This is a genomic window from Pectobacterium sp. S5 (genome assembly GCF_051707265.1).
Taxonomy (GTDB): Bacteria; Pseudomonadota; Gammaproteobacteria; order Enterobacterales; family Enterobacteriaceae; genus Pectobacterium; species Pectobacterium polare.
In genome coordinates, this window is record NZ_JAULSZ010000004.1 from 459,331 (window position 1) to 517,001 (window position 57,671).

54 protein-coding genes and 6 tRNA genes (2 of these 60 only partly in view) are annotated in these 57,671 nt (G+C 53.0%); 28 read left to right on the forward strand and 32 right to left on the reverse strand.

Annotated elements, in window-relative coordinates:
* The 8 genes from era to rpoE form a co-directional block, all read right to left on the reverse strand.
* Positions 1–613, reverse strand: the 5' portion of a protein-coding gene (gene era / locus QWJ20_RS16830; protein ID WP_012822898.1) for a GTPase Era. Its footprint begins 293 nt before the window's first position; 613 of the gene's 906 nt are visible here — the first part of the coding sequence; its start codon is at positions 611–613; the stop codon falls past the left edge of the window.
* Positions 610–1,290: a ribonuclease III gene (rnc, locus tag QWJ20_RS16835; RefSeq protein ID WP_010280465.1), complete on the reverse strand. Its 681-nt coding sequence runs from the start codon at positions 1,288–1,290 to the stop codon at positions 610–612. Before rnc ends, era begins: the two co-directional genes overlap by 4 nt.
* 291 nt (positions 1,291–1,581) lie before the next feature.
* On the reverse strand, positions 1,582–2,547 hold the full coding sequence (gene lepB, locus QWJ20_RS16840; protein ID WP_039486642.1) for a signal peptidase I: 966 nt from the start codon (positions 2,545–2,547) through the stop codon (positions 1,582–1,584).
* A gap of 16 nt (positions 2,548–2,563) precedes the next feature.
* A complete protein-coding gene (lepA, locus tag QWJ20_RS16845) occupies positions 2,564–4,363 on the reverse strand; it encodes a translation elongation factor 4 (protein ID WP_095700271.1) in 1,800 nt (599 codons plus the stop codon).
* 296 nt (positions 4,364–4,659) lie between these two features.
* Positions 4,660–5,112, reverse strand: a complete 453-nt coding sequence (gene rseC / locus QWJ20_RS16850) for a SoxR-reducing system protein RseC (RefSeq protein WP_095995234.1) — start codon at positions 5,110–5,112, stop codon at positions 4,660–4,662.
* On the reverse strand, positions 5,109–6,071 hold the full coding sequence (gene rseB, locus QWJ20_RS16855) for a sigma-E factor regulatory protein RseB (protein WP_095700273.1): 963 nt from the start codon (positions 6,069–6,071) through the stop codon (positions 5,109–5,111). Before rseB ends, rseC begins: the two co-directional genes overlap by 4 nt.
* Positions 6,071–6,718 carry an anti-sigma-E factor RseA gene (gene rseA / locus QWJ20_RS16860; protein WP_095700274.1) on the reverse strand — a complete coding sequence of 216 codons (648 nt, stop codon included), beginning with the start codon at positions 6,716–6,718 and terminating at the stop codon, positions 6,071–6,073. Before rseA ends, rseB begins: the two co-directional genes overlap by 1 nt.
* A gap of 59 nt (positions 6,719–6,777) precedes the next feature.
* Entirely contained in the window at positions 6,778–7,353 is a 576-nt protein-coding gene (gene rpoE / locus QWJ20_RS16865) for an RNA polymerase sigma factor RpoE (RefSeq protein WP_005973561.1), read from the reverse strand.
* Between the two features lie 386 nt (positions 7,354–7,739).
* On the opposite strand from rpoE, the gene nadB reads away from it, so the two are divergent.
* Complete coding sequence (gene nadB / locus QWJ20_RS16870) at positions 7,740–9,341, forward strand: L-aspartate oxidase (RefSeq protein ID WP_095700275.1); 1,602 nt, start codon at positions 7,740–7,742, stop codon at positions 9,339–9,341.
* Between the two features lie 56 nt (positions 9,342–9,397).
* Here the strand turns inward: nadB and trmN are convergent, their stop codons facing one another.
* Entirely contained in the window at positions 9,398–10,144 is a 747-nt protein-coding gene (gene trmN, locus QWJ20_RS16875) for a tRNA(1)(Val) (adenine(37)-N(6))-methyltransferase TrmN (protein WP_433993061.1), read from the reverse strand.
* Between the two features lie 134 nt (positions 10,145–10,278).
* Here trmN and srmB point away from each other — a divergent pair, with 134 nt between their 5' ends.
* On the forward strand, positions 10,279–11,604 hold the full coding sequence (gene srmB / locus QWJ20_RS16880; RefSeq protein WP_095700277.1) for an ATP-dependent RNA helicase SrmB: 1,326 nt from the start codon (positions 10,279–10,281) through the stop codon (positions 11,602–11,604).
* Positions 11,605–11,688: 84 nt separating this feature from the next.
* Here the strand turns inward: srmB and grcA are convergent, their stop codons facing one another.
* Positions 11,689–12,072, reverse strand: a complete 384-nt coding sequence (grcA, locus tag QWJ20_RS16885; protein WP_005973551.1) for an autonomous glycyl radical cofactor GrcA — start codon at positions 12,070–12,072, stop codon at positions 11,689–11,691.
* A gap of 375 nt (positions 12,073–12,447) precedes the next feature.
* Between grcA and ung the strand changes: the two genes are divergently transcribed.
* The gene (gene ung / locus QWJ20_RS16890) at positions 12,448–13,134 is read left to right on the forward strand and encodes a uracil-DNA glycosylase (protein WP_433993090.1); all 687 of its coding nucleotides are present in this window, start codon (positions 12,448–12,450) and stop codon (positions 13,132–13,134) included.
* A gap of 187 nt (positions 13,135–13,321) precedes the next feature.
* Here ung and QWJ20_RS16895 read toward each other — a convergent pair.
* Positions 13,322–13,397 (reverse strand) — tRNA-Ala (locus QWJ20_RS16895).
* A 47-nt stretch (positions 13,398–13,444) separates the two neighbouring features.
* Positions 13,445–13,520, reverse strand: a tRNA-Ala gene (locus QWJ20_RS16900).
* A gap of 266 nt (positions 13,521–13,786) precedes the next feature.
* Between QWJ20_RS16900 and QWJ20_RS16905 the strand changes: the two genes are divergently transcribed.
* Positions 13,787–14,656 (forward strand): alpha/beta hydrolase, encoded by an 870-nt coding sequence (locus tag QWJ20_RS16905; protein WP_433993062.1) that lies wholly within the window; start codon positions 13,787–13,789, stop codon positions 14,654–14,656.
* Between the two features lie 77 nt (positions 14,657–14,733).
* Here the strand turns inward: QWJ20_RS16905 and gltX are convergent, their stop codons facing one another.
* On the reverse strand, positions 14,734–16,149 hold the full coding sequence (gene gltX / locus QWJ20_RS16910; RefSeq protein WP_039514193.1) for a glutamate--tRNA ligase: 1,416 nt from the start codon (positions 16,147–16,149) through the stop codon (positions 14,734–14,736).
* Positions 16,150–16,440: 291 nt separating this feature from the next.
* Here gltX and QWJ20_RS16915 point away from each other — a divergent pair.
* The 4 genes from QWJ20_RS16915 to QWJ20_RS16930 all read left to right on the forward strand — a co-directional run bounded on the left by QWJ20_RS16915 (position 16,441) and on the right by QWJ20_RS16930 (position 16,865).
* A tRNA-Val gene (locus tag QWJ20_RS16915) sits at positions 16,441–16,516 on the forward strand.
* 59 nt (positions 16,517–16,575) lie between these two features.
* Positions 16,576–16,651 (forward strand) — tRNA-Val (locus QWJ20_RS16920).
* A gap of 55 nt (positions 16,652–16,706) precedes the next feature.
* Positions 16,707–16,782: transfer RNA gene (locus QWJ20_RS16925), tRNA-Val, on the forward strand.
* 7 nt (positions 16,783–16,789) lie between these two features.
* Positions 16,790–16,865, forward strand: a tRNA-Lys gene (locus QWJ20_RS16930).
* Positions 16,866–17,017: 152 nt separating this feature from the next.
* Here the strand turns inward: QWJ20_RS16930 and QWJ20_RS16935 are convergent.
* A complete protein-coding gene (locus QWJ20_RS16935; protein ID WP_433993063.1) occupies positions 17,018–18,124 on the reverse strand; it encodes an NADH:flavin oxidoreductase in 1,107 nt (368 codons plus the stop codon).
* Between the two features lie 186 nt (positions 18,125–18,310).
* Here QWJ20_RS16935 and QWJ20_RS16940 point away from each other — a divergent pair, with 186 nt between their 5' ends.
* The 3 genes from QWJ20_RS16940 (at position 18,311) to QWJ20_RS16950 (ending at position 20,809) form a co-directional block, all read left to right on the forward strand.
* Positions 18,311–19,360 (forward strand): aldo/keto reductase, encoded by a 1,050-nt coding sequence (locus QWJ20_RS16940; RefSeq protein ID WP_433993064.1) that lies wholly within the window; start codon positions 18,311–18,313, stop codon positions 19,358–19,360.
* Between the two features lie 84 nt (positions 19,361–19,444).
* Positions 19,445–20,026: a TetR/AcrR family transcriptional regulator gene (locus QWJ20_RS16945; RefSeq protein ID WP_433993065.1), complete on the forward strand. Its 582-nt coding sequence runs from the start codon at positions 19,445–19,447 to the stop codon at positions 20,024–20,026.
* A gap of 348 nt (positions 20,027–20,374) precedes the next feature.
* On the forward strand, positions 20,375–20,809 hold the full coding sequence (locus QWJ20_RS16950; RefSeq protein WP_174876733.1) for a DoxX family protein: 435 nt from the start codon (positions 20,375–20,377) through the stop codon (positions 20,807–20,809).
* An 81-nt stretch (positions 20,810–20,890) separates the two neighbouring features.
* Here QWJ20_RS16950 and QWJ20_RS16955 read toward each other — a convergent pair whose 3' ends face one another.
* From QWJ20_RS16955 to dgt, 7 genes are all read right to left on the reverse strand, one after another.
* Entirely contained in the window at positions 20,891–21,883 is a 993-nt protein-coding gene (locus QWJ20_RS16955; protein WP_095700288.1) for a sulfate/molybdate ABC transporter ATP-binding protein, read from the reverse strand.
* Positions 21,873–22,754, reverse strand: a complete 882-nt coding sequence (cysW, locus tag QWJ20_RS16960) for a sulfate ABC transporter permease subunit CysW (RefSeq protein WP_109412584.1) — start codon at positions 22,752–22,754, stop codon at positions 21,873–21,875. The genes QWJ20_RS16955 and cysW overlap by 11 nt, the downstream gene beginning before the upstream one ends.
* Before the next feature lie 12 nt (positions 22,755–22,766).
* Positions 22,767–23,579 carry a sulfate ABC transporter permease subunit CysT gene (gene cysT / locus QWJ20_RS16965; RefSeq protein ID WP_039486599.1) on the reverse strand — a complete coding sequence of 271 codons (813 nt, stop codon included), beginning with the start codon at positions 23,577–23,579 and terminating at the stop codon, positions 22,767–22,769.
* A gap of 153 nt (positions 23,580–23,732) precedes the next feature.
* A complete protein-coding gene (locus QWJ20_RS16970; RefSeq protein WP_370761520.1) occupies positions 23,733–24,737 on the reverse strand; it encodes a sulfate ABC transporter substrate-binding protein in 1,005 nt (334 codons plus the stop codon).
* Between the two features lie 384 nt (positions 24,738–25,121).
* Positions 25,122–26,279 (reverse strand): CdaR family transcriptional regulator, encoded by a 1,158-nt coding sequence (locus tag QWJ20_RS16975; protein WP_010280713.1) that lies wholly within the window; start codon positions 26,277–26,279, stop codon positions 25,122–25,124.
* Positions 26,280–26,511: 232 nt separating this feature from the next.
* The gene (gene degP, locus QWJ20_RS16980; RefSeq protein WP_127157352.1) at positions 26,512–27,960 is read right to left on the reverse strand and encodes a serine endoprotease DegP; all 1,449 of its coding nucleotides are present in this window, start codon (positions 27,958–27,960) and stop codon (positions 26,512–26,514) included.
* A 189-nt stretch (positions 27,961–28,149) separates the two neighbouring features.
* Positions 28,150–29,661: a dGTPase gene (gene dgt / locus QWJ20_RS16985; RefSeq protein ID WP_433993066.1), complete on the reverse strand. Its 1,512-nt coding sequence runs from the start codon at positions 29,659–29,661 to the stop codon at positions 28,150–28,152.
* Between the two features lie 246 nt (positions 29,662–29,907).
* On the opposite strand from dgt, the gene mtnN reads away from it, so the two are divergent.
* From mtnN to QWJ20_RS17000, 3 genes are all read left to right on the forward strand, one after another.
* Positions 29,908–30,606, forward strand: a complete 699-nt coding sequence (gene mtnN, locus QWJ20_RS16990; protein ID WP_119888337.1) for a 5'-methylthioadenosine/S-adenosylhomocysteine nucleosidase — start codon at positions 29,908–29,910, stop codon at positions 30,604–30,606.
* Between the two features lie 2 nt (positions 30,607–30,608).
* The gene (gene btuF, locus QWJ20_RS16995) at positions 30,609–31,439 is read left to right on the forward strand and encodes a vitamin B12 ABC transporter substrate-binding protein BtuF (protein ID WP_119888336.1); all 831 of its coding nucleotides are present in this window, start codon (positions 30,609–30,611) and stop codon (positions 31,437–31,439) included.
* A 232-nt stretch (positions 31,440–31,671) separates the two neighbouring features.
* The gene (locus QWJ20_RS17000) at positions 31,672–31,950 is read left to right on the forward strand and encodes a hypothetical protein (protein ID WP_095700294.1); all 279 of its coding nucleotides are present in this window, start codon (positions 31,672–31,674) and stop codon (positions 31,948–31,950) included.
* 148 nt (positions 31,951–32,098) lie between these two features.
* Here QWJ20_RS17000 and erpA read toward each other — a convergent pair whose 3' ends face one another.
* Positions 32,099–32,446 carry an iron-sulfur cluster insertion protein ErpA gene (erpA, locus tag QWJ20_RS17005; RefSeq protein ID WP_005969047.1) on the reverse strand — a complete coding sequence of 116 codons (348 nt, stop codon included), beginning with the start codon at positions 32,444–32,446 and terminating at the stop codon, positions 32,099–32,101.
* Positions 32,447–32,713: 267 nt separating this feature from the next.
* On the opposite strand from erpA, the gene hemL reads away from it, so the two are divergent.
* Both hemL and QWJ20_RS17015 read left to right on the forward strand, forming a co-directional pair.
* Entirely contained in the window at positions 32,714–33,994 is a 1,281-nt protein-coding gene (gene hemL, locus QWJ20_RS17010; RefSeq protein WP_095700295.1) for a glutamate-1-semialdehyde 2,1-aminomutase, read from the forward strand.
* Positions 33,995–34,153: 159 nt separating this feature from the next.
* Positions 34,154–34,777 (forward strand): glutathione S-transferase family protein, encoded by a 624-nt coding sequence (locus QWJ20_RS17015; protein ID WP_433993067.1) that lies wholly within the window; start codon positions 34,154–34,156, stop codon positions 34,775–34,777.
* 27 nt (positions 34,778–34,804) lie between these two features.
* On the opposite strand, the gene QWJ20_RS17020 is transcribed toward QWJ20_RS17015, so the two are convergent.
* A complete protein-coding gene (locus QWJ20_RS17020; RefSeq protein WP_433993068.1) occupies positions 34,805–36,265 on the reverse strand; it encodes a PLP-dependent aminotransferase family protein in 1,461 nt (486 codons plus the stop codon).
* A 135-nt stretch (positions 36,266–36,400) separates the two neighbouring features.
* On the opposite strand from QWJ20_RS17020, the gene QWJ20_RS17025 reads away from it, so the two are divergent.
* A complete protein-coding gene (locus QWJ20_RS17025; RefSeq protein ID WP_433993069.1) occupies positions 36,401–36,991 on the forward strand; it encodes a LysE family translocator in 591 nt (196 codons plus the stop codon).
* A 42-nt stretch (positions 36,992–37,033) separates the two neighbouring features.
* On the opposite strand, the gene fhuB is transcribed toward QWJ20_RS17025, so the two are convergent.
* The 5 genes from fhuB to hrpB all read right to left on the reverse strand — a co-directional run bounded on the left by fhuB (position 37,034) and on the right by hrpB (position 46,318).
* Entirely contained in the window at positions 37,034–39,064 is a 2,031-nt protein-coding gene (fhuB, locus tag QWJ20_RS17030) for a Fe(3+)-hydroxamate ABC transporter permease FhuB (protein WP_433993070.1), read from the reverse strand.
* A complete protein-coding gene (gene fhuD, locus QWJ20_RS17035; RefSeq protein WP_433993071.1) occupies positions 39,057–39,983 on the reverse strand; it encodes a Fe(3+)-hydroxamate ABC transporter substrate-binding protein FhuD in 927 nt (308 codons plus the stop codon). Before fhuD ends, fhuB begins: the two co-directional genes overlap by 8 nt.
* Positions 39,984–39,999: 16 nt before the next feature.
* Entirely contained in the window at positions 40,000–40,797 is a 798-nt protein-coding gene (fhuC, locus tag QWJ20_RS17040) for a Fe3+-hydroxamate ABC transporter ATP-binding protein FhuC (protein ID WP_116586589.1), read from the reverse strand.
* A gap of 493 nt (positions 40,798–41,290) precedes the next feature.
* Positions 41,291–43,771 carry a bifunctional glycosyl transferase/transpeptidase gene (gene mrcB, locus QWJ20_RS17045; RefSeq protein ID WP_095700301.1) on the reverse strand — a complete coding sequence of 827 codons (2,481 nt, stop codon included), beginning with the start codon at positions 43,769–43,771 and terminating at the stop codon, positions 41,291–41,293.
* Between the two features lie 102 nt (positions 43,772–43,873).
* Entirely contained in the window at positions 43,874–46,318 is a 2,445-nt protein-coding gene (hrpB, locus tag QWJ20_RS17050) for an ATP-dependent helicase HrpB (protein ID WP_433993072.1), read from the reverse strand.
* A gap of 92 nt (positions 46,319–46,410) precedes the next feature.
* Between hrpB and thpR the strand changes: the two genes are divergently transcribed.
* The 9 genes from thpR (at position 46,411) to panD (ending at position 53,740) form a co-directional block, all read left to right on the forward strand.
* Positions 46,411–46,941: an RNA 2',3'-cyclic phosphodiesterase gene (gene thpR, locus QWJ20_RS17055; RefSeq protein WP_119888331.1), complete on the forward strand. Its 531-nt coding sequence runs from the start codon at positions 46,411–46,413 to the stop codon at positions 46,939–46,941.
* Positions 46,942–46,953: 12 nt separating this feature from the next.
* Entirely contained in the window at positions 46,954–47,658 is a 705-nt protein-coding gene (sfsA, locus tag QWJ20_RS17060) for a DNA/RNA nuclease SfsA (RefSeq protein WP_095995252.1), read from the forward strand.
* Positions 47,659–47,925: 267 nt separating this feature from the next.
* Positions 47,926–48,381, forward strand: a complete 456-nt coding sequence (gene dksA, locus QWJ20_RS17065) for an RNA polymerase-binding protein DksA (RefSeq protein ID WP_005969032.1) — start codon at positions 47,926–47,928, stop codon at positions 48,379–48,381.
* A 128-nt stretch (positions 48,382–48,509) separates the two neighbouring features.
* Positions 48,510–49,442, forward strand: coding sequence for a tRNA glutamyl-Q(34) synthetase GluQRS (gluQRS, locus tag QWJ20_RS17070; protein WP_433993073.1), 933 nt, complete (start codon positions 48,510–48,512; stop codon positions 49,440–49,442).
* 139 nt (positions 49,443–49,581) lie between these two features.
* Positions 49,582–50,994, forward strand: a complete 1,413-nt coding sequence (gene pcnB, locus QWJ20_RS17075; RefSeq protein WP_217451282.1) for a polynucleotide adenylyltransferase PcnB — start codon at positions 49,582–49,584, stop codon at positions 50,992–50,994.
* Positions 50,991–51,536, forward strand: a complete 546-nt coding sequence (folK, locus tag QWJ20_RS17080) for a 2-amino-4-hydroxy-6-hydroxymethyldihydropteridine diphosphokinase (protein ID WP_095995254.1) — start codon at positions 50,991–50,993, stop codon at positions 51,534–51,536. Before pcnB ends, folK begins: the two co-directional genes overlap by 4 nt.
* A gap of 108 nt (positions 51,537–51,644) precedes the next feature.
* On the forward strand, positions 51,645–52,442 hold the full coding sequence (gene panB, locus QWJ20_RS17085; RefSeq protein WP_249687945.1) for a 3-methyl-2-oxobutanoate hydroxymethyltransferase: 798 nt from the start codon (positions 51,645–51,647) through the stop codon (positions 52,440–52,442).
* A gap of 45 nt (positions 52,443–52,487) precedes the next feature.
* Positions 52,488–53,342 (forward strand): pantoate--beta-alanine ligase, encoded by an 855-nt coding sequence (gene panC, locus QWJ20_RS17090; protein ID WP_127157367.1) that lies wholly within the window; start codon positions 52,488–52,490, stop codon positions 53,340–53,342.
* Between the two features lie 17 nt (positions 53,343–53,359).
* Complete coding sequence (panD, locus tag QWJ20_RS17095) at positions 53,360–53,740, forward strand: aspartate 1-decarboxylase (RefSeq protein WP_039486661.1); 381 nt, start codon at positions 53,360–53,362, stop codon at positions 53,738–53,740.
* Between the two features lie 206 nt (positions 53,741–53,946).
* Here the strand turns inward: panD and QWJ20_RS17100 are convergent, their stop codons facing one another.
* Both QWJ20_RS17100 and QWJ20_RS17105 read right to left on the reverse strand, forming a co-directional pair.
* The gene (locus QWJ20_RS17100; RefSeq protein ID WP_039486554.1) at positions 53,947–54,717 is read right to left on the reverse strand and encodes an ABC transporter permease; all 771 of its coding nucleotides are present in this window, start codon (positions 54,715–54,717) and stop codon (positions 53,947–53,949) included.
* Positions 54,714–55,652: an ABC transporter ATP-binding protein gene (locus tag QWJ20_RS17105; protein WP_095700308.1), complete on the reverse strand. Its 939-nt coding sequence runs from the start codon at positions 55,650–55,652 to the stop codon at positions 54,714–54,716. Before QWJ20_RS17105 ends, QWJ20_RS17100 begins: the two co-directional genes overlap by 4 nt.
* 137 nt (positions 55,653–55,789) lie before the next feature.
* Here QWJ20_RS17105 and can point away from each other — a divergent pair, with 137 nt between their 5' ends.
* Positions 55,790–56,431, forward strand: coding sequence for a carbonate dehydratase (can, locus tag QWJ20_RS17110; RefSeq protein ID WP_039486548.1), 642 nt, complete (start codon positions 55,790–55,792; stop codon positions 56,429–56,431).
* A 59-nt stretch (positions 56,432–56,490) separates the two neighbouring features.
* On the opposite strand, the gene hpt is transcribed toward can, so the two are convergent.
* Positions 56,491–57,024: a hypoxanthine phosphoribosyltransferase gene (hpt, locus tag QWJ20_RS17115; protein WP_011094841.1), complete on the reverse strand. Its 534-nt coding sequence runs from the start codon at positions 57,022–57,024 to the stop codon at positions 56,491–56,493.
* A 152-nt stretch (positions 57,025–57,176) separates the two neighbouring features.
* On the opposite strand from hpt, the gene QWJ20_RS17120 reads away from it, so the two are divergent.
* Entirely contained in the window at positions 57,177–57,608 is a 432-nt protein-coding gene (locus QWJ20_RS17120; RefSeq protein WP_433993074.1) for a GNAT family N-acetyltransferase, read from the forward strand.
* Here QWJ20_RS17120 and QWJ20_RS17125 read toward each other — a convergent pair whose 3' ends face one another.
* A protein-coding gene (locus QWJ20_RS17125; protein ID WP_433993075.1) for an ABC transporter ATP-binding protein crosses the window boundary here: on the reverse strand, positions 57,609–57,671 show its final stretch. 1,023 nt of this gene lie beyond the right edge of the window; 63 of the gene's 1,086 nt are visible here — the last part of the coding sequence; its start codon lies beyond the right edge, outside the window; its stop codon occupies positions 57,609–57,611.

Here is a 57,671-nt window from a genome sequence, read left to right on the forward strand (position 1 = left end):
AGCGCATCAGCTTTTCACGGATAATTTCCGATGCCATAAAGCGCTGTGAGCGATCGGTGATGTAATCTTCCGGGAAATGGTGCGTTGCCTGCGGTAAGTGTTTACGCACAATGCTGGCAATCGTATCGACATTCGTACCCTTCTCAGCCGAGATTGGAACAACATCAAGGAAGTCCATCTGTTGGCTGAGGAACTGGATATGCGGCAGCAACTTGGTTTTATCCGTGACGTTATCGACTTTATTGATCGCCAATAGCACAGGGAGTTTCTGATCGCGCAGCTTATTCAATACCATATCGTCGTCGTCGTTCCAGTGTGTACCTTCAACAACGAAAATGATCAGCTCAACGTCACCAATTGAACTGCTGGCAGCACGGTTCATCAGGCGGTTAATCGCCCGCTTCTCTTCAATGTGCAATCCCGGCGTATCCACGTAAATAGCCTGATAAGGCCCTTCAGTGTGAATACCCATGATGCGGTGACGTGTCGTCTGGGGCTTACGTGACGTAATAGAAATCTTCTGCCCCAGTAATTGATTCAGTAACGTCGATTTACCGACGTTTGGTCGACCAACAATCGCGACAAAACCGCAGTGTGTCTGTACTTCGCTCATTCAAGCTCCAGTTTTTTCAACGCTTGTTCAGCCGCAGCCTGTTCGGCTTTACGACGGCTCGATCCTGTACCAATGACCGACTCACTAAAGCCGCTCACCTGACAGTGGATAGTAAACTCCTGATCGTGTGCTTCCCCACGAACCTGCACCACCAGATAGGTTGGCAGAGGTAAGTGACGCCCTTGCAGAAATTCCTGCAACCGCGTTTTCGGATCTTTTTGCTTATCGCCGGGACTGATTTCATCCAGACGCGTCTGATACCAGTTTAGGATCAAACGTTCGATGGTCTGAATGTCGCTGTCGAGGAAAATGCCGCCAATCAGCGCTTCGACTGTATCCGCCAGAATCGATTCGCGACGGAAACCACCGCTCTTTAATTCACCGGGACCGAGGCGTAAGCACTCTCCCAGTTCGAATTCACGCGCGATTTCCGCCAGCGTGTTTCCTCGCACCAGCGTCGCTCGCATCCGACTCATGTCCCCTTCATCAACCTTGGGGAAACGATGATACAGCGCATTAGCGATCACAAAACTCAGGATGGAGTCACCCAGGAATTCGAGTCTTTCATTATGTTTGCTGCTGGCGCTACGGTGCGTCAACGCCTGTAACAAAAGCTCGTACTGCTGAAAAGTATAGCCCAGCTTTCTTTGTAAACGATTTATCAGAATGGGATTCATGTGTTACCAATAGATCAACGATGCGTCAAAAACAGCAGCATACGGAACAGCCCTGCTTACTAATTCGGTCAAAACTGTTTCGTTTGCATTGGCTCCCGTAAGGGAGCCTGCCTTTCTGCCCGTCATACTTCGCGTTGCCTGTGCGCTAGCGTGGTTCAGAGGCTAACGTGTTGTCCTGCAACTCGTACTATTTAGGGCATGTTCTTTCAAAAAGAGCGTTACTAAAAATATTCTACAACGGACAGCATCAGAATGCTGCCTGTATCTTATTTTGCTTAATGCTTACTTTGGTTAATGGATACCGCCGATGCGACTCAAACGTACACCGGTAGGCCATTCACCTTCCTGCTTTTCAAAGCTCATCCAGATAGCGGTGGCTTTACCGACCAGATTTCTCTCCGGTACAAAGCCCCAATAGCGACTATCCAGACTGTTGTCACGGTTATCACCCATCATGAAGTAGTGCCCAGCAGGGACAACCCATGTCGCAAGCTGCTGCTGCGATTGCTGATAATAACCACCGAGCTGATCCTGCTGACCCGGCACTAACAGAATATTGTGCGTCACATTACCTAATGACTCTTTGCGCGCGCCCATACGGGTCCCTTCCACGCTATTGTCATTGGCAGGCACCTCATAAAAACCGCTGCGCGACTCCAGTCCAGGCTGATTGAAGGTCTGAACAAAATCGCTAGGCTGAACATTACTGTACGTGACCGCCAGTGCGGTATCACACGCCTGCTGTCCCTGACAGGATGGACGAATCGTCACCTGCTTGGTTATCGGGTTATAGCTCACGCGATCGCCCGGTACACCAACCACACGCTTGATGAAGTCCACTTTAGGATCGGACGGGTATTTAAATACCACCACGTCGCCACGCTTCGGGTGGCCGGTTTCGATCAGCGTTTTTTGCGTGAAGGGTTCTTTAATGCCGTAGGCAAATTTCTCCACCAAAATAAAATCACCGATCAACAGCGTCGGCATCATCGAACCGGATGGAATTTGAAACGGCTCATAAATGAAGGAGCGCACAACCAATACCAAAGCCACGACCGGGAAGACGGATGCGATTGTTTCAATCCAGCCTGGTTGTTCAATGGCTTTCGATGAAACTGCACCATCAGCCAGATCGGCGCCGCTCATGGCAGCAAATTTCTTCCGGCGAGCAGGTGCCCAGACGAAACGTTCTAAACACCAGACAATCCCGGTGACCAGCGTCACCAATGCCAGAATTACGGCAAACATATTGGCCATGCCAACTCCTCAGAATTTATTTACTGTCTTTGCCGACGTGCAGAATTGCCAGAAACGCCTCTTGCGGCAGTTCGACGTTACCGACCTGCTTCATACGTTTCTTACCGTCTTTCTGTTTCTGCAACAGTTTCTTCTTACGGCTGACGTCGCCACCATAACACTTGGCCAGTACGTTTTTACGCAATTGCTTAACCGTAGAGCGCGCAATAATGTGGTTACCAATTGCGGCCTGAATCGCGATATCAAACTGCTGACGCGGAATCAGTTCTTTCATCTTTTCGACGAATTCACGGCCACGATATTGTGAATTATCGCGGTGAGTAATCAGAGCCAATGCATCGACACGCTCGTTGTTGATTAATACATCAACGCGCACCATGTCTGATGTCTGGAAACGTTTGAAACCGTAATCCAGCGATGCATAACCACGAGAGGTTGATTTCAGGCGGTCAAAGAAATCGAGAACCACTTCGGCCATCGGGATCTCATACGTCAACGCAACCTGATTACCGTGGTACACCATGTTCGTCTGCACGCCACGCTTTTCAATACAAAGCGTAATTACGTTGCCCAAATATTCCTGAGGCATCAGCATGTGACACTCGGCAATCGGTTCGCGCAGTTCCTGAATATTATTCAGCGGCGGCAGTTTAGACGGGCTATCGACATAAATGGTTTCTTTCGCCGTCGTTTCTACTTCATACACTACCGTCGGTGCCGTGGTGATCAGTTCCAGATCGTACTCACGCTCCAGACGCTCCTGAATGATCTCCATGTGCAGCAGACCCAGGAAGCCACAGCGGAAACCAAAGCCCAGCGCAGTAGAGCTTTCTGGTTCATAGAACAGCGAGGCATCATTGAGGCTCAGCTTGCCTAACGCATCACGGAATGCTTCATAGTCGTCGGAGCTAATCGGGAACAGGCCAGCGTAGACCTGCGGTTTGACTTTCTTGAAGCCCGGCAACGCTTTTTCAGCTGGCTGACGCGCCAACGTCAAGGTATCCCCTACTGGCGCACCCAAAATATCTTTGATGGCGCACACCAACCAACCTACTTCGCCGCAGTTCAATACATCACGGTCGATCTGCTTCGGCGTAAAAATACCGAGACGGTCAGCGTTATAAACCTGACCCGTACTCATCACCTTAATTTTATCGCCTTTGCGCATCGTGCCGTTTTTGATACGTACCAGGGACACAACGCCTAAGTAGTTATCAAACCAGGAATCGATAATCAGCGCCTGCAGCGGCGCGTCAGGGCTGCCTTCCGGCGGCGGAATATCACGCACCAGACGATCCAGAATATCCGTCACGCCCACCCCAGTTTTCGCGGAGCAGCGCACGGCATCGGTAGCATCAATGCCGACAATATCTTCAATTTCCTGAGCAACGCGATCTGGATCGGCAGCAGGCAGGTCGATCTTATTCAGAACCGGCACCACTTCCAGATTCATATCCAGCGCGGTATAGCAGTTAGCCAGCGTTTGAGCTTCAACACCCTGCCCTGCGTCAACGACAAGCAGCGCACCTTCACAGGCGGCGAGCGAACGGGATACTTCATAAGAGAAGTCAACGTGCCCAGGCGTATCGATGAAGTTTAACTGGTAGGTTTGGCCGTCTTGCGCTTTATAATCCAGCGTGACGCTTTGCGCTTTAATCGTTATTCCGCGTTCGCGTTCCAGATCCATGGAATCCAGAACCTGCGCAGCCATCTCACGCTCGGTTAAACCGCCGCAAATCTGGATAATACGGTCAGATAACGTCGATTTACCGTGGTCGATATGGGCAATAATGGAGAAATTTCGTATATGCTTCATTATAAAAATTTTTCTACCTTGATATTCCTGAAATTCTTGCCGATGGGCATGCGCATAGGTGAAAACAGCAGCGATGTTATTCCACCTGAATCGCAGCATTCTACATGCGAGAAGCGTGAAAACCTAGTCATGTCCAGTTCATTCCCCTTGATTATGACGGTTTTATTTGGAATAGCAGAACAACCAGAGGAAAGCAGGAAGTAAAGTGTCATTACGTGGCAAATATCGTGTCGAAAGATAACAAGCGAGTAAGCAATGTTTCCGCACCGCGCGCCGCTTACGCTCGAGTGAACAGGTCAATTTTGTAAGAGAGTACCCGGCAGTGCGATTTGCAGGATAACGGGTTCATAACGTTTATTTTTACCTAGCTGCTTCGCCCAGCGCTTCACACCGATAAACGCCACGCCACCGCCTAACAGCGCGCCAACAACCGCAGCCAGATCGGTACCGAACAGCGTTTGGCATATCGCTGCCCCGAACAGCAACCCAAACAGCGGGACAACATAAACCAGAGCGGCGGAAAACAGTAACCGCCCTTCAGAAATACCCAGTTCAACTTTTTGTCCGATTTCCAAAGGCCGATCGTAAGGAACATACAGCGTATTTTCGGCAGAGAGCCCAAGCTGACTTAATAAACCGGTTCCACACGACGAGCGGGATTTGCAGGTGCCACAGCCCGCACTTGGCTCACACCGCAGCTCCGCAATTCCATCCTGCCATGACACTACCGTTGCCCACTCTTTAATCACGGTTGCGCCTTCAAAATAATGCTGTCGGCCACACGTTTAGCCGTAGAAGGTGGAATATCGCCGACGACGGTAATCTCTCGGTTGCCTTTCATGACAGTGTGAATCGAGCGTCGCCCCGTGAGCACAGACTGTTCCTCGCTCACATCAGAAGACGGGCTAATGTTAATCGAAAAGCTGAATAAACCATCGCTATACAGGCGTGTTTCAATCGGAATGGACGAACCTGGCAATACTTTTTTGTTGTGTGACAGCTCTTTCATCCCGGCAGGCAGCCATTCCGGCACCCAGGTAAAATCACCTTTTTCCGCAGCAGGCGCGGGTAGCGCAGGAGGAAGTTTGATTCCTTCCAGCGGACGCATCACGCTCACCACATCATCGTCAACAATCAGTGATGTCGTTAAGAATTGCTCCAACCGTTTGTCGCCATTGCGATCCTGTAAATCAATGCGCAGTGGAAGTTTCGAGTCCGCATCAATCCACACCGTATAGCTATAACGTGTGCCATCGCGTGAGATAACCCGAATGCCTGATGCCAGACGATCGGCAATGCGAACCCGTCCATCAGCAGGAACAAAATCATAATAGGGCGATAGTTTCTGGAAATCAGCGAAGACCAGAGAAGGGAGAGAGTCAACGATATGGTCGCTGGTGAGCGTAAACGGCTCAAAACCAGGATCGAAGTAGCTGACTTCATTACCCCGCTGCACGATCTCACGTCGCGGCCCGTCCATAAACAGCAACTGCGCTAAGGCGCGGTTGTTGACCACAGCATGACGATACCGTACTGACTCGAACCCTTGCAGGGTAATGTTAATAAAGGAAATTTCGTAATTCAGAGAACGAATAGCGCTATTCATCTGTTGCAGCGACGCGCCCGGCTCAACATTTTGAGCCGGGGCGAAAGTAGAATAAAACAGACTGCCAATCAGAAAACAGGCGGCGGACCAAACACGCTTCATTACCGGGGCTGTGTTCCTAATGATTGAGTACCGGGAACCTGAATTGCCGCTTGCTGATCGTCCTGCGGCAGAGCGTGCTCGGCATGCAGCCGGCGCTGTAATTCGTAGTCCTGCAAAATGGCGTTAAGGCGATTGCGCTGCATATCGGATTTTTGTTGGCCGCTGTTAGGGGCAACATTTTCTGACGGCACGCCGAGGCTCACTGGAGAGGCGGTGCCCATCGCGGGTAAGGTGCTGAACACGCCGGATTCCACAACATGTTCAGAAGCATTACCCTGCTGATAATTTTGTACGCCGACAATCACCGCTAAAGATACACAGGCAGCAACACCGACTTGCGTCAGTTGGCTACCCCACGGGCGGATTTTGTGCCAGAAAGGCATCTTCGTCCACTCGACAGGTTGTGGCTGAGATTCAGGCTGCGCTTGTGGAACCAAACGAACAGGTTCTTTTTCGATTGCAGCGGCAACACGAGAAGCGATGTCCAGGTGAATCACGTTTTCACTCACATCACCACGCATCACATCACGAATCAGATGATAACTTTGCCAACTTTGCTGCAACGTGTCATCCCGTGACAGTGCGCCTAACAGTTCGGAATCTACTGCTTCGCCATCCATTAAAGCGGAAAGTTTCTCTTTCTGCATACCGACACCCTTACCTTGTCAAATCCATCATTAGTCATGCGGATAGCTGAAAACGCTCGCTAGCGCTGAATAAGCGGTTGTACTTTATTATCAATCGCTTCCCGCGCCCGGAAAATACGAGAACGAACAGTGCCGACGGGACAATCCATAATCACGGCGATCTCTTCGTAGCTTAAACCGTCCAACTCACGCAGCGTAATCGCTAAACGTAAATCTTCCGGTAAAGACTCGATAGTTCGGAAAACGATGCTTCGTAATTCCTCTGACAACATTAAATTCTCAGGGTTCGATATTTCTTTCAGTGCACCCGCATTTTCATAGTTTTCCGCGTCATTGGCATCAATGTCGCTGGAAGGCGGGCGGCGTCCCTGAGCTACCAGATAATTCTTGGCCGTATTCACTGCGATACGATACAGCCACGTATAGAACGCGCTATCGCCGCGGAATGACTCTAACGCGCGATAGGCTTTAATAAACGATTCCTGTACCACGTCCGGCACGTCCCCTTGGGGAACATACCGCGATACCAGGCTCGCTACCTTATGCTGATAACGAACGACCAACAAGTTAAACGATTTTTGATCGCCTTTTTGGACTCGCTCGACCAGAACCTGATCTGCCAGTTGCTCGCTCATCCGAGGTAATCTCTACTCAAACCGTTCTCCACGCGTAAAATAGTACTGCCAGCTATATAAGTCATTTAGAGCAAGCTCCTAATTAGAACCAAGACATCCAATAAAGTTCCGAGTCATCATTTTTCTTTTGCTTAGCGCTGTTACTCGTCTTTGCGATGCGTATCATCACACATTCTCTTCATCACAGTCTTCATCAAAAATGGTCTTCATCTGAGGCTCTACGCTTCTCAGAGGATGATACGATAAATCTGGGGTATGCGCACGATTCAGCATCCCCCTCCCTTTGCTTATTTATAGTGTAGATAGCGGGCTAAAAACCAATACAGCAATCAACCATTGGGTGCTACCATCGGATTTCCTCTTCTTTTTGCACCCACGACACGACCATGCAAACGACCACTGAATACGTCTGTGATGTTTTAATCATTGGCAGCGGTGCTGCCGGGCTTTCACTGGCGCTGCGTCTGGCTTCACAAGCCAACGTGACGGTATTAAGCAAAGGCCCACTCAACGAAGGCGCAACGTTTTATGCTCAGGGTGGCATCGCCGCCGTTTTCGATGAAACGGACACGATTGACTCCCATATCGAAGATACCCTGATCGCTGGCGATGGCCTGTGTGAACGGGAAGCCGTTGAGTTTATCGCCAGCAATGCCAAACATTGCGTGCAATGGCTGATCGAACAAGGCGTGCTGTTCGATACCGAAACCAGCACCAGCGGCGAAGAGCGTTACCATCTCACACGCGAAGGCGGGCACAGCCATCGTCGAATTCTGCATGCGGCGGATGCAACGGGAAAAGAAGTGGAAAACACGCTGGTGCAGAAAGCGCTGTCTCATCCGAATATTCGGATTATGGAACGCTGTAACGCCGTCGATTTGATTACCTCGAATAAGCTGGGTCTGCCCGGCACACGCCGCATTGTCGGTGCTTATATATGGAACCGTGAGCGGGAACGCGTAGAATCCTGCCGGGCGAAAACGGTGGTTCTGGCGACCGGCGGCGCATCCAAAGTGTATCAATACACCACGAATCCCGATATTTCCTCTGGTGATGGCATCGCCATGGCCTGGCGTGCGGGTTGCCGCGTGGCAAATCTGGAGTTCAATCAGTTTCACCCGACCTGCCTGTTCCACCCGCAGGCACGAAACTTCCTGCTAACGGAAGCGCTGCGCGGTGAAGGCGCGTACCTTAAACGTCCTGATGGCACCCGCTTTATGCCCGATTTCGATGCCAGAGGCGAACTGGCTCCGCGCGACGTGGTCGCCCGGGCGATTGACCATGAGATGAAACGACTTGGCGCAGACTGCATGTATCTGGATATCAGCCACAAGCCCGAAGCATTCATCAAACAGCACTTCCCCACCATCGATGAAAAGCTACAATCTCTCGGCATCGATCTGACGCGTGAGCCAATCCCCATCGTCCCTGCGGCACACTACACCTGCGGTGGCGTGATGGTCGATCAGCATGGTCGCACCGACCTTGACGGCCTGTATGCGATTGGCGAAGTCAGCTATACCGGATTACACGGCGCAAATCGCATGGCGTCCAACTCATTACTCGAGTGTCTGGTTTACGGCTGGTCAGCCGCTGAGGATATTTTGCAGCGCTTACCGCAAATCAAAGCGGTGAAAAAGTTACCGGATTGGGATGAAAGCCAGGTCGACAACTCCGACGAACAAGTGGTGATCCAGCATAATTGGCACGAGCTGCGCCTGTTTATGTGGGACTACGTTGGGATCGTGCGGACGACGAAACGACTGGAGCGGGCACAGCGCCGCATCCAACTGCTTCAGCAGGAAATCAATGAGTACTACGCTCACTTCCGTATTTCCAACAACTTGCTGGAACTGCGTAATCTGGTGCAGGTCGCCGAACTCATCGTCCGCTGTGCGCTGGAAAGAAAAGAAAGCCGCGGGCTACATTACACTCTGGACTATCCAGAGCAGTTCGACGCCCCAACGCCAACTATTCTGGTGCCGTAGTTCATAAAAAGTAGTTCACTCAGAAAAGGCAGACGCAGCAACAAAGCGTCTGCCATCTACATAAAGAGATAAAAATCTTTTGTCAGCTGCTGGAAATCCGTCGAGTAACGCCTTTCTGTATCACGAATGGCCAATGAGGAATTCGCACATTCTCTTTCCTGACGAGACAGCGCCAACAAAACGCGATGCGCAGGTTTCTCTTCCTGTTCCGATACGCGAAGCTGCTGGTGAACGTGCCAATTGTGCTGCTGCGCCAGCGGAATAAAGCTATCTGCAACCAGAACGGGCAGCACAACGCAGAAAAGTCCTTCAGGCATCAGCAGTTGATGAGCACAGCGCAACAGCGCTTCATGAGTTAACAACGTGGTATAGCGAGCCTGATCGCGCTGAACTGACCCGCACGCGATCCCTGGCGGGAAATAAGGCGGGTTACTGATAATCAACGAATAGGTGGCGCTTCGCGTCTCAGCAAAACCGACGATATCTTCAGCGTACACCGTTATTCTGTCTGCCCATGACGAGGCGGCAATGTTTTCTTTCGCCTGATCGCTGGCGGCACTATCCAGTTCGACGGCATCAATCTGAACGTGTGGTTCAGAACGTTGCGCCAGCATCAGCGCGAGGAGTCCGGTACCGCTGCCGATATCCAGGATCCGCGTGGCTGAGGACACTGGCGTCCAGGCCCCCAGCAAAATGCCGTCGGTCCCCACCTTCATGGCACAGCGATCGTGCGCCACAAAGAATTGCTTGAAGGTAAATCCATCCCGACGCAATGTCAGTTTATTATCAGCCTGATGACTCATGAAAATAAGATTCCAAACGCAAACCGCAGTAGCATAGGTGAAACATCAGTACAGGAAAAGTGCCGATGTCTGCTTAAACAGGTGAAGAAATCGGCCAATCCGTCTATAATCGGCGCCCCAAATAGAGGTAGACCATGACTGTAACCAATTTTTCCGAGCTTGATCTTGATGAAAGCCTGTTAGACGCCCTGCGCGACATGGGCTACGAGCGCCCAACCGTGATTCAGGCTGAGGCGATCCCTCCGGCGATGGAAGGCCGCGACGTTCTGGGCTCCGCGCCAACAGGAACAGGTAAAACCGCCGCCTATCTGCTGCCGGTTTTGCAGCATCTTATCGATTTCCCTCGTAAAAAATCGGGTCCACCTCGTATTCTGATCCTCACGCCAACCCGTGAACTCGCCATGCAGGTGGCCGATCAGGCGCGAGCGTTTGCAGCGCATACGCACCTGGATATCGCCACGATCACTGGCGGCGTGGCCTACATGAACCACGCGGAAGTTTTCAGTGAAAATCAGGATATCGTCGTCGCGACGACGGGCCGTCTGCTGCAATACATTAAAGAAGAAAACTTCGATTGCCGCGCGGTAGAAACGCTGATTCTGGATGAAGCAGACAGAATGCTGGACATGGGCTTCGCTCAGGATATTGAACATATCGCCGGAGAAACCCGCTGGCGCAAGCAAACGCTGCTGTTTTCTGCGACGCTCGAAGGGGACGCGATCAAAGATTTCGCCGAGCGCCTGCTCAACGAACCTGTTGAAATCGAATCCGACCCATCGCGTCGGGAACGTAAAAAAATTCTGCAATGGTATTACCGCGCCGACGATCTCAAACACAAAACGGCACTGCTCTGCCACCAGTTAAAACAGCCGGACGTGACGCGTTCTATCGTCTTTGTACGTAAGCGTGAGCGTGTGCATGAGCTGGTTGCCTGGCTGCGTGAAGCAGGCATTAACTCCTGCTATCTCGAAGGCGAAATGGTGCAAGCCAAACGTAATGAGGCGATCAAACGCCTCAGCGACGGGCGTGTCAACGTGCTGGTAGCAACGGATATCGCGGCACGCGGTATTGATATTAACGATGTCAGCCACGTATTTAACTTCGATTTGCCGCGCACATCGGACACCTATCTTCACCGTATTGGCCGTACAGGCCGCGCGGGTCGTAAAGGCTGTGCTATCTCTTTCGTCGAAGCACACGACCATCTGCTGCTGGGGAAAATCAGCCGCTACTTGAATGAACCGCTAAAACCGCGCGTCATTGAAGAACTCCGCCCAGAGACTAAAGCACCAAGCGCTAAAACGACGGGGAAACCGTCGAAAAAAGTGCTAGCTAAGCGGCAAGAGAAGAAAGAGAAGGAAAAAGAAAAGGTGAAGGTAAAAGTTCGCCAGCGCGACGCTAAAAATGTGGGTAAGCGTCGTCAACCAACGCAGAAAACTGACGAACCCTCTGCCAAATAAAATTTCTATAAAATAGAGACGTAAAAAAGGGAGCTTCGGCTCCCTTTTTGTTAAGGCTTGTTTTGTTAAAGCTTACGTAACAACTTACAGGCTTGCGGTAAAAGTACGAGCGATAACGTCACGCTGCTGTTCTGGCGTCAGTGAGTTGAAACGCACAGCGTAGCCAGATACGCGAATGGTCAGCTGCGGATAGTTTTCCGGATGCTTAACGGCATCTTCCAGCGTCTCACGGCGCAGAACGTTCACGTTCAGGTGTTGACCACCTTCCACACGCACTTCAGGTTTGATTTCCAGCGGGATTTCACGATACTCGATCTGACCCAGATCGCTCACCGGAACGATTTGATCTTCGCTATAACCCGATTTAGCACACACGCAACGCGCCTGTGATTTTTCTTCATCCAGCAACCAGAAAGAATTGATCAGCGCGCTGTCGTTAGCCTTGGTGATTTGAATACCAGTAACCATAATTGCCTCCGTAAAACGGCGTGTTATTGTCTTAGTTAAAACTGATTTAGTTAACATCGTTATCGGTAAAAATTGACGAATTTCGTAACGATCTTATAAAACCGTTTGTATCTGCCCTCTTATATACCAGCCTGATAACGGGACATCCTTGACTTAAATCAATTTTAAAACCCCGACATTTAACCACACGAAGGCAATTTATTGTTTTATATCAATTTTACCAAGACACCTAATTGCAAATATTTTTGTAAATTTTCAATTTTTTTTCAAAAAAAGGCGTTTTCATTACGACAACAACGGTTACGGTTTTACCTCGGCACGATAGATCGGTAAGCTACCCGCAACACCATTCAACCTGTAAAAAAAGAGTGCATGATGGCGACCTCTCTCACCTGGCATGACGTGCTGGCACAAGAAAAGCAGCAGCCTTACTTCATTAATACCCTTGAATTCGTTGGGAAAGAACGTGCAGCGGGTAAGACTATCTATCCTCCGCAGAAAGATGTTTTCAACGCGTTCCGCTTTACTGAACTGCATCAGGTCAAAGTCGTCATTCTGGGACAAGATCCCTATCACGGCCCAAATCAGGCACACGGGCTGTCATTTTCTGTGCGTCCTGGCGTACCCGCTCCGCCTTCTCTGGGTAATATTTATAAAGAATTAGCGAACGACATTCCTGGATTTGAAATTCCACGGCACGGTTTTCTGCAGAGTTGGGCGGAGCAAGGGGTTTTACTGCTCAACACGGTATTAACCGTTGAAGCTGGACAGGCGCATTCGCATGCTAATCTGGGCTGGGAAACATTTACTGACCGCGTCATCGCGGCATTGAATGAACAGCGGGAAGGTCTGGTCTTTCTCCTGTGGGGCTCGCATGCACAGAAAAAAGGCAACATCATTGATCAGCAGCGCCACCATATTCTGAAATCACCGCACCCTTCCCCACTGTCTGCACACCGCGGTTTCTTGGGCTGTAAGCATTTTTCGCAAGCTAATCAGCTTCTGGAACAGCAAGGGCTGTCGCCAATAGACTGGATGCCAAGGCTTCCAGAAGAGGCTTAAGCGATAACGGTTTGGTTGTCTTCAAAAAACGAAGGCAGCCAACTCTTGTTTACAAAGAATCGTTTACAAAGGATGGTTTACAAAGAATGGATTACAAGGAATCGAAAAGTATTGAGCAAACGAAAGACGTTGATTGAATACGGATAAATCGAAAAAACGGGATGAAATAAGAAGTAATGCGATGATTTGGTGGAGCTAAGCGGGATCGAACCGCTGACCTCTTGCATGCCATGCAAGCGCTCTCCCAGCTGAGCTATAGCCCCACAACGTGTGGAATGTTCGTGATAATCAACCAAACAGAGGGAGTGTTTGGTGGAGCTAAGCGGGATCGAACCGCTGACCTCTTGCATGCCATGCAAGCGCTCTCCCAGCTGAGCTATAGCCCCGTATCTTACAGCATCACCGTAAAGGCAAGTACTGTGCGAACGCGTCGCATAATATGAAACCCGATTCGCAGTGTCAACGGCTAAATCCGGTTATCCGATTAACCGCTGAAAAAGACGCCAAAGGTAAGAAAAAACAGACGACAACTTCGATGTCATCTCATCATAAGCACAATAAAAAAGCTGCTAACGATAACGCGATTTATTATCATCACTTCACGTTACGCTTCTGCCTCCTATATAAGCCCCATCACATGCGCTATTTTCCTATGATTGTATTTTCTCTGATGGTATCAGCCTCTGGCATGTTGCCTGTTCGGGCGCAGCCAACCATTCCTGATATGACCGAACAAGCAAAAGCTCAATTTGAGATCAGGCAAATTGAGATGAAAAGCGGTGCACAGCATGCCTATCGGCTTTTCATCGCACTTCCCCGCCAACCCGCGCCTGAAGGTGGTTATCCGGTTCTGTACATGCTGGATGGCAACGCTCAGTTTCCCGTTGCCGTAAACCGCTATAATGCAAAAAATGGTGCGGCACCGCTGATTGTCGCTATCGGTTATCCAATCGATAAACCTTACGATGTCCCTGCCAGAACGCGTGACTACACGCCGCCGACAACGCTCACCGACCCAGATTTTGCCGCAGGCGGCGAAGCTGAGGCGTTTTATCAATTCATACAGTCCACGGTAAAACCCTGGGTTGAAGCGAACTACGCCGTGAATAAGCAAAAACAAACGCTGGCCGGGCACTCTTTCGGTGGTCTTTTTACGCTCTATACGCTTTTTAACCACACCGAGTCTTTCCAACGTTATGTTGCCGCAAGCCCGTCTATCTGGTGGGGAAATGGCGTTGTGATTCCGGCAAGAACGCCGCTGCTCGCTACACCGCCACCATCAATTACCGTCACGGCAGGAGCAAATGAGGATGAACCAGCCAAAACGCAGGCAGGTAAACCCGTTGATGAAAAACGGGCAGAGCGTCTCAGCCAAAGAAAAATGGTGGAAAGAGCAACAGCGCTGGTCACACAGCTCAACGAACAAGGCACAAAAGCCGACTTTATTCTGTTCCCCGGTAAAGGGCACGGCGACGTGATCCCCGATGCCATCGGAAAAGCGGTCGCTATCGCTGGTCAATAATCCCCATAGCACGCCATAAAAAAACCCCGGTTTATGACCGGGGCTCGTCTTGTATAACGCGATTCACACGATAACGATTACTGCTGCGCTTCGCGCTCGGCGATGAACGTCAGCGCTTTATCAATACGCGCCAGCGAACGCTGTTGACCAATCGCATGCACCGTCACGTCAACGCCAGGAGACTGACCCGCGCCAGTTACCGCAACGCGCAGCGGCATACCGACTTTGCCCATGCCCTGACCCAGTTCGTCCGCCGTGCCCTGAATGGCATGATGGATGTTCTCTGGCGTCCAACTGGTAATCGCGGCCAGTTTCTCGCGAACCAACTCAAGCGGCTGACGGGCAACCGGACGCAGGTGTTTCTTCGCAGCATCGGCATCAAACTCCGCAAAATCTTCATAGAAATAGCGGCAAGAGTCCGCCATTTCTTTCAGCGTCTTGCAACGTTCGCCCAGCAAGCCAACCAGTTCGCTCAACTGCGGCCCGGTGCGGGTATCGATCCCTGCCTGCTCAATATGCCATGACAGATGCGTCGCCACGTATTCTGCGGGTAAATGGTTAATATAGTGATGGTTCAGCCATTGCAGCTTCTCGGTATTGAAAGCACTCGCCGATTTATTGACGGCATCCAGCGAGAACAGCGATTTCATCTCATCCATAGAGAAGATTTCTTGATCGCCAGACGACCAGCCTAAACGCACCAGATAGTTCAGCAGCGCTTCCGGCAGATAGCCGTCATCGCGGTATTGCATTACACCTACAGCGCCGTGACGTTTGGACAATTTCTTACCGTCGTCGCCCAGAATCATCGACACATGCGCATATTCCGGCACGGGTGCGCCCAGTGCTTTCAGGATGTTGATTTGGCGCGGCGTGTTGTTGATATGGTCTTCACCACGGATAACGTGCGTGATTTCCATATCCCAGTCATCGATAACGACACAGAAATTGTAGGTCGGTGAACCGTCAGTACGGCGGATAATCAGGTCATCGAGCTCCTGATTGCTGAATTCGATTGGCCCGCGAATGCGGTCATTGAAAATGACCGAACCTTCCTGCGGGTTGAGGAAACGTACGACGTGCGGCTCATTATCAGCATGATGCGCATGAGAGCCACGGCAACAACCGTCGTAACGTGGCTTATCGCCATTTTCCATCTGCTGCTCACGCAGCGCTTCCAGACGCTCTTTAGAACAGTAGCACTTATAGGCTGTACCGTTTTCCAGCATCTGATCGATAACTGCGTTATAACGGTCAAAACGTTTAGTCTGGTAGTAAGGGCCTTCATCCCAGTTCAGGCTCAGCCAGTTCATACCATCCATAATGGCATCAATCGCGTCCTGAGTTGAACGCTCCAGATCGGTATCTTCAATACGCAGCACGAATTCGCCGTCATGATGACGGGCAAACAGCCAAGAATACAGTGCGGTACGAGCGCCGCCGACGTGAAGATAGCCAGTAGGACTAGGGGCGAAACGGGTTTTGATTTTCATTTGGGATTACAGCCTTATTACGCAACGGCTGTCGGCATAGACCGACATAAGCTCAGAGAACAAAAGTGGGCAACATTCTATCACTCTGCTTCGATTCCTCAACGCCGTAACATGCCGCACATGCTTTTATTCTGCTAGCGATAGCAAGATAACAGGCTGAATTGCGCAAGGATGCAGCACCAACGGCGATAAATACGACGTCTTGACTAATTTTGCAACGAACAATCATTTTAGTTTTAAAAAGCGTTGACTCATATTCAAGGATCCCTATAATGCGACTCCACACAGCGGGGGTGATTAGCTCAGCTGGGAGAGCACCTCCCTTACAAGGAGGGGGTCGGCGGTTCGATCCCGTCATCACCCACCACTCTTTACGAAGTTTCAGTAAAAAGTGTCTCGCTGTGTAGAGTAAGAAGATTTGAGATTGGGTGATTAGCTCAGCTGGGAGAGCACCTCCCTTACAAGGAGGGGGTCGGCGGTTCGATCCCGTCATCACCCACCAATCTCATACCAGCTGGTCTTCTTATTAGAAGTTGAAGTAAATGTAGTTCAGAAGTGGGTGATTAGCTCAGCTGGGAGAGCACCTCCCTTACAAGGAGGGGGTCGGCGGTTCGATCCCGTCATCACCCACCACTTCTGCGGGTCGTTAGCTCAGTCGGTAGAGCAGTTGACTTTTAATCAATTGGTCGCAGGTTCGAATCCTGCACGACCCACCACTTCCGCAAAGTGATTCCCCATCTGAAGTAAATCCACCAAATATTATCTGTTGCATATGTTGTGTAGATAAAATTCTACTCAATTTTTCCGCATTAACCTTCCCAAAATTCAATGAAGTACCGCAGCCCTACTCAGCTACGGCACCTGAAAGTCACGCCAGTACAGCTAAATCCGCAGCATCAAAACCACGTAATTTATCAGTCTGTCCAGAACGCACTTTTTGCACCCATTGCGCATCAGAAAGCAGGACTCGGCCTACCGCGATCAAGTCAAACTCTTCTCGCTCCATCCGTGCGTACAAATTGTCCAGTGCCGCAGTGCCAGAACCTTCACCGCCAAACGCGGCAAAGAAATCCGAAGTCAGCCCCACCGAGCCAACGCTGATTGTCGCCGCCCCAGTCAGTTTTTTCGCCCAACCGGCAAAATTAAGCCCTTCCGCCCCATCAACCTCTGGGAATTCAGGCTCCCAGAAACGACGCTGGGAACAGTGAAGAACATCCACGCCAGCCTCAACCAGCGGCGCTAGCCAGTCCGTCATCTCCTGTGGGGAACTCGCCAGCCGTGCGCTGTAGTCCTGCTGTTTCCACTGACTCACACGCAGGATCAATGGGAAATCTTCACCAACAGCAGCCCGGACAGCACGGATAATGTCTGCGGCAAAGCGAGAGCGTTCGCGGATCGTTGCGCCACCAAAGGCATCTTCACGCTTATTCGTGCCAGGCCAGAAGAATTGGTCGATCAGGTAACCATGTGCGCCATGCAGTTCCAGCGTGTCAAAACCCAATCGTTTCGCATCCGCCGCCGCACGGGCGAAAGCCGCCACGGTATCGGCGATATCTTCTTCAGTCATCACCACACCGCGAGGCTCGTCTGGGCCAACCAGTCCCGATGGGCTTTCAACGGGCGCATCTGGCTCCCAGCCACGTCCGTGGGTTGAACCCGTATGCCAAATTTGCGGCCCGATACGGCCGCCAGCGGCATGAACCGCTTTCGCCACCGCGTCCCAACCGGCCAACGCCGCTTCGCCATGAAAGAGCGGGATTCCTGGCATATTACGCGAAGCGGGACGATCGACTACCGTTCCCTCTGTCAGAATCAGCCCGACGCTCCCTTCCGCACGGCGGCGATAATATTCCGCCTGCGCGGGGCCAGGAATGCCGTTTTCAGCCATCCCTCGCGTCATCGGTGCCATAACAATGCGGTTAGGAAGAGTTAACCCTTTCAACGTGAAGGGACGAAACAGAACATCATCAGACATAAATATTTCCTTTTATGGTTTAACGTCATCGCGGCGTTGAATGTCGATTAGAAACTCAATTCATGCAGTTAAGCAACCCCCGTTAGCGTCACCGCCCGTAACGAGAATACCACCCTGCTTGCACTTATAGATGATGTATGACATATATAATAGATGTCAATCGACATTTAAATATAGAGGCACGGTATGAAATACACGACTTTTGGGCGCAACACCGGCTTACGCGTTTCCGAACTTGCTCTCGGAACAGGAAATTTTGGCACTGGTTGGGGCTATGGCTCTGAAAAAGAACAGGCTAAACAGGTATTTGATCGTTATACCAACGCGGGCGGTAACTTCATTGATACAGCGGATGCTTACCAGTTCGGTCAATCTGAACAAATGGTCGGAGAATTCATTGCCGCAGATCGCGATCATTTTGTTGTGGCGACGAAGTACACCTTAAGCGCCTTACCGGAAGCAGGAATATCTCGAACCGGCAATAGCCGTAAGAATATGATCTCATCGGTAGAAAACAGCCTTAAGAGACTGAACACCGATCGTATCGATGTGCTGTGGGCACACTTTGATGACCAATTAACCCCGCTGGAAGAGATTACTCGCACTTTCGACGATCTCATTCGGGCAGGAAAAATCCAGTATGCAGGCCTCTCTAATTTCCCGGCCTGGCGCATTGCCCGAGCAGATACTATAGCGGAACTGCGCGGCTGGTCGCGAATTGCTGGCCTTCAGGTGGAATACAGTCTGGTACAGCGCACCGCAGAGCGAGAACTGCTGCCGATGGCAGAAGCGATGGGGCTGGCAGCGACGCTTTGGTCTCCGCTGGGTGGCGGCCTGCTGACGGGCAAATACCGCAAAAGTAAAGAAGGCCGTCTGATCGGCTTTGGCGGAAGACTCGTACACACCGAGCAAGACACAACCTTGCTGGACGAGGTATTTCGCGTGGCAAACGACTTAAACGTCATGCCAATACAAATTGCCATCGCCTGGCTGCGGCATAAATCAGCCCGCGCGAGCACCAGCCTGATCCCTATTCTGGGCTCCCGCACGCTGGCACAGTTGGATGATACGCTGCTCGCATTAAATGTGGCACTCAGCGACGATCAGGTCGCGCGACTGGACGACGTCAGTGCTATTTCGTTGGGAACGCCGCACGATCAAATAGCGGGTTCATTGCCTCGGGCTCAGGGAGGCGACAGCGCTCATATTATTACACCGTGGCCGCCACGGGCCTGATCTGGCTATTGATGAAAGGCATCATCTATTGAGTCTGACTTTTTCATACCCTAAGATGATGCCTGACAGAAAGAGGAGAACAGAATGGCCCGTGTATCAAAACAGCAGATGGAGCGTAACCGAGAGGAAATCATTCAGGTTTCTTCACAGCTCTTTCGTGAACGGGGCCTGAACGGCGTCAGCGTGAATGACTTGATGGCCGCAGCCGGCTTAACTCACGGTGGATTTTATGGTCATTTTGCTTCTAAAGATGAACTCGCTGCCATCGCCAGCCGAAAAGCGCTTGAGGGTTCCAATTCCCGCTGGCAAGAAATAAGTCAACACGCAGATCAACATGACCTGCAAACAATGGTGGAACACTATCTTTCCCCCGCCCATCGTGACGGTGCTAAGGATGGCTGTGCGCTCACTGCGTTAGCCAGCGATATAGCCAGAGAAAGTGAAGACAAACCGGTACGTGAAGTTTATCTCAGCGGTGTCAGAGCCATGCTGGACAGGCTGGAGTCGCTATCGACGATAGAAGATAAAGAACAGAGCCGACTGCATGCTCTGGCGCAATTCGCCCTGTTATCTGGCGCGCTAACATTAGCACGCGCAACGGCTGGCGATGCCTTGTCGGACGACTTTCTCAATGCAGCCAAAAAGGCACTGCTTGGTGACGCATAAACCGATTATGAAAAAGGAACCTGTCGCACCCAAGATAGGTTCCACACTGCATCCCCTCTAACACGATTCCCTTTATGTAATCCGTTCCTCTGACCTTCAGCCATTCAGGCTACATTCTTTTTCATAACATCTTGTTATTGCATTATTCCCATCCATCATTAGACCGCTGCAATTGCGGTGCTATGCTTATCTGCGTTTACGACGTTCACGTAATTTTTTGACAGAAAACATCAAATTTATTGGTTTTCTATTCAACCCCTAAATCAACGACACTGCCGCCCTATACAAAGCATTGCCAACAAACATTACCAATAAGCATTTTTTGCTCACTTAATGAGGTTGTCTATTATGATTGCTCAGTTGAATCAGTGGTTCACGCGTTTAACCGATCATCCTGATGCAGGTAAACTTTTACTGCGTTTAACTGTGGGTATTCTGCTGTTGTTTCATGGCGTAGCAAAAATTGAGCACGGTGTAGGTTGGATCGTACAAATGCTGCAAGGCGCAGGTCTGCCAGGTTTTATCGCTTATGGCGTTTATATCGGCGAGGTTGTTGCCCCAATTCTGATTATTCTGGGCGTATTTACCCGCGTTTCTGGCCTGATTGCCGCGCTGACGCTGGTTGTGGCTACGCTGATGGTTGGCACGGGTAAATTCTTCACGCTGACTAACGTGGGTGCCTGGGCGCTGGAATTGGAAGCACTCTATTTCTTCGCTGGCATTATCATCATGCTGGTCGGTAGCGGTCGCTATTCTGTTGCCTCTAACCCCGCTTATCGCTAATCCTTGCCACCCGGCAGGTATTGACGACAAAAGCAAAAAACCCGCGGATTCGCGGGTTTTTTTATTTCGATGCTCTGTCGATCAAATTTCCCAATCGTGGCTATAACGCTTGGGTTTGAACTGAATCACATCGCCTTTCTGTAGCCCGTTCAGGCTTGCATCATCTTTTGCGACTTCCGCTTCAATCAGTTCCGACTGCTCGCCCAGCTTCAACGACAGGCGCGTTAAGGCACCGAGTGGGCGAATATCTCGCACTGTCACCGCCTGATAGCCTTCCTGCGCCTGAACGGATAATGACACTTCATGAGGACGGAACAGAATTGTCTCTTCCGTCTGCGCCACTTTCAACCGGTTACTGTCGCCAAGGAAATGGTAAACAAACTCGCTGGCCGGGTTGTTATACACTTCCGCTGGCGTGCCGATTTGTTCAATCACGCCTTTGTTCATCAGCACGATGCGGTCGGCGACTTCCATCGCTTCTTCCTGATCGTGCGTCACAAATACCGACGTCAGATCGATATCTTCATGCAGCTGAGACAACCAGCGGCGCAGCTCTTTACGTACCTTGGCATCCAGTGCGCCAAAAGGTTCATCCAGCAACAGAATGCTCGGCTCGACGATCAGCGCACGCGCCAGTGCAATACGCTGGCGCTGGCCGCCAGAAAGCTGTTCAGGGTAACGATCCCCCAGCCAGTCCAACTGCACCAGATTCAGCAATTCATGTACTTTCTTTTCGATGTCACTCTTTGATGGCCGGATATTTTTCGGCTTCATCCGCAGCCCAAACGCCACGTTATCGAACACCGTCATGTGACGGAACAGCGCATAGTGCTGGAATACAAACCCCACGTTGCGTTTACGCACATCGTGAACGGACACATCCTGGCCGTGGAAAATAATACTACCGCTATCCGGCTGTTCCAGCCCGGCGATAATACGCAGCAGCGTCGTCTTACCGCAGCCCGATGGCCCCAGCAGCGCCACCAGCTCACCGCTGTGGATCGATAAATTAATCTCGTTCAGCGCCCGGAACTGACCAAATTGTTTATTAATATTGCGAATCTCAATGCTCATTTTTGGCCAACTCCTGTTGTTTCTGTATTTGCTTCGTCAATCGACCTTCACTCCACTGGCGCAGCAGCAACACCACTAGCGACATTAGCAGCAGCAGAATCGCCACGCTGAAAGCGGCAACGATGTTGTACTCGTTATAAAGAATTTCGATATGCAGCGGCAGCGTGTTCGTCAGGCCGCGGATATGACCGGAAATGACGGAAACGGCACCAAATTCCCCCATCGCACGCGCGGTACACAGCACCACGCCGTAAATCAGCGCCCACTTCACATTCGGCAGAGTGATGTGCCAGAACATTTGCCAACCGTTCGCCCCCAGCAGTCGCGCCGCTTCTTCTTCCTGCGAGCCCTGCTCTTCCATCAGCGGAATCAGCTCACGGGCAACATAAGGCAGCGTGACGAAAATGGTCGCTAGTACGATGCCCGGCACGGCGTAAACGATTTGCAGATCGTGTTCGAGCAGAAAAGGATGGAGCGAGCTTTGCGCCCCAAACAGCAGCACGTACACCAGCCCCGCAACCACGGGCGAAACGGAGAACGGCAAATCGATCAGCGCCAGCAGAAAGCTCTTGCCACGAAACTCGAATTTCGTCACACACCACGCTGTTGCCAGCCCGAACACCACATTTAACGGCACAGAAATGACGGTCGCGAGTAGCGTCAGCTTAAGCGCAGAGATCGCATCCGGTTCGGTAATTGCATCCCAAAATGCACCGATGCCTTTATCCAGCCCCTGAGTCACCACCATCATCAACGGCAGCACCAGAATCAGGAAAAAGACGACCCACGCGAGTGAAACCAGAATGTAATAGGCGGCGGGCTGTTTTTTTCTTTTAGCCGCGTTGGCCTGAGTGGAAATAACCTGTTCCATGAAGACCGGCCCTTACAGTTTCGGTTGAATGCGGCGCTGCAACACGTTAATCAGCAGCAGCATAATGAAAGAAACCAGCAGCATGAATACGCCGATCCCGGTTGCTCCCTTGTAGTCATACTGATCGAGCTTGGAGACGATCAGCAGCGGCAGGATTTCGGTTTTAAACGGAATATTCCCCGCGATAAACACCACAGAACCGTATTCCCCAACGCCGCGGGCAAAGGCCAGCGCAAAACCCGTCAGCCACGCCGGTAGTAATGCAGGAAGCAATACATGGCGGAAAACCTGAAGCGGACGTGCGCCAAGGCAGGCGGCGGCTTCTTCCACTTCTTTGGGAATATCAGCCAGCACCGGTTGCAGCGTTCTGACCACGAAAGGCAGCGTGACGAAAATAAGCGCCAGCGTGATACCAATACTGGTGTAGGCAATTTTGAATGGAAACAGCGAGCCAATCAGGCCATTCGGCGCATACAACGCCGTCAGCGCAATCCCCGCCACGGCGGTTGGCAGCGCAAAGGGCATATCGATCATGGCATCGATCACTTTACGGCCGGGAAAGGTATACCGCACGAGCACCCAGGCCAGCAGCGTCCCGAGGATACCGTTAATAAACGCCGCCGCCAGCGCCGTACCAAACGAAAGCCGTAGGGAGAAAAGCACCTGACGGCTGGTGATCAGATCCCAAAACTGACCAAACGTTAGTTGGCTGGCATACAAAAACATCCCCGCCAACGGAATGAGGACTATTAATCCTAAATAGCTCAGGCTAAACCCTAACGTTAGCCCGAAACCGGGGATCACTGAGGAAGAACGTTGTGACATACCGTGCCTTTAATTTTCATACTCACTACCCAGCCAACAACTGCTTGCCGACGCGCGCTACCTGACAGAATTAATGCGGCAGATCCTCTGCCTTCTTAACCTGAAAAAAGCCGCTATGGTGATAGCGGCCTTAATCCGTCAGACATTAAAAACTTACTTATTAATCTCTTTAAAGATGGCGTCGAACACACCGCCGTCGTTAAAGAATTTGTCCTGTGCCGCTTTCCAGCCGCCGAAATCCTTATCAATCGTCACCAGATTCACCGGTGCAAACTGATCTTTAAACTCTTCAGCGATCTTGGCATTACGTGGACGGTAGAAATTTTTACCGATGATGCGCTGCGCTTCATCGCTGTAGAGGTATTGCAGATAGGCTTCAGCCTGTTTCTGCGTTCCCTTACGCTCAACGACTTTGTCGACAACGGCAACCGGCGGTTCTGCCAGAATAGACAGAGACGGCGTCACGATCTCAAGCTGATCGCCGCCCTGTTCGTGCAGAGACAGATAAGCTTCGTTTTCCCATGCCAGCAGCACATCGCCTAGCTGACGTTGCACAAAGCTGATGGTTGCCCCACGCGCACCGGTATCCAGTACTGGCGCATGGCGATACAGCTCAGTGACAAATTTCAGTGCAGTTTCATCATTGCCGCCCGGTTGCGCTTTGGCATAGGCCCACGCTGCTAGGAAGTTCCAACGCGCACCACCAGAGGTTTTCGGGTTTGGCGTGATCACTTCAACGCCCGGCTTAACCAGATCGTTCCAGTCTTTGATTTGCTTTGGATTACCTTTGCGCACCAGAAAAACGATGGTGGAGGTGTAAGGGGTGCTGTTGTCAGGCAGACGTGCCTGCCATTTAGGATCGATCAACGGTTGATTCAGGTTTAATGCATCAATGTCACCAGCCAGCGCCAGCGTCACCACGTCGGCCTGCAAACCGTCAATCACCGAGCGAGCCTGCTTTCCAGAACCACCGTGCGAGTTTTTGATAGAGATATCTTCACCCGTGGTCGCTTTCCAATGCTTAATAAACGCCGCATTGTATTGCTGATAGAGTTCACGCGTCGGATCGTAAGACACGTTTAATAGTTCGGTAGCCGCCGAGGCCACACCGGAAAACAACAGTGCTGCCGTAGCAACAGATAACCCCAGACGACGTATTGACATTCTTATCACTCCCTAATGCTCGAAAGTATCAGATAAAATCATGATGGATGTGACTGATTAATAACTTAAATAATTCGATTTGCCGGACAAAGCGTTATTGATTTGAACTGCGTACATGTCGCTTGAAATAGGATGGGTCTATCAGGCTGACAACATGGAAGTGACAATAGTGGATATAAGGAAGGGGCAAAAATATTGTTTCGCGATAATTTATGCTATCGCGTTATATTGTTAATGATTATGTAATAGTTTTCAGTCTAAGCAATTTTGTTGCAGTGGGAATATTTTACGACTGAATATGAGATAACCCTGATGCCATGCGGCATCAGGTGAATACGGAAGGAGATAAATTTAAGTAAAGGCGGGCGTTTTTCTGCCCTACTCTTCTTCATCCAGCTGCAAAGCCACGTACAGCAGCAGACGGTCGTCGAAATTTCCCAGATCTAATCCCGTCAATTCAGAAATACGATTAAGGCGATATTCCAGCGTATTACGGTGGATAAAGAGCGCTTTCGCCGTCGCGCCGGGCTGGACGTTGTTACGGAACCAAGCCCCCAGCGTCCGACGCAGCAGACCATTGCCATCCATTGCTTTAAGCTTCGAGAGCGGACGCACCAGCTCGTTTGCCTGCCAGCCGCCGCGCAGGCTGTCCAGCAGCACGGGCAACATCAAATCCTGATAGTAATAACAGCGCTGGGCGGGCATACGCTGCTTACCTACGCTCATGGTCGTTCGTGCCGTTCGGTAGGAGCGTGCGATACTGCCGGGGCCAGAAAAATAGTTCCCCAGCGCCAGCCGCACTCGCAGCCGACTGCTTTCCGCCATACGCGACATCAGCGTATCTACGCGACGCCGGTGTTCCTCTGCATCCCAGCGCCCGTGGCTGTTCAGCGCTGGTTTTAGCACGACCATTTCCGTCAGAGAAACGATAGCAATGAGGTTGTCGCGTTCCGGCGTGGTCAGCAACGTTTGCAACTGCTGTAGCTCTGCCATGGCAGAGTCAACACCGAGCTGCCCGCTGTCCACTTCGATCACCGCTGCAACGCGGGGTTTATTCAGATCGATACCCAAACGCTGCGCCCATTCCATGAGGGCGGGAGACAGATCGTCGGTACGAATCAGGTTCAGTACCAGCTCTTCACGCAGGCGGCTATCCTGCGCCAGCATATGCAGCAGCCTCGCCTGCTCCAGCATCATTTCCGCCGTCATGCAGACAAGCTCGCCGTATTGCCGTAGCTGACTGGGATTCCCCGTCAGGCCGATGACACCAACGATTTCGCCATCAATACGCAAAGGTAAATTGATGCCCGGACGCACGCCGTGCAGGTGACGCGCCACAGCATCATCAATATCGACAACTCGCCCCTGCGAAAGCGCCAGCAGCGCGCCTTCGTGCAGTTCCCCCAATCGTTCCTGATCGCCACTGCCGATAATCTTACCGCGAGCATCCATCACGTTGATATTGCTATCAATGATCTGCATGGTCCGCGCGACAATATCCTGTGCCATCTTGGCATTGAGATGATACGACGCCATTTTTACCTCTGAGAGGAACATTGACAATTGCACCAGCATACCGCCACTCGGTGCGCCACACATTGTGCAAATTAACAAAGAAACGGGAATTAGATTAAATCTGTGGAAGAACTCACAAAAGCACTTTCATAGAGAAGCGAGAAGTGGCCGAGTACCTGAGTACCCGGCCAGATAAGTAACGTAACAAATTGTCTTAAAAGGTAATTATTAACTTACACGCTGAACAGCTCGATTACTGAGCCAGCAGATAAATCGTGCTGTCACCGCGACGAACGTTCAAGGCCAATACGGCCGGCTTGCTGTCCAGAATTTTACGCAACTCACCAATATTCTGTACTGGCTGTTGGTTAACCCCCAGAATAATGTCGTCCTTCTTCAGGCCAACCTTAGCCGCCGCAGAACCGGGTTTAACGTTATCCACTTTGACGCCTTTTTTGTCGTCTATCTGAGTATTACTCAACTCGGCACCTTCAATGCCAGAGTAGAGATTACCGGAAGCCACCTGAGCCTGATTACTCTGTTGCAGCGTCACCTCAACCGTCAGCGGTTTGCCCTCACGCAGCAGTCCCAGCGCCACTTTGCTGCCCACCGGCAGCGATCCAACCTGCGCACGCAGCGCAGAGAAGCTGCTGACCGCTTTACCATTCAGCGTGACGATCACATCGCCCGCCTTGATACCCGCCTCATCTGCCGCCGACTTCGGTCTCACCTGGCTCACAAAGGCACCGCGCTGGGCATCAACTTTCATCGCCTGCGCCAGTTCGGAGTTCAGCTCCGTCCCGGTGATTCCCAGCTCACCGCGCTTCACTTCGCCAAATTCGATAATCTGTGCAACGACACTTTTCACCATATTGCTGGGGATAGCGAAACCAATTCCGATATTGCCGCCATCTGGAGCGAGAATCGCGGTATTCAGCCCAACCAATTCCCCATTCAGATTCACCAGCGCACCACCGGAATTCCCCCGGTTGATCGCCGCATCGGTCTGAATAAAGTTCTCGTAATTTTCAATATTTAACCCGCTACGTCCCAGCGCGGACACAATGCCCGATGTCGCCGTTTCGCCCAGACCATACGGGTTACCAATCGCTACCGTGTAATCACCGACCCGCAGTTGGTCAGAATCCGCGACCTTAATCGCCGTCAGATTTTTAAAGTCTTTCAACTGCACCAGCGCGATATCCGAACGCGGGTCTTTGCCTAACACTTTGCCGTCATATTTGCGGCCATCGCTGAGTCGAACCTGAATCTTATCGGCGTTATCCACCACATGGCTGTTGGTCACCACATAGCCTTTTTCTGCATTAATCACGACGCCCGCGCCCAGCGCCTGGAAATTTTCCTGCTGCGGTGGCTGACCGTCGTCGTCACCGTCTCCCTGACACATTGGCGATGATTGGAACGGCGATCCCTCCTGACAGAAAGGCGAGTTTTCACCAAAAAACGGCTGAAGCTGCGGTGGGATACCTTCTTTTCCCGCATTGCCCGCATGGGTGGTATGCCCTTCCACATAGATGCTCACCACGGAAGGCATGACGTTTTCCAGCATAGGGGCCAGGCTGGGTAATTGACCCGATGACACGACAGACGCCGCTGACTCAGCGGCATTCGCCGTGGTGGAGCCCATTGCCATCGCCAGGCTTAACGCCAACGCACTCAGAACCAGTGATTTTCTTTTCATAGGAGGTTATCTCATAGTAATCAACACGCGAGTCTTACGGCCCGTGTACCCGACACCGGGTACACTCAGTGGTCGTGCTGTATGAGATAAATATGGACCAACAAGGTTCCCAAGGGGAAGATCGTGAAGCGTAAGGAAATATTGAACGGCTTTACAAAAGTCGCGATTTCCGTTGCGGCCTGTTCATTGCTAATCCGCCGCCATCAGCTTGCGGTATTCGTCGTAGGCGTACAAATCGGTCATACCGCTGATGTAATCCTGAATCAGACGCGCCCGATAATAATATTCACGGATGACGCGCTCGGTTTCCGGTAATCCCTCCAACGCGACAACCGCTTCACAATAGGCCAGACAGTGCTTGCTGGATAGCTTGTGGTAAAGCCGCGTTTCAATCGGATAGCACTTGTGCGTATCGTCGCGGACAAGCTGACTGAAATCCTGATAGGGCATCTCGAGCAGCGGGCTATAAATATCCAGCAGGCCGCGAATCACGCGGTCGCCCTGTAACTCAAGCTGTTCAACTTCATGATGGTTAAAAACGTGCTTTAAGGCGACACGTTTGAAAATGCCTAACAGGCGGTTCTGCGGGCTGTCGTCCTCAAGCAACGCCTGATTGAACGACCCGGCATACACTTCCGGCAGGTTATCGATAAAACGCAGTGCAGCATGTGGCACCATCTGCCCCACGGTATAAACGCGGAGATTCATGAAGAACTGATCGTCATGGCTACGCCATTGAAAGCGTTCGCGTTCTTTGTAAGCACGTTCAATCGTTTTAGCGAAGATGTCTTTCTCTGCGCCTGCGCCCCAATTTTCGCGCAGACGATCGTAAAGTTCTTCGATCGTGAGGATATCTTTCTCGACAGCATCCTCAAGATCCGCGATGCAGTAGGACACATCGTCAGCCGCTTCCATAATGTAGCTCAGCGGATGGCGATGAAATTCGCCCATGTCCAACTCTTCACGCAGTTTAGCGACAAACGCTTCCTCTGCCAGATAGTAGCCCGGCTTTTTCATCAAATAATGGTAATCCGCCGGAAGCTCGCCGTGCCAATACGCAGGGCGGGTGTATTTCAGAATACAGGCCACCTGCCCGTAGGTCAGGTTGAGCTTCAGCAACGTATGCACCAGACGGATCGCCTGTGCGTTGCCTTCAAAATGGCTCAGATCCTGCCGAATTTGCCCGCGCAGATCGTCCAGTCCATCCTGCTGCATCCGCAGCGTAGGCACTTTGCAGTCATCGACGCGTTCCGGGGATTCACTGTCCAGATAGTGGCTATCCAGCAATTTTCTGAACCATTGATTAATCGCGGATTCGCCAAAATGTCCAAACGGCGGATTGCCGATGTCATGCATCAGACACGCCATTTCGACCAGGCTTTCAAACGGCGTTTCTCTGTCGTCCAGCCCCAGCGACGCCAGCCGCCCCTCGACTTGCAGGCGGTGCAAAATCTCTTTGGCGATATAGCGGCCAACCTGCTGAACTTCCATCGAATGGGTCAGACGGGAGCGGACGGCCGCATTACGTTCTAGCGGAAAGACCTGAGTTTTTTGCTGTAAGCGGCGGATGGCGGCGGAGTTAATAATACGACCCCGATCGCTCTCAAACTGGCGCACAATCGTATATTCATCCTCAGCCGTTTTAGGCCGGCTGAAATGGCGCTGAAAGCTCATTTTTTTGGCGAAATCGATACCAGACATACAGTTCTCCATGTCATCCCGCTACAGCACAATGATGGACACTCCATCTCATCCCGCTAGCCATGATAGACTAACATCCGCGATATACACCTAATGCTGGTCATTTAACGATCGAGATACACGGTGCGACCACAGGGGTGAGGCATCCCTGCGGGAACCTCCCCCTGTGTTTCCCCTAAAATGGGACTTCAGTGACCAGCATTAGGTATACGCCTTCCATTTATAACAGAATTTGCGGGGAACCTTATGAAAGTCGGTATTATCGGCGCGATGGAACAAGAAGTAACGCTGCTGCGCGATCGGATTGAAAACCGTCAGACCTTCCAGCGTGCGGGTTGCGAAATTTACACCGGACAAATCAACGGTGTGGATGTCGCCCTGCTGAAATCCGGTATCGGCAAAGTCTCCGCCGCACTGGGCACCACGCTGCTGCTGGAATACAGCAAGCCAGACGTGGTGATTAACACCGGTTCCGCTGGCGGACTGGCACCTACATTGAACGTCGGTGATATCGTCGTTTCCGATGAAGTGCGCTACCACGATGCTGACGTCACGGCGTTTGGCTATGAGCCCGGTCAGATGGCGGGCTGCCCTGCCGCTTTCCTTGCCGATGAAAAACTCATCACACTGGCGCAGGAAGTGATTGCCGAGTTACAGCTGAACGCCGTGCGCGGTCTGGTTGTCAGCGGTGATGCCTTCATTAACGGCGCAGAGCCATTAGCTCGTATCCGCACCACCTTCCCGAAGGCGATTGCCGTAGAAATGGAAGCCACCGCGATCGCCCATGTCTGCCACCAGTTCGCCGTCCCGTTTGTGGTGGTACGCGCGATTTCTGATGTGGCCGATAAAGCCTCACACCTGAGTTTTGATGAGTTCCTGAGTGTTGCAGCACAGCAATCAACGCGGATGGTAGAAGCGATTCTGGCCAAGCTGGCCGCACGCTAATCGTGACAGTCAGGTTCCTCTGCTGGCTGACCGGGGTGCTGCTCTGCTCTGCCGCTTATGCCATTCCGCAGCGCGTGATCAGTCTCGCACCCCATGCGACGGAAATGGCCTATGCGGCAGGCATGGGCGAACAGCTGATTGCGGTTAGCGCCTGGTCAGATTACCCGCCAGAAGCCAAAAAGCTGGAACAGGTGGCTTCCTGGCAGGGAATCAACCTGGAGCGAATCCTCGCCCTCAAGCCCGATCTGATTCTGGCGTGGCGCGAGGGTAACCCGCAGCGTCCGCTGGAACAGCTCGCCAATTTCTCGATTCCCATCGTTTATCTGGATGCAAAGACGTTAGACGATATCCCAGCGTCGCTACGACAGCTGGCGACCTATAGCCGTCATCCTGAGCAAGCCGAACGGGCCGCGACAGATTTTCAACAGGAAATAGGCGAACTCCAGCACACTGGCGAGACGCATAATGCCGCGCCATTGCGGGTCTTCATTCAATTTGGTACTCAGCCGCTGTTTACCTCGTCGAAAGCGACGCTGCAAAGCCAGATCGTTTCACTGTGCGGTGCCGAAAATGTCTTTAGCGACAGCCCGGTGCCTTGGCCGCAGGTCAGTCGTGAACAGGTGTTAAGACGCCAGCCGCAGGCCATTATTGTCGGCGGTACGCCAGATAGGATTTCCAGCGTGCAGGCGTTTTGGCAGCCGCAATTAGCGGTTCCGGTCATTACCGTCAATGAAGACTGGTTTAGCCGCAGCGGCCCTCGTTTACTATTAGCAGCCCGGCAAATTTGTTCTCAATTAGCAGAGTTAAGGCCCACGCTTTCGTCAGCCAAGTGATTGTTAATTAACACCGTGAAACCATTCCGCTAACAATAGCTTCATTAGTATACAAGTTGTAACACTAACCGACTTTTATTTCGCCAATAGTTGTCGATAATCTGAACGTAACGGTGGAATCATAAACAGCATTCATGTTTTTGATTACCATCTGGCGAAAAAGCCAAAGCAAAGACGAAATGAGAAAATTTTGAACCGATATCGGTTCCTTTGACACCAGGTAGCTTTAACTATGAAAAATGCGTTGCTTTACGCGGGCTTACTTATGGCAGCCTGTAGCACGGCATATGCAGGGAGTCAGGGCGGGCAAATTAACGCTCAACTGACGATACAACCGGCATGCGGCGTAACGCCTCAATCCGGTCAATATCAAATGAATTGTAACGTAGCCTCTGTACCACAACCTAAAATTACTGAGTCACGTATTCAGGTCGATCAGGCAAAATTTTCGACCTCTGCGGCAAAAACCGCACAGGGTACGGAAATACGCTTGATTACGGTCGAATGGTAAGCACAGTAAAAACAGGGGGCGTGTTTTTTTAACGCTTTCTATAAATGGCTTACTGTCTGCTATAAAAAATGTCTGCTATAAAAAAACCGTGTCTCGGCAACAAGACACGGTTTTTATTTTTCAGTCGGTGAATAACCGCAATGCAGGATCAGACGCTGAAAGAGGAACCACAGCCGCAGGTAGATTTCGCATTCGGATTCGTCACGATGAAACGAGAACCTTCCAGCCCTTCGGTATAATCCACCGCACCGCCAACCAGATATTGCAGGCTCATCGGATCAACAACCAGCGCCACACCTTGTTTCTCAATGGTCATATCGCCGTCGTTGATTTGATCATCAAAGGTAAAACCATACTGGAAACCGCTACAGCCGCCGCCCGTGATGTACACACGCAGTTTCAGCTCTGGGTTTTCTTCATCAGCAATCAGGTTTTTCACCTTGCTTGCCGCCGCATCGGTAAATTGCAGAGGCAGTGCTGCTATATCATCGCTCATATTTTTACTCCCAACTCAGGGCTTATCAGGTGATAGACCCATATTCATACGCTTATTATCCGGCAGTATGCGAAAACGTTCAAGATTTGACAGCTGTTGTTGAAATAATCGCCGCATTATGCCGCCTCATCCACCACACAGCCAGTACTCTCAGTGGGTATGATACGGCGCGTTTTCAAGTGAAAACCCGCACAGCGATTTCATAACGGCGGTCAGTTCATTAGAATACCCCTACATTTTACGATCAAGACCAGTCAGGACTGCGTAATGAACAAATCTGAAAGCCTGTATGCTGCGGCACAGCAACTTATTCCCGGCGGAGTGAACTCACCCGTTCGTGCTTTTAACGGCGTCGGCGGTACTCCGCTGTTCATCGAACGGGCTGATGGCGCTTATCTCTACGACGCTGACGAGCAAGCGTACATTGATTACGTGGGATCGTGGGGCCCGATGGTGCTGGGTCACAATCATCCGGCAATCCGTGAGGCGGTGATCGCGGCAGCAGAACGCGGTCTGAGCTTTGGTGCACCGACAGAAATGGAAGTGCAGATGGCGCGTCTGGTCACCTCGCTGGTGCCGAGTATGGATATGGTGCGAATGGTCAACTCCGGTACGGAGGCCACCATGAGCGCGATCCGTCTGGCGCGTGGTTACACGGGCCGCGATAAAATCATCAAATTTGAAGGCTGCTACCATGGCCACGCCGACTGCCTGCTGGTGAAAGCTGGCTCCGGCGCGCTGACGCTGGGCCAACCTAACTCCCCCGGCGTTCCGGCCGATTTCGCCCGTCACACGCTGACCTGCGTCTATAACGATCTGTCATCTGTTCGCGCCGCGTTTGAACAATATCCTGACGAGATCGCCGCAATTATTGTCGAACCCGTTGCGGGCAACATGAACTGCATTCCACCGCTGCCAGATTTCCTTCCCGGCCTGCGTGCTCTGTGCGACGAGTTTGGTGCCCTGTTCATCATCGATGAAGTGATGACCGGCTTCCGTGTGGCACTGGCGGGTGCACAATCGCACTACGGCGTAGTACCGGATCTGACCTGTCTGGGGAAAATCATCGGCGGCGGCATGCCAGTCGGCGCATTCGGCGGCAAGCGTGACGTCATGCAGGCGCTGGCACCGACCGGTCCGGTTTATCAGGCAGGAACGCTGTCCGGCAACCCGATTGCCATGGCCGCTGGCTTTGCCTGTTTAACCGAAGTGGCGAAACCCGGCGTACATCAAAAACTCACCGAGTTGACCAATCAGCTGGCTGACGGCCTGCTGGCTGCCGCGAAAGCCGAAAATATTCCGCTGGTGGTGAATCAGGCGGGCGGTATGTTTGGCCTGTTCTTCACAGATGCCGAGAGCGTCACCTGCTATCAGGATGTGATGAAGTGCGACGTCGAGCGCTTTAAGCTGTTCTTCCACATGATGCTGGAAGAAGGGATTTACCTCGCGCCGTCCGCGTTTGAAGCGGGCTTTATGTCGCTGGCACATACGCCACAGGACATCGATCGCACCATCGAAGCCGCACAGCTCTGCTTCTCACGGCTGTAAAAGCGTATCTCGACGGCGTCATTCACTAACACTGACGCCGTCGCATTTCCTCCCCTTCGTCGCCACCTACTTTTTTCAACAGCGCTCTCGTTTGAGAATGACAAGTCGTCTCAAATTGGTTATGAGTAAGTCTATTTTCCTGAAAATAGCGGAGAGATCATGTTAAAGGTTCTGGGACGCACGTCGTCGATCAACGTTAGGAAAGTGCTGTGGCTGTGTGATGAGTTGGCGATTCCCTTCGACCGCGAAGACTGGGGCGAAGGTTATCAGTCACCGCAGTCACCGGCATTTCTGGCGCTCAATCCTAATGCCATGATACCGGTTATTCAGGACGACGATTTTGTCATGTGGGAATCGAACGCCATTATACGTTACCTCGCCAACGCGAAGGACGGAGCCTGGCTCTACCCGCAAGATCCGCGTAGCCGTGCTGCGATCGACCAATGGATAGACTGGCAGGCCAACGAGCTCAATCCCTCATGGCGTTACGCCTTTATGTCGCTGGTGCGTCAGTCTCCCGCGCATCAGGATCCGGCGCTTCTGGCAGCATCCTGCAATCTTTGGTCGCGCACGATGGGCATTTTGAATCAGCAATTAGAGCGAACCGGTCACTACGTTACAGGAAAAGCGTTTACGCTGGCCGATATTCCCATCGGGCTATCGGTGAACCGCTGGTATGAAACGCCGCTGGAACACACCGACTATCCCGCCGTCCGCGCCTACTATGAGCGCTTAAGCGAACGCGCAGGCTACCTGACCTGGGGACGCAACGGCACGCCATAAAACTATTCATAATAGCGACTCATAAAACTACTCTGCGCTACCCGGATCGATACCGCTCATCTCACACGCCAGCGCCCCCGCGCGCTTAAGCGCATACGTGTAGCGTTCATCAAACGGGTAGCAGCACGATAGCCGAAGCGCGTGCTTACAGCGACCGCTTAGCGTGTAAAGCTCACCGGGCGTGACGCAAATTTTCTCTTGCAGCAGGCGATGGAATAGCTCAACGCCATCCACGCCGCCCGGTAACTCCAGCCAGAAGACAAAACCGCCCTGCGGCTGCGTCGCGCGTGTCCCCTGCGGAAAATGCCGGGCAATCAGCCCACGCGCCTCATCCATCTGCGCGGCATAGCGGCGGCGCAGCGTGCGCAGATGATGATCGTAACCACCGGACTCCAGAAACTGCGCCAGCGTTTCCGACAGCAGCGCCGATTCCGCCATTGACGATACCGCTTTCAGCCGCGCCACTTTGGCACGGAAACGGCCTGACACCATCCAGCCGATGCGGAAATCGGGCGCCAGCGTTTTCGTGAAGCTGGAGCAGTAAATCACCCAGCCTTCGCGGTCGAAGGCTTTCACCGTCGGCGACAGCGGCCAGGTAAACTGAAGTTCACTGTATAACCCATCTTCGATCAGAGGAACCTGATAGTCGTTCACCAGCTTTGCCAGCCGCTTTTTATCTGCTAGCGTCATGCTGCATCCGAGCGGATTCTGCGCGTTCGGCATGGCGATAATCGCCTGCAATCTCCCCTCTGACAGCAGCAGTTCCAACGCATCCAGCGCAAGACCACGTTGCGGATCGGTGGGAATTTCCACCGTTTTCAATCCCAGACTGGCAAGCAGAGGAAAGAGATAAAAATAGGTTGGCGTTTCCAGCCCCACACAGTCGCCCGGCTGCGTGACCGTGCGTAGCGCCAGCTGTAGCGCTTCCATACAGCCGTGGGTGATCGTGATGTCCTCGCGGGTCAATGTCATACCCAAATCCATCGCCCGCCGTGCCACTTCGCGCCGCAGCCGTTCACTGCCCGGCGGCAGCGCATAGCGGCCAATCAGATCAGGCTGTCGCCGTAGCAAAGAAGCGGCAATGCGACTGATCTTTTCGGTCGGATAGAAATCGGCATGCTGTGGGCACGCCAGAGAAATGTTGATGTAATCTGGGTGCGTCTGGGCAGCAAACACGGTATCAATCAGATCCAGTTGCTCACTGCCCGGCACAATCACCTGCGCACGATGAGGCTTGCTTTCCGTCAGCGACGGCAGACGTCCTCGAACAAAGTAGCCGGACTGCGGTCGTGCTTCGATCAGCCCGCGATCTTCGAGAATACGCCAGGCGTTCAACACCGTATTCACACTGACCTGATGCGATCCAGCGACGCGGCGAATAGAAGGCAGGCGGCTTCCCGGCGCTAACGTTCCTTGATGAATAGCCGTGGCGAAGGTTTCCGCGAGCTGTTGATAGAGCGTACTTTCTTGTGAGTCGATAATGGACACAGTTCCCCCGCCAGCCAATGAGTACAGTTAACGATTAATGCATTTTGTACCCATAACAATAATCATTTTGTGTATCTGTAACCATTTCTTTTTTCTGCCTACCATAGTGTTCTCCCCCATCATCAGGATAACACCATGCTCGACCCTTCTTTTTTCAGCTACGTCACCGTTATGTCCATCACGCCGGGGCCCAATAATCTGCTGCTGGCGACGTCAGGCGTCAATTTTGGCCTGCGCCGTACGTTACCGATGCTGATGGGTATTTTAATTGGCTGTGCGCTACAAACGGCGCTGATGGGGGTGGCATTGGAGCTTTTGCTGAGCTGGCTGAGCGTGATTCGCCTCCCCCTTACTGTGCTGGGGTGCGTTTATCTGCTGTGGCTATCGTGGAAAATCGTGCGCTCATCGGCACCGGAATTACAAGGGCGAGTACAGCCGATGACCGTACTGCAAGGGACGCTATTTCAGGCGGTGAACCCGAAAGCCTGGCTGATGTCCAGCAACATCGCGCTGCTGTATACCGCCAGCAACGGTATTTTTACCACGATGGTCGCCTTTATGGCGCTCAATCTGCCCTGCATTCTGGTTTGGGCCATGCTCGGCGATCGCATCGGCAAACATCTTCAGGAACCGTGGAAACTGAAAGCCTTCAACGGCATCATGGCGCTTTCTCTGGTGCTCACCACCTTCTGGATGCTGGTCGAAGCGATTAACATCACGGGCTAATCACACGACCTCGGCGGGCTTCCCTCCCCGCCGAGGCTCACGCTATTTCACCTGTTTACGCAATAAATAAACAAAGTAAGGCGCACCAATAAACGTCGCGAGCAGCCCCGCCGGAATCTGCGCCGGAAAGAGAATCATCCTGCCAAACCAGTCTGCAATGACCATCAGCGCGCCGCCAATCAATGCCGAACAGGCGATTTGCGGTAACACGCGGCTAAAGCCCAGCATTCGCGCCATATGCGGAGCCATTAAGCCCACAAAGCTCATCGGCCCGACCATCAGGGTTGCCATCGCGGTCAGTACCGATGCCAGCAGCAACACCAGCAGACGAACCGGTGTGACAGCCACGCCAAGCGCTCTGGCAGTGGTGGTGCCAAGCGGCAGAATACGCAGCCAGCGCTGACATAGCGGGACGATCAACAGCAGCAGAACGGCAATCACCGCCGTACGTATCGCGTCAGTCGGTTCAACCGCATAGGTTGATCCCGACAGCCAGGTCAGCACCGTTCCCATACGCGGATCGCCACTGGCCAGCAGCAGCGCAATGACGGTGGTGAACGCCATACTCAGTGCGATCCCCGCCAGCAGCATACGCTGCGTGGAGAACCCACCGCGTCCGGCAATAATCACCATGACCAGCAGCGTCAACGCCGCGCCCGCACTGCCAGCCGGAAGCAGCCACACGAACGCATTGCCGGGAATGAAAAACAGCAAAATAATGACGCCAAACGACGCGCCGGAGCTAATCCCCAGCACTTCCGGGCTACCCATCGGGTTACCCGTCAGCTTCTGTATTAGCGTTCCCGCCACCGCCAGCATCACCCCAGCGGTTAGCGCCGCCAGCACCCGAGGCCAGCGCCATGAGAGCAGCTGCGTTAACACATCGCCGCCGCCCCACTGCCAGCCGTCGGCATCTTTCCCTAACATCAGCGCCGTCATCACCACCATTGCCAGCAGCATGACGCCAAGAACCAGCCACGTTCCCCACAGGCGACGCTCAGCCGTCGGCGTACTGTTGCTGTCGACCATCGCAGGTTGACCGCTATTACGCAGGCGCGGCAACAGCCATAGTAGCAGCGGCGCACCAATCAGCGCCGTCGCCGCGCCCGTTGGGACGTCAAGCCACACGCGGCTCAGCCAGATAACGCCCTGATCGGTAACACCAAGCAGCAGCGCCCCCAGCAGCGGCGCTAATAAAAGGCGGTGAAGTAACCGCCGCGCGCCCAGCATTTTCGCCAGCAGCGGCGCAAACAGGCCGATGAAACCGATAATGCCCGCCGCATTCACCAATTGCGCACACAGGAAAATCCCCAGCCCAAGCGCACTCAGGCGTGCCAGCGACAGCCCAAGCCCCAGATTACGCGCAACGCCATCATCCAGCCCCAGCAGCGTTAGCGGGCGAATCAACAGCAGCGCCAGACAGAAACACACCAGAAGACGCGGGAGAACAAACTGCACATTGCTCCAGTCCTGCTGGTTCAGCACGCCGCTGCTCCACAGGAACAAGCCCTGCAACTGCTCATGATGGAAAAGCACCAGCAACTGATTGACCGCGCTACAGTAGAAACTCAGCACCAGCCCCGCCAGTATCAGCGTCACGGGTGATAAACGTTTGCCCCAGGCGACGCCAAAGACCAACGCGCCAACCACGAGCGCCCCAGCCATAGCCGCGACCTGCTGAAGCCATGCGCCACCGGGCAGCGCCCACAGCGTGACCACTGTGATCCCGAGCTGTGCGCCCGTGGCGATCCCCAGCGTTGACGGCTCGGCCAGCGGATTACGCAAGACCTGTTGGAACAGCACGCCGCACAGCCCCAGCCCCGCGCCAATCAACAGCGCCAGCACCATGCGCGGTAACAGGCTGTAGTGAAACAGCAGCTGCTGCATATTATTCAAAGCGGGCTGGGTCAGCCCCTCAAACCACTGTGATACTGGTAATTGCTGCTGCAAATTGTAGCCGCCCATCCCCAGAATCACGATCAGCAGAAAACCAATCAGCACCACTGGCAGAACCAGCGGATGAGTAACGTGCTTGTGCGCGTGCGAGGCACCGACAGACAGAGGATTAGGCATGTTTTCTCGCCTCCAGTGCCTGATTCAATACGTGGCAGAAGCGCATCGCCGAGAGCGTTCCTCCGTATAACCAAACGGCAGGCACGCGTTGCAAGCGCTGGTTACGCACAAACAGCATGGCCTGCCAGAGCGGGTTCTTATCAAGCTGCGCGCTGATGGCGCTATCGCCATGCTCGAAACAGAGCACGTTGGCATCGCCGACGTCTGCCAGACTCTCAATGCCCACAATCGTACTGCCCCAGAAGCTGGTTTCACCGCGCCAGGCATTTTCTATCCCGACGTGATCCATCACTTCCTGAAAAAGGCTGTTCTTGCCAATCACCAGCACATGGCGGCTGTCGACCAGCGTGATGAGCAACAGAGGCCGCTGAGTGTACGGCTGGAGTGTGATTTTTTCCTGCTGGAGAAACTGCGCCAGCTCCGTCAGATGCCGCTCGCCGGCCGCTTTCATATTGAGCGCATCGGCCAGTTTCATGACCGAGGCCTGTGCCGACGTCAGCGGTTTTCCCTGTTCGTTGCTGAAGCCAAAGCCCAGCAGAGGAGAAATACGGGACATTTTTGCGACTGAGGGGCCGTAACCTTCAGAGTAAAGGATCAGCGACGGGCGAATCTGCGTCAGCAATTCCAAATTAGGCTCGGTACGCAGCCCCACATCAATCACCAATTCAGGCAACGCGGGCTCTTTCACCCACAGGTTGTAGTTATGCTTATCTGCAATCGCGAAGGGCATGATGCCCAACGCCAGAAGCAGTTCAACAGGCAACCACTCCAGCGCCACAATGCGGTTTAAATCGGGAAATGTAGCAGTCGCTCCCCTGCTCTTCGCCGAATAAACCAGCGGTGACAGCAGCAACGCCATCAGTAAACGACGGCGTAGCGGATCGGGAGAGGATGGAGAAGAAAAACGTTCAGGCATCATGAGCAGGAAAACCGAGTTAACAAACGAAGCTGACCGGCGCGCCACCCGCCGGATGAGGCAGAATGCCCATAGGAATGCCGTAGATATTTTCCAGCACGTCCCCTTGCATCAGCGCGACAGGCTCACCCTGCGCAATCATTTTGCCACCGCGCAGCGCCACCAGATGATCGCAGTAGCGCGCAGCCATGTTGATATCATGCAACACCGCAATGACGGTGATGCCGCGCTCGCGGCTCATACGCTGAATCAGCGCCAGAACCTCAACCTGATGCGCAATGTCCAACGCAGAGGTCGGTTCATCCAACAGCAGGCAGCGGCTATCCTGCGCCACCGTCATCGCCAGCCAGGCTCGCTGCCGTTCACCGCCGGACAGGCTATCCACCAGACGGTTAGCAAACGGTTTCAGCCCCACCAGCGTGATGGCTTCCTCGACCTTTTCCCGATCGGCGCTACCGAAACGACCTAATGCGCCGTGCCACGGGTAGCGCCCTACGGCAACCAGCTCACGCACGGTCATCCCTTCGGCAGCGGGAAGCTGCTGCGGTAAATAGGCAACCTGACGGGCGAACAATTTGCTGTCCCAGCTTCCCGTCGCCTGTTCGCCCAGCAGTGCAGTACCGCTGCTAGCGGGCTGGTGACGACCCAGAATTTTCAGCAAGGTCGATTTGCCCGAGCCGTTGTGTCCAATCAGACCACAGACTTTCCCGACGGGGAACGTAATAGATAAAGGGTGTAACAACGTGCGTCCAGCGACGGAAAAGCTCACGTCGTCCAGTCTGAAAGTGGTATCAGGCAGTACAGTTTGATTTTGCATAGCGTTTTTGGTTTGTAATGTCACCGAAGGAAAGGGGTGAGCAGAATTCACTATTCCCGTAATCGTCGTTCTAAAAGAGAACGATAATGATTACGATATAAGGCAGCATGATAGGCGCAACGGAATACCAATCGCAAGACTTTTACCCGTCAGCACCAGAGTGACGTGGCAGGAAAAGCGGTATAAGGGAGGACGTGACCATTCTCGAAACATGGCAGGCACAAAAAGATACCCCCAGATTAATCCTGTTCCTTATACACAAGTCTAGAAGTATCGCGGTTTTTGCCGTGGTCCGGCGTAAAAAATTATGCTGAGGAGGTAGCTGGCTTCGGATGAGCCGCAGGACGCGGCGAAAGCTTGCGCCACGTCGGGAACGTGTCGGGCGCGTGCTACGAAGTAGCATGAAATAACCGTATTGTAAGCGCACGAAACCGTCTCTCAGACTGCATAAAAATATGGCTAAGAGACGGCAACCTGTTGAAGCATTGATAGATTATTGACCAAACATTTCTTTGATCCAGTCAGCGACGCCTTCTCCGTTTTGCTGGTCCTGCTGCGCTGAAGGCTGCGGCTGGCTGGCCTGACACAGCGCCTGCGGATTATCCGTCCAGACTGGCAATACGCGTCCGGCGCTGCTGCCGTTGCAGATAAAGTTACCGCTGGCATCCACCGTCATGGTCGTAATACCTTCCGGCGGCGTCAGCATTAACGGCAGCGGCGTTTGGTTTTCCAGATAGCGACGATAAATCGTCAGCGCACCGTTCGCCCCAGTCAACTTGGCCGGGCCGTTGTTATCGCGCCCTACCCAGCTAATCGCCACTTCTTTACCGTCGATCCCGGCAAACCAGCTGTCACGCAGGTCATTGGTGGTACCCGTTTTCGCTGCCAGATGATAATTCGGGAATTTCACCGCCAGCGAACGCGACGTACCGCGCTCAACAACCTGTTGCATGCCATACAGCGTCAGATAAGCCGCCTGCGCCGGCACCGCGCGTTCCGCCTGCGGGAAGCTCTGATACAGCACCGTACCGTCTTCCGCAATCACCGAACGCAGTGAGGAAAGCGGTGCACGATTGCCGCCGCTGGCGATCGTCTGGTATTCCTGCGCCACTTCCATCGGCGTCAGACTGATCGCACCCAGCAGCATCGCGGGTACAGGCTGAATCACGTTTTCCGGGATCCCTAAACGCTTCAACGTTTCCGTGATCTGGTTCAGCCCTACGGCCATCCCCAGATTGACGGTCGGCACGTTCAGCGAGTTCGCCAGCGCATCAACCAACATGACGCGGCCACGGAACTCACGATCGTAGTTCTTCGGCTGCCATAGCTGTCCGTTAGACTGTTTGATCGACAGCGGCTCATCTGCCAAAAAGGTATTCAGGCGATAGGTGTCCGGCTGGCTCAGCGCGGTCAGATAGGTCGGCGGCTTCGCCAGCGACCCGACAGGACGACGCGCCTGTAGCGCTCGGTTAAACCCGGCGTACTGCGTTTGAGCACCACCAACCATCGCGCGAACTTCGCCGCTGAAGCGATCGACAATCACCATCGCCGCTTCCAGATCGCTGACGTTACGGCCTGCACGCAGTGCCGGAACCCCGACTTCTACCGCTTTTTCCGCTGCATCCTGCGAGACCGGATCGAGCGTGGTAAAGATCTTCACGCCGGAGAGATCGTTAACCTTGTCGCCAAGCCGCTGTTGCAGTTCCTGACGCACCAGTTGCATAAACGCTGGCTGAGGACTGATAACACCGCCTTTCGGCTGTACGCCCAGCGGACGCGCACTCAGCATGTTGTAGAGATCGGCATCAATAACCTGCTGATTCTGCAACAGACGCAGCACCAAATTACGTCGTTCTAACGTAATCTGCGGGTTACGCCACGGGTTATACAGCGACGCCCCTTTCACCATCCCCACCAGCAGCGCCTGCTGATCGAGGCTCAGTTCATTCACCGGACGGCCAAAGTAATACAGGCTGGCAAGCGGGAAGCCGCGGATCTGATCGTTACCGCTCTGGCCGAGATACACTTCGTTCAGATACAGCTCAAGGATACGATCCTTGCTGTAGCGATAATCCATGATCAGCGCCATATAGGCTTCGTTAGCTTTACGCCACAGCGAACGCTCGTTAGTCAGGAACAGGTTCTTAACCAGCTGTTGCGTCAGCGTACTGCCGCCCTGAACCGCGCGCCCCGCCGTGATGTTCGCTAAGAACGCACGACCAATGGAATACAGGCTGATGCCATCGTGTTCATAAAAGTGGCGGTCTTCGGTCGCGACCAGCGTATCAACCAGCAGATCGGGGAAACCGGCACGCGGCACGAACAAGCGCTGTTCGCCATTCGGCGACTGCATCATGGTGATCAGCTTCGGATCGAGACGGAAAAAGCCGAAGTTACGCTGGTTGTCCAGATTCTGGATCTGCGACAGACGATCGTTGGCAAATGTCAGACGTGCTTGAATCTGCCCTTCTTTCCCATCGGGAAAATCAAACGGACGGCGCAGCATATCGATGCTGTTGCCACGCACGCTGAATTCACCTGGGCGGGTAATGCGGCTCACCTGACGGTATTGCATGCCTTCCAGCAGGCTGATCATCTCTTTCTGGCTATAAGCCATGCCCGGTTCAAGGTTGACCATGCGGCCATAGACGGCGGCCGGCAACTGCCAGACTTTGCCTTCAATACGGCTGCGGATCTGGCTGTCGAGGTACACGCCATAGATCGCCATCGCCACGGCAAAGATCAGGAACAGCTTGATCGCCAGCCCTAACCAGCGCCGTCTTCTCTGCGATTTACGCGTCATGGTGTCATCACCGTCGTCATCATCATCGTCGTCATAGTCGTCCTGATAATCGTCATAATCTTCATCATCATAGTCGTCATCCCTGCGACGTCGTATGGCCTGCTTGCGTTCAGGCTTACGTTTTGGCGCTTTCCCTTTGCGTCCGATAGGTTCGCGGTCATCCCGAGACATTACAATAACTTCTCCATCAGGTTGTTCACGGCTATCTGCTCTGCGCTCAAGCCGCCTACTCTGTTTCCAGCCCCTTATTTGGGAAAGCGGAAACGTCTGAAATTAGTGATTCTGATATTTCTTGGTACGTCTCGTCGGAGCCGTATTCGCCGGATCGTCCGGCCAGACATGCTTGGGGTAACGCCCCTTCATCTCTTTTTGCACCTCGCGGTACGTGCCTTGCCAGAATGCCGCTAAATCCCGCGTAATCTGTAGTGGACGCAGTGCGGGGGATAAAAGTTCCAATACCAGCGCCACACGCCCTTCTGCCAGCAGCGGGCTCTGCTGCTCACCAAACATTTCCTGCATTCGCACCGACAGCACTGGAGGCTTATCGTCATAATAGGCGATAGGCAAACGACTACCGCCGGGTGCCGTGTAGTGCGTGGGCAAAGCGCTATCCAGCCGCTGGCGCAGCGACCAGTCCAGCAATCGCAGCAGCGCATCACTCAAATTGATCTGGTTCAGCGCCCGTAAATCACGCACGCCGACAAGTGACGGCTGTAGCCAGATTTCCAGCGTTGCCAGCAGCGTTTCTTCATCCACTCGCGGCCAGTCAACGTCAGGCAACCACTGGTGAGCGCACTGTAGTCGGGCGCGTAACTGCAACGCCGCAGTGTCCCAGTTTAATGCATCAATTCCCTGCTCACGAATCCAGGATAGCAGCGCCTGCTGCAATGCCTCATCGGAAGGCTTGTTCAGCGGGCGCGTCCGCAGAGTCAGGCTGCCTATCTGGTCGCGCTGGCTGGCGCGCAGAGTACCCTTTTCTTCGTCCCAGTGCACCACGTTATGTTCACTTATTAATCCGGGCAGTTGTCGTTCCAACCGCTCAATATCCAGCGGCAACGCCAATAGAATCCGCGCGTCGGCACTCTGGTTATTTTGTAATAGCGCAGGTGCCAGAAGCCATTCAGTGCCTGACAACGCCTCATCAGCCGACATCATTGCGCCGCTGCCGTTAGCAAGCTGGTAGCGTCCATCCTGACTGCGCCGCCGGGCGATGCGGTCAGGGAAAGCCTGTGCCAGCAGCCAGTCGGCCTCGCCACCGTCAATGCGCCCTGAAGCCGTCGATAAACGGCACGTCAGCTGTTTTGCCCGCCGCAGCCAATGTGGCAATGGGCGATGCAGCCAGTCAGCCAGATTGATCGACCCGCTACGCGGTGGCTCTTCGAGTATCGCCGCCAGACATCCGGCGGTGGCTAATGCATCTGAACCTTGCTGTGACGCGGCATACAGCATCGTCGCCAGTCGGGCATCGCAGCCTAACGCGGCTATTTTCCGCCCCTCGGCAGTCAGCCGATCTTGTTTATCGGTAATACCAAGCTGGCGTAGCAGTTGGCGTGCGGCATAAAGCGCAGGAACTGGCGGGGTATCCAGCCAGGTTAACTGCGCCACATCGGTACAGCCCCACTGTAATAAATCCAGCCAGATACTGCTTAAATCGCTATTCAGTATCTCGGCTTCACTCTGTGCAGCCGCGCGTTCTGCCTGCTCACGAGAGCACAAATGCCAGCATATACCGGGGCTTAAACGTCCGGCACGCCCGGCGCGCTGCACCATCGACGCCTGACTGATTCGCTGCGTCACCAGTCGAGTGACGCCACTTTTCACATCAAAGCTGGCTACGCGTTCAAGGCCGCTATCCATCACCAGCCGGATCCCTTCAATCGTCAGACTGGTTTCAGCAATATTGGTGGCTAACACCACCTTACGACGACTCGGCTCCGCGGGCAGAATCGCTTTTTGCTGCTCCGCCAGCGTCAATGCACCATATAAAGGACAAAGATCTGTCTCGCTCGACACGCTATTTTCCAGCAGCGCCTGCACACGGCGAATCTCCGCGACACCGGGCAAAAACAGCAGCAGCGAACCATCTTCTTCACTGAGAACGCGTCGCACCTGTCGCGCAACGCCTTCTTCCAAACGCTCCTGGCTGTTCAACGGGGCATAACACCGCTCTACCGGATAGCTGCGGCCTTCGGAAACCACGCAGACGGCTTCCGGCAACAGCGCCGCCAGCCGCGCATTGTCGAGCGTCGCGGACATAATCAGCAACTTTAAGTCTTCACGCAGCCCTTGTTGCACATCGAGCAACAGCGCCAATGCCAAATCGGCCTGCACGCTGCGCTCGTGAAACTCATCAAGAATAATCAGCGCCACACCTTGCAGCTCCGCATCCTGTTGCAGCAAACGGGTCAGCATGCCTTCGGTGACGACCTCCAGCCTCGTTGCGTCACTCACGCAGCTTTCCGACCGCATGCGATAGCCTATGGTTTTCCCCGGTTCTTCACCTAGCTGCTGCGCCAACCGCCAAGCCACGCTCTTTGCCGCCAGACGGCGTGGCTCCAGCATGATGATGCGCCCGTTCAGGTTGCCCTGTTGCAGTAACTGCAACGGCAGCCAGGTCGATTTCCCCGCCCCCGTTGGGGCATTGAGCAGCACCTGAGGCGCGTTATGTAGCGCCGTTATTACATCATCCAGCACGGCGCTGACGGGCGGTAAAATCACAGACATCTCCGTATAAGGTTAACTTTCAGCGGCGAGCATTGTAGCATCTGGATGAATGTAGCATCTGATGGAATCAGAACAGAGAGATCGCCATGTCAGCCACCCGCCGCCTGTTTTTTGCCTTATCACTGCCGGAAGCCACACAGCAAGAGATTATCCGCTGGCGCGCCGAACACTTCCCTCTGGAAGCGGGTCGGCCGGTCGCAGCGGCCAATCTTCATCTGACGCTGGCGTTTTTAGGCGATGTCAGCGAGCAAAAAGCGCAGGTCTTGCAGACATTGGCAGGCCGCATCCACCAGCCCGCCTTTTCCCTTACGCTGAATGACGCTGGGCACTGGCCGCGTCCCGGTGTGGTCTGGCTGGGCTGCCGTCGTGCACCGCGCGGGCTGCTACAGCTTGCAGAACTGCTGCGCTCTCAGGCCGCGCGCAACGGCTGCTATCAAACGGCATTGCCGTTTCACCCACACATTACGCTATTACGTGGCGCGACTCGCCCCGTCGCGATTCCCCCTGCCACCTTTAGCTGGCAGGTCGACATGACGCACTTTTCGCTTTATGAATCACTTTTCGACAATGGCAAAACCCGCTATCAACAGTTGGAAAGCTGGTCATTTATTAAATAGAACAGGACACGCATGGACTATACCCCACGTTTACAACCTGCTCGGTTGATTAAACGTTACAAACGTTTTTTGGCCGATGTCGTAACCCCGGAAGGCGAAACGTTCACGCTGCACTGTGCCAATACCGGTGCGATGACGGGCTGCGCAACGCCTGGCGATACCGTCTGGTATTCCACATCGGATAACCCTAAGCGCAAGTACGCCCAGAGCTGGGAACTGACTGAAACACAACAAAATCACTGGATTTGTGTCAATACTCTGCGTGCCAACACATTATTGTACGAAGCCTTATTAGAAAATCGCATAGAAGAGTTGGCGGGCTACCCAGACGTAAAAACGGAAGTAAAATACGGTACGGAAAATAGCCGAGTCGACCTGCTTTTACAGGCGCCGGACAGGATTGACTGCTATATTGAGGTGAAATCTGTCACATTATTGCAACATGAATGTGGTTACTTTCCCGATGCGGTTACACTCAGAGGACAAAAGCATCTGCGTGAGCTGCAACAGATGGTTTCCAATGGAAAACGCGCCGTCCTTTTTTTCGCCGTGCTCCATTCAGGCATCCAGCAGGTTTCTCCCGCCCGGCATATTGATTCACGCTATGCGGAATTATTTATCGAAGCACAACAGGCTGGGGTTGAAATTTTATGTTACGGCTCCACATTAGGCCCTGACGGTATTAAATTGACGCATAAGCTACCGTTGTTGGGATGAAGTACCAACATGGCATAACACGCCGAACGTACCACCAAAGGCGTAACACATTGTTTCTTATTTAATGTAAGCAGGTTGTTCCTCACACTTTATCAGGCCGGTGTCAGGAAGCATTGCCAACCCCATCTTCATCTGCTATTTATAGCGGCCTGTTTTTTCCCCCCTTGGGGGCCGATATACCCAGATAGCTGAAGTTATGGCCAACAACGCCGCAATTTCACTGCATAAAAGGGTATTATGCGTGTCGTGTTATGTAGGAGAAGCAACATGCAAGAAGGGCAAAACCGTAAGACATCTTCTCTGAGCATTCTCGCAATTGCCGGAGTAGAGCCGTACCAAGAGAAGCCGGGCGAAGAGTATATGAACGACGCTCAGCTGGCTCATTTCAAGCGTATTCTTGAAGCATGGCGCAACCAACTCATGGATGAAGTGGATCGTACGGTATCGCACATGCGCGATGAAGCCGCTAATTTCCCCGATCCCGTGGATCGCGCAGCGCAGGAAGAAGAGTTCAGTCTCGAACTGCGTAACCGTGACCGTGAGCGCAAGCTGATCAAGAAAATCGCCAAAACCTTGGTGAAAATCGAAGATGAGGATTTCGGATTCTGTGAATCCTGTGGCGTCGAGATTGGCATCCGCCGTCTGGAAGCACGTCCGACCGCCGATCTGTGTATCGACTGCAAAACGTTGGCAGAGATACGCGAAAAGCAAATGGCAGGCTAATTTTCCTGTCCAGAATCGGCTCCTGCCCATCGCAGGGGCCGACTCCAGGTACTCTACCGCTGATGAATGATGTTCATCACTCTATCTTCTGTCTGGATAAAACGCTGACGAGATAGCACCAACTTCTTATGTCTGGAACAACTGGTTTCACCGAAACGCATCGTTATGTCGGGCGTTTTGCCCCCTCTCCTTCTGGTGACCTGCATTTTGGCTCACTGATCGCCGCACTGGGTAGTTATCTGCAAGCTCGTTCCCAACAAGGGCGCTGGCTGGTACGCATTGAAGACATCGACCCGCCACGGGAAATTCCCGGCGCAGCCTCCCGTATCCTTGCACAATTAGACCATTACGGCCTGTATTGGGACGGCGAGGTGATGTACCAGTCACAGCGGCATGCACGTTACCGCGAGATTCTTCAGCAGCTTCAACAGCAGGGCATGAGCTACTACTGCACCTGTACGCGTAGCCGTATTCAGCAGCTAGGTGGGCACTATGACGGCTATTGCCGAACGCGTAATCTGCCCTCCGATAACGCCGCGCTACGCCTGCGTCAGACAACGCCGGTATTTCACTTTCACGATAAATTGCGTGGCGAGCTGTATGCCGACACGGCACTCGCGCAGGAAGATTTTATTATCCACCGCCGAGACGGGCTGTTTGCCTATAATCTGGCCGTCGTGATCGACGATAACGATCAAGGTATTACGGAGATCGTGCGCGGCGCCGATCTGATCGAACCGACAGTGCGGCAAATTTCGCTCTATCAGCAGTTGGGCTATGCGATCCCTACCTACGTTCATCTGCCGCTGGTGCTGAATACCGAGGGAAATAAGCTTTCCAAGCAGAATCATGCACCAGCACTGCCAAATAGCGATCCGCGTCCCGTGCTGCTGGCTGCCCTGCAATTCTTGAACCAACCACTGCCGGAGAACCGTCAGGATATGACGCTTTCCGCACTTCTGGCCTGGTCTGTCGCGCACTGGTCCCTTGATGTTGTCCCGTTACAGGCGGCAATAAACCCGTCCGCGATCACATCGGCATTCTCAAAGGGGCATTGGTGAGCTATGATTAGCCGCTATTTTTAGTGACGCACTCTCTTTGGCCGTCACATTTGCAGGCCGTCGCTGGGTCGACGTCAAAAACGTTTCCCAGAAATTTTTTGCTGTGCCGTTGATTTATCCATCACTATCGAGGTGTATTATCTTTTCCCGAGTTGCTAATTTTTGTCGTAAGGTACTGAATCGTGAGAACGAAATGGTCGAATCAGAGGAACCGCGCCAGCATATGACGGTGATTCCGCGTGACCAACATACTATTTCACGCAGCGATATCAGCGATAACGCGCTGAAAGTACTTTATCGCCTGAACAAAGCGGGCTACGAGGCTTATCTGGTTGGCGGCGGCGTACGCGACCTGCTGCTGGGCAAAAAGCCGAAAGATTTTGATATCACCACTAACGCCACACCCGATCAGGTGCGCAAGCTATTCCGCAACTGTCGTTTGGTCGGACGTCGTTTCCGTCTCGCCCACATCATGTTCGGGCCAGAGGTGATTGAAGTTGCCACGTTCCGTGGTCACCACGAACAGCATCAGGAACAGCAAGAAGTCAAAAATTCCTCTCAGCAGGCCCAAAGCGGCATGCTGTTACGCGACAATATTTTTGGTTCCGTTGAAGAAGATGCCCAGCGCCGCGATTTCTCGATCAACAGCCTCTACTACAGCATTTCTGATTTCAGCGTACGTGACTATACCGATGGCCTGAACGATCTGCGTCAGGGCGTCATCCGTATGATTGGCGATCCTGAAACGCGCTACCGTGAAGACCCAGTGCGTATGCTGCGCGCCGTCCGTTTCGCTGCCAAGCTGAACATGACGGTCAGCCCGGAAACCGCCGAGCCGATTCCTCGTTTGGCCTCATTGCTGCACGATATCCCTGCGGCGCGCATGTTTGAAGAGTCGCTGAAGCTGCTTCAGTCAGGCTATGGCTATCCAACCTATAAAATGCTGTGTGAATACCAGCTATTCCAGCCGCTTTTCCCGCTGCTGAGTCGCTACTTCACACCAAACGGCGATTCCACACTGGAGCGCATGGTTGCACAGGTACTGAAAAACACCGATCAGCGTCTGCAAAACGACATGCGGGTGAATCCGGCATTTTTGTTCTCCGCCATGCTGTGGTATCCGCTGATTGAACATGCACAAAAATTGGCGCAGGAAAGCGGACTGGCCTACCTCGATGCCTTCTCGCTGGCGATGAACGATATACTGGATGAGCAGTGCCGTTCTCTGGCAATTCCTAAGCGCATTACGTCTTTAGTCCGTGATATCTGGCAGTTGCAAATGCGTCTGTCTCGTCGTCAGGGTAAACGCGCTTATAAGCTGATGGAACATCCTAAATTCCGTGCCGCGTATGACCTGCTTTGCCTGCGTGCCGAGATCGAAAACCATCAGGAGCTGCTGCGTCTGGCTCAGTGGTGGGGAGAGTTCCAGGTTGCCGCACCGCCTCGTCAGCAAAACATGCTGAAATCGCTGGATGACGGCCCAACGCCACATCGTCGTTCCCGCCCTCGTCGACCGCGTAAACCAACAGCGGCACGCAGAGATCAAGCATGACGATACGTGTGTATCTGGCGCTGGGCAGTAATCTTGCCCAGCCTTTGCAACAGGTGCGCGCAGCATTATCTGCGCTGGACGCGATTCCACATACTCGCGTCGTTTGCTGTTCCTCGTTTTATCGTAGCCGTCCGCTTGGCCCGCAAGATCAGCCAGACTACCTCAACGCCGTTGTTGAACTGGAAACCGCATTAGCGGCCGAATCGCTGCTGGATCACACACAAGCCATCGAGCTGGAACAAGGTCGCGAACGCAAGGAACATCGCTGGGGCCCACGCACGTTGGATCTGGATATTTTGCTGTTTGGCGATGTCGTCATCCAGACTGAGCGTCTGACCGTGCCGCATTACGACATGAAGAATCGTGAATTCATGCTCTACCCGCTCGCAGAAATCGCACCTGAACTGGCATTCCCCGACGGCGAAACCCTCGCCCAGCGGTTAACCCATGTCGACCGCAACGGCCTGACCCTATGGGATAATACACAGTGGGATGCTGAACCGTGTGATGACGAGAAACCGACCGGAACATTCGGTCACTAATAATCCCTCCCATCTGTAACTTGAAGCGCGACGGGTATATCGCTACACGTCGGCTTACATTAGAATGTCCCCCTCAATTCTTCGCCCTATTGACATAGGAAGACCGTCATGAAACCGACGACTATCTCCCACTTGCGCCAATGGAAACAAGAGCAGCGAAAATTCGCTACGATTACCGCTTACGACGCCAGTTTCTCTCGCCTATTTTTCGAGCAAGGCATCCGCGTGATGCTGGTGGGTGACTCACTGGGAATGACCGTACAGGGTCACGATTCCACATTGCCCGTGACCACACACGATATCGTTTACCACACGCAGTGTGTCCGCCGTGGCGCACCGCTGGCACTGGTTCTCTCCGATATGCCTTTTATGACCTATGCCACGCCGGAACAAACGTTCAGCCAGGCAGCAGAACTGATGCGCGCAGGCGCAAATATGGTGAAGCTGGAAGGCGGAAGCTGGCTTGCGCCGACGGTAAAAATGCTGACCGAACGCGCCGTGCCGGTTTGTGGTCATCTGGGTCTGACGCCGCAGTCCGTTAATATCTTCGGCGGCTATAAAATTCAGGGCCGGAGCGAAAGCGATGCCAATCAGTTACTGGCCGATGCCCTTGCGCTTGAAGAAGCAGGTGCGCAGCTGCTGGTGCTGGAATGCGTGCCTGTCGCCCTGGCCAAGCGCGTAACAGACGCCCTGTCGATTCCCGTGATCGGTATTGGCGCCGGCAACGTGACCGACGGGCAGATTCTGGTCATGCATGATGCCTTCGGCATTACCGGCGACAACACGCCTAAGTTTGCCAAGGACTTTCTGGCACCAAGCGGTGGTGATATCCGCGCGGCAGTGCGTTTGTATGCAGAAGAAGTTGAACAGGGTATTTACCCGGCCGAAGAACATTCATTTCATTAAAAAACGAGCATTCCGTTAATCGGGCTATTTTTTAGGAGTACGAGTGTGTTAATAATCGAAACCCCTCTGCTGCTGCGCCGCGAGGTTCGTCGCTGGCGTCAGGAAGGGAAACGCATTGCTTTAGTTCCCACCATGGGTAATTTGCATGACGGGCACATGACGCTGGTCGATGAAGCCAGAGCGCGTGCCGATATCGTTATTGTTAGCGTTTTTGTCAATCCTATGCAGTTTGAGCGGCCAGATGATTTAGCCCGCTACCCCCGGACGTTGCAGGAAGACTGCGAGAAATTGAATCGCCGCGGTGCCGATCTGGTTTTCGCACCGAGCCCAGATGTGATATACCCCAATGGACTGGAGTCGCAAACGTTTGTCGATGTGCCAGGCCTGTCTTCCCTGTTGGAAGGTGCCAGTCGCCCCGGCCATTTCCGAGGTGTTGCGACCATCGTCAGCAAACTGTTCAATCTGGTACAGCCGGATGTCTCCTGCTTCGGCGAGAAAGATTACCAGCAGCTAGCACTGATTCGGCAGCTCGTTCGCGATATGGGTTATGACATTGACATTATTGGCGTCCCTACCGTGCGTGCAAAAGACGGTTTGGCATTGAGTTCACGTAATGGGTATCTCAGTGCAGAAGAACGCCAGCGGGCACCGTATGTTTATCAGGTGATGATGGACATGGCGACACAGTTGGACAACGGCGATCGCCAGATAGACACCTTGCTGGAACAGGCGGCAGACAAGCTGCGTGAAGCGGGCTTTACGCCTGATGAATTGTTTATCCGCGATGCTGATACGCTGCAACCGCTGAGCGCGGCCAGCACGCGTGCTGTGATTTTGATGGCTGCCTGGTTAGGCAAGGCCAGATTGATTGATAACCACCAGGTCGATTTGACTGTATGAACCGAGGTAACAAAGCGATGATACGTACCATGCTGCAAGGCAAGCTGCACCGGGTCAAAGTAACTCAGGCTGACTTGCATTATGAAGGCTCTTGCGCCATCGATCAGGATTTTATGGATGCCGCCGGCATTCTGGAATACGAAGCGATTGATATCTACAACGTTGATAACGGTCAGCGTTTCTCTACCTACGCCATTTCGGGCGAAAGAGGCTCACGCATTATCTCTGTGAACGGTGCTGCCGCTCGCCGTGCCAGTGTGGGCGACAAACTGATTATCTGCTCCTATGTGCAGATGTCCGACGAGCAGGCCAGAAGCCACAGCCCGAAGGTAGCCTATTTCTCTGGCGATAACGAGCTGCAACGTCAGGCAAAAGCGATTCCGGTTCAGGTAGCTTGATCGCCAAGTTTCTGACGGAATCGAGCGGTAGTAATGGATAGATCGTAAAGACGCTGCAAGTACGTCCTTGTAAGCTCGAGCCGCGCCATCCCTGGCGCGGACGCTTTACTCTTCTATTCCATTACTACCGTTTTCACTTCTTAAATCAGTCTGCAAAAAGGCTAATACGGTGTTACCACCGCCTTCTCATTTACAGAATTGACACACTACGTCCGCAGCCCGCGTCCGCGCTCAATCAGCCACCAGACCAGCAGATAAAACACCACGATAAAGGCAATCAGCACCGACATGGTGAACAGCAGCGGTACATCCTGAATGCCAAGGAAACCGTAGCGGAAGCCGCTGATCATGTACACGACTGGGTTCAGCTTGGAAACAGCCTGCCAGAACGGCGGCAGCAGCGTCAGTGAGTAAAACACTCCACCCAGATAGGTCAGCGGCGTTAACACAAACGTCGGAATAAGGCTGATATCATCAAAGGTTTTCGCAAAGACCGCATTCAATAACCCCGCCAGCGAGAACAACGTCGCCGTCAGCAAGAGCGTCAGAACAATGATCCACCAGGCATGAACATGCAGCGGGACAAAGAACAGCGATACCGCGGTCACCAATACCCCGACACATACGCCACGCGCGATCCCGCCGCCAATATAACCCGCGATGATCACGTGAGTTGGCACCGGCGCGACCAGCAGCTCTTCAATATTGCGTTGAAATTTGGCGCTGAAAAAGGAAGAGGCCACGTTGGCATAAGCGTTGGTAATGACTGCCATCATGATCAGGCCCGGAACGATAAACTGCATGTAGGTGAAACCATGCATATCACCAATACGTGAGCCGATCAGGTTGCCGAAAATAATAAAGTACAACGTCATGGTGATCACTGGCGGCACCAGCGTCTGAATCCAGATACGCCCAAATCGGGTGACTTCTTTCACCCAGATACTCTGTAGTGCTACCCAATACAAATGCATCATGCCTTTTCTCCCTTACCGTTCGCCCCGTCCCCATTAACCAAGGTGACAAACAGCTCTTCCAACCGGTTCGCTTTATTACGCATACTTAATATCGTTATCCCCTGCGCGCTTAGCTGGCTGAATAACGCGTTCAGACCTTGCTCGCGCATCACATCCACTTCCAGCGTTGACGTATCCGTCAGGCGGAACGCATAGCCTTCAAGCTGTGGCAGCGGGCTTTTCGCCGGCAGATCAAAAATAAACGTTTCGGACTTCAGCTGAGCAAGCAGCTGCTTCATCGAGGTGTTCTCCACCAGCTCACCCCGCTGGATGATCCCGATGTTGCGGCACAGCATTTCCGCTTCTTCCAGATAGTGCGTCGTCAGGATAATCGTGGTGCCCTGCGCGTTGAGCTCCTTCAAAAAGCCCCACATGGAACGACGTAATTCGATATCCACACCGGCGGTCGGTTCATCAAGAATCAGCAGCTTAGGCTCATGCATTAACGCACGCGCAATCATCAAGCGACGCTTCATCCCGCCGGACAACATCATCGCTTTTTCGTTGCGTTTCCCCCACAGATCGAGCTGTTTCAGGTATTTTTCAGCACGCTGCAACGCATCCTGACGTTTCACGCCATAATAGCCGGCCTGATTAACCACAATCTGTAATACCGTTTCAAAGGGATTGAAGTTAAATTCCTGCGGGACCAACCCCAGTTGGCGTTTCGCATTCACTTTGTCCAGCTCAAGGTCATAGCCGAAGACGCGAACTTTACCGGCCGTTTTATTCACCAGCGAGCTGATAATCCCAATCGTGGTCGATTTTCCCGCGCCATTTGGCCCCAGAAGCGCATAGAAATCCCCCGCTTCCACGTTCAGGTCGATCCCCCGTAGCGCCTGGACGCCTCCCGAATAGGTTTTGGTTAGTTGCGCCAGTTCCAGTGCATATGTCATAAGAAATGGATTGCCTTATTATCAGTGAATTCTACAGATTTGAAGTATGACGGAGATAAACTATCGTTTTTCAAACGACGCATGTTGCCTTATATTACTCCTCACTGCCCCTTGTTTGTTACAGGTCATTTACTTTCATGAAAGAAATTGAAACGCTCATCGCGAACAACCAGCTTTGGTCTAAAACGATGGTGGAAGAGGATCCTGGCTATTTTGAACGTCTGGCGCAGGCACAACGTCCCCGTTTTCTATGGATTGGATGCTCGGACAGTCGCGTACCTGCGGAAAGTCTGACCAGCCTTGAGCCTGGTGAACTGTTTGTTCACCGCAACGTCGCCAATCTGGTTATTCACACCGACCTCAATTGCCTCTCTGTCGTGCAATATGCCGTCGAAGTTCTCGAAGTCGAACATGTCATTATCTGCGGCCACTACGGCTGCGGCGGTGTTCAGGCTGCGGTGGAAAACCCAGAATTGGGTTTGATTAACAACTGGCTGCTGCATATCCGTGATTTGTGGTACAAGCATAGTTCGCTGCTGGGGGAATTGCCTCCCGAACAGCGGCTGAATACGCTCTGTGAAATCAACGTTGTCGAGCAGGTTTACAACCTCGGCCACTCCACCATCATGCAGTCCGCCTGGAAGCGCGGGCAGAAAGTCACGATCCACGGTTGGGTTTACGGTATTCAGGATGGCCGTCTGCGCGATCTGGAAGTGACTGCGACCAATAGGGAGACGCTGGAACAGCGTTATCGCCGCGCGATTTCTACCCTGTCTTGATTCGCTGCCTGACGCCCACTCGCTGGGCGTCGCTCACGGCATCGGCCTTATCTGATACGCTATTCCTGTGGAACAACCTTGCCGACGTAAGGTAAATGGCGATAGTGCTGGGCATAGTCGATGCCGTAACCCACCACAAACTCATCAGGGATCGAGAATCCAACCCACTCGACTTTCACCGCCACTTCACGGCGCTCTGGTTTATCCAGCAGCGTACAGATAGCCAGTGATTTCGGCTCACGCAGTTGCAGAATTTCCCGCACCCTGCTCAGCGTATTGCCCGAATCGATAATATCTTCAACGATCAATACGTCTTTGCCGCGAATATCCTCATCCAGATCTTTCAGGATCTTAACGTCGCGCGTACTGTTCATACCGCTGCCATAGCTGGATGCCGTCATGAAATCCACTTCGTGAGGGACATCGATCGCCCGGCATAAATCGGCCATAAAGATAAACGATCCGCGCAATAGCCCCACCAGTACCATATCGCTGCCGCTATCACGGTAGTGTTCGCTGATCTGTTGCCCCAGTTCGGTAACCCGCGCCATCACTTCCTGCTCAGAAATCATGACTTCCACGGTATGTTTCATCATACTGATAACTCTTTGAAGTAAGGTATTCAGCACCATCGGTAAAATGACAGACTTATTATCGATGATGCGCCAATGCTGACGTTTGAATCAGCCTGGGCAATGCCCAAGCGCGCGAAGTATATCAGAAACCACACCATGAAGGAGACACCATGAGTACACCACCAGTGGATGTTTGCTACAAAGTGAATGTCCCGCTTTCCAGCCGGCAGTTCATTGAGCTGCTGGCGAAAACCTCATTGGGGCCGCGCCGCCCGCTGAATGATGAGACAGCAATTGCAGGTATGCTTAAGCACGCCAACCTGCTGGTTTCCGCGTGGCAAGGGGAGACGCTGGTTGGGATCGCGCGCAGCGTGACGGATTTTCATTTTTGCTGTTATCTGTCCGATCTGGCGGTGTCAGAGGACTGTCAACATACGGGAATAGGTAAGAAGCTGATTCAACAAACCGCTCAGCAGCTTGAAAAAGGCTGCAAAATCATTTTGCTGGCCGCGCCGCTGGCGGTGGATTACTACCCGAAATTAGGGTTTGAAAAGCACAATAGCACCTGGCTTATGCCAGCAGCAGACCTGCACGAGGCGTAATCATTGCTTTTCGGGGCCGTCAGTCGGGCTGCTGACGGCGGGTAAAGCAGGATACAAGACTGG

Excerpts from the sequence above, each read along its gene's own strand:
- folK (WP_095995254.1), top strand. The coding sequence starts at position 50,991 with ATGACGATACGTGTGTATCTGGCGCTGGGCAGTAATCTTGCCCAGCCT.
- nadB (WP_095700275.1), top strand. The coding sequence starts at position 7,740 with ATGCAAACGACCACTGAATACGTCTGTGATGTTTTAATCATTGGCAGC.
- hemL (WP_095700295.1), top strand. The coding sequence starts at position 32,714 with ATGAACAAATCTGAAAGCCTGTATGCTGCGGCACAGCAACTTATTCCC.
- mtnN (WP_119888337.1), top strand. The coding sequence starts at position 29,908 with ATGAAAGTCGGTATTATCGGCGCGATGGAACAAGAAGTAACGCTGCTG.
- QWJ20_RS16975 (WP_010280713.1), bottom strand. The coding sequence starts at position 26,279 with ATGGCGTCGTATCATCTCAATGCCAAGATGGCACAGGATATTGTCGCG.
- sfsA (WP_095995252.1), top strand. The coding sequence starts at position 46,954 with ATGGACTATACCCCACGTTTACAACCTGCTCGGTTGATTAAACGTTAC.
- gluQRS (WP_433993073.1), top strand. The coding sequence starts at position 48,510 with ATGTCTGGAACAACTGGTTTCACCGAAACGCATCGTTATGTCGGGCGT.
- QWJ20_RS16945 (WP_433993065.1), top strand. The coding sequence starts at position 19,445 with ATGGCCCGTGTATCAAAACAGCAGATGGAGCGTAACCGAGAGGAAATC.
- lepA (WP_095700271.1), bottom strand. The coding sequence starts at position 4,363 with ATGAAGCATATACGAAATTTCTCCATTATTGCCCATATCGACCACGGT.
- QWJ20_RS16940 (WP_433993064.1), top strand. The coding sequence starts at position 18,311 with ATGAAATACACGACTTTTGGGCGCAACACCGGCTTACGCGTTTCCGAA.
- mrcB (WP_095700301.1), bottom strand. The coding sequence starts at position 43,771 with ATGTCTCGGGATGACCGCGAACCTATCGGACGCAAAGGGAAAGCGCCA.
- panB (WP_249687945.1), top strand. The coding sequence starts at position 51,645 with ATGAAACCGACGACTATCTCCCACTTGCGCCAATGGAAACAAGAGCAG.
- QWJ20_RS17025 (WP_433993069.1), top strand. The coding sequence starts at position 36,401 with ATGCTCGACCCTTCTTTTTTCAGCTACGTCACCGTTATGTCCATCACG.
- QWJ20_RS17015 (WP_433993067.1), top strand. The coding sequence starts at position 34,154 with ATGTTAAAGGTTCTGGGACGCACGTCGTCGATCAACGTTAGGAAAGTG.
- degP (WP_127157352.1), bottom strand. The coding sequence starts at position 27,960 with ATGAAAAGAAAATCACTGGTTCTGAGTGCGTTGGCGTTAAGCCTGGCG.
- QWJ20_RS17105 (WP_095700308.1), bottom strand. The coding sequence starts at position 55,652 with ATGACATATGCACTGGAACTGGCGCAACTAACCAAAACCTATTCGGGA.
- can (WP_039486548.1), top strand. The coding sequence starts at position 55,790 with ATGAAAGAAATTGAAACGCTCATCGCGAACAACCAGCTTTGGTCTAAA.
- cysT (WP_039486599.1), bottom strand. The coding sequence starts at position 23,579 with ATGTCACAACGTTCTTCCTCAGTGATCCCCGGTTTCGGGCTAACGTTA.
- lepB (WP_039486642.1), bottom strand. The coding sequence starts at position 2,547 with ATGGCCAATATGTTTGCCGTAATTCTGGCATTGGTGACGCTGGTCACC.
- hpt (WP_011094841.1), bottom strand. The coding sequence starts at position 57,024 with ATGAAACATACCGTGGAAGTCATGATTTCTGAGCAGGAAGTGATGGCG.
- QWJ20_RS17120 (WP_433993074.1), top strand. The coding sequence starts at position 57,177 with ATGAGTACACCACCAGTGGATGTTTGCTACAAAGTGAATGTCCCGCTT.
- QWJ20_RS16935 (WP_433993063.1), bottom strand. The coding sequence starts at position 18,124 with ATGTCTGATGATGTTCTGTTTCGTCCCTTCACGTTGAAAGGGTTAACT.
- erpA (WP_005969047.1), bottom strand. The coding sequence starts at position 32,446 with ATGAGCGATGATATAGCAGCACTGCCTCTGCAATTTACCGATGCGGCG.
- rpoE (WP_005973561.1), bottom strand. The coding sequence starts at position 7,353 with ATGAGCGAGCAACTGGCAGATCAGGTTCTGGTCGAGCGAGTCCAAAAA.
- gltX (WP_039514193.1), bottom strand. The coding sequence starts at position 16,149 with ATGAAAATCAAAACCCGTTTCGCCCCTAGTCCTACTGGCTATCTTCAC.
- grcA (WP_005973551.1), bottom strand. The coding sequence starts at position 12,072 with ATGGTTACTGGTATTCAAATCACCAAGGCTAACGACAGCGCGCTGATC.
- fhuC (WP_116586589.1), bottom strand. The coding sequence starts at position 40,797 with ATGCAAAATCAAACTGTACTGCCTGATACCACTTTCAGACTGGACGAC.
- trmN (WP_433993061.1), bottom strand. The coding sequence starts at position 10,144 with ATGAGTCATCAGGCTGATAATAAACTGACATTGCGTCGGGATGGATTT.
- QWJ20_RS17100 (WP_039486554.1), bottom strand. The coding sequence starts at position 54,717 with ATGATGCATTTGTATTGGGTAGCACTACAGAGTATCTGGGTGAAAGAA.
- cysW (WP_109412584.1), bottom strand. The coding sequence starts at position 22,754 with ATGGAACAGGTTATTTCCACTCAGGCCAACGCGGCTAAAAGAAAAAAA.
- rseA (WP_095700274.1), bottom strand. The coding sequence starts at position 6,718 with ATGCAGAAAGAGAAACTTTCCGCTTTAATGGATGGCGAAGCAGTAGAT.
- QWJ20_RS16950 (WP_174876733.1), top strand. The coding sequence starts at position 20,375 with ATGATTGCTCAGTTGAATCAGTGGTTCACGCGTTTAACCGATCATCCT.
- rnc (WP_010280465.1), bottom strand. The coding sequence starts at position 1,290 with ATGAATCCCATTCTGATAAATCGTTTACAAAGAAAGCTGGGCTATACT.
- fhuB (WP_433993070.1), bottom strand. The coding sequence starts at position 39,064 with ATGCCTAATCCTCTGTCTGTCGGTGCCTCGCACGCGCACAAGCACGTT.
- fhuD (WP_433993071.1), bottom strand. The coding sequence starts at position 39,983 with ATGATGCCTGAACGTTTTTCTTCTCCATCCTCTCCCGATCCGCTACGC.
- ung (WP_433993090.1), top strand. The coding sequence starts at position 12,448 with ATGGCGACCTCTCTCACCTGGCATGACGTGCTGGCACAAGAAAAGCAG.
- QWJ20_RS16905 (WP_433993062.1), top strand. The coding sequence starts at position 13,787 with ATGATTGTATTTTCTCTGATGGTATCAGCCTCTGGCATGTTGCCTGTT.
- QWJ20_RS17000 (WP_095700294.1), top strand. The coding sequence starts at position 31,672 with ATGAAAAATGCGTTGCTTTACGCGGGCTTACTTATGGCAGCCTGTAGC.
- dksA (WP_005969032.1), top strand. The coding sequence starts at position 47,926 with ATGCAAGAAGGGCAAAACCGTAAGACATCTTCTCTGAGCATTCTCGCA.
- dgt (WP_433993066.1), bottom strand. The coding sequence starts at position 29,661 with ATGTCTGGTATCGATTTCGCCAAAAAAATGAGCTTTCAGCGCCATTTC.
- QWJ20_RS16955 (WP_095700288.1), bottom strand. The coding sequence starts at position 21,883 with ATGAGCATTGAGATTCGCAATATTAATAAACAATTTGGTCAGTTCCGG.
- srmB (WP_095700277.1), top strand. The coding sequence starts at position 10,279 with ATGACTGTAACCAATTTTTCCGAGCTTGATCTTGATGAAAGCCTGTTA.
- thpR (WP_119888331.1), top strand. The coding sequence starts at position 46,411 with ATGTCAGCCACCCGCCGCCTGTTTTTTGCCTTATCACTGCCGGAAGCC.
- panD (WP_039486661.1), top strand. The coding sequence starts at position 53,360 with ATGATACGTACCATGCTGCAAGGCAAGCTGCACCGGGTCAAAGTAACT.
- rseB (WP_095700273.1), bottom strand. The coding sequence starts at position 6,071 with ATGAAGCGTGTTTGGTCCGCCGCCTGTTTTCTGATTGGCAGTCTGTTT.